Here is a 57,671-nt window from a genome sequence, read left to right as displayed (position 1 = left end):
TAACAGTGAGAGAAAAATAGAATCTATTGTAGCAATGGTGCGCAACGACGCACATAAAATCATTGAAGAGTGCATGATTTTAGCCAATGTTGCGACCGCAGAGTTTATTGAAAAATATAAAAAACCAGGCTTGTTTCGTGTCCATGATAAACCTAGCGAAGACAAATATAATAATTTTCTCAGTTATGTAAACGAACTTGGGCTTGATTTGTCTTCGATGGGAGAACGCAAAGCGCAACCTGAGCCAATGGACTATTGCCATATTTTAGAGAAAATTGCTGGCCGCCCAGATCAAGAGCTGATTCAAACCATGCTTTTGCGCTCAATGCGCCAAGCGGTTTATCAAAGCGAGAACATCGGGCACTTTGGCTTAGCATTGCCGTCGTACAGCCACTTTACTTCGCCGATACGTCGTTATCCCGATTTAGTGGTGCATCGTGTGATTAAAGCCATTTTGGATGAGCAAGCGCAACATAAAGCTAATGCTGGCGCACATAGTTATACCCCTGAAGCAGTTATAGAGCTGGGTGAGCATTGTTCAATGACCGAACGCCGTGCTGATGACGCCACGCGTGATGTTGCTGATTGGCTAAAATGTGAATATATGCAAGATCATGTCGGTGATACCTTTACTGGCGTGATCTCAACAGTCACTAACTTTGGTTTATTTATTCGCTTAGCCGACTTACATATTGAAGGCTTAGTGCATATTACCTCGTTAGGTCATGACTATTATCACTTTGATGATGTACGCATGTGCTTAACCGGTGAAAATACTGGCGCTAAGTATCGCATCGGCGATACCGTGCAAGTGCAAGTTGCTGCGGTTAATCTTGATGAGAAAAAAATTGATTTAGCCTTAGCGGGTGAAAACACCGTGATCAAACGGGCTAAACCGGCATCAAAAAGCAAAAGCAGCGATAAACATAAACGCGGCAAAGGCTCTGCTGGCAAGGCCAAGGAACAAGACCAACAAGCTCAGCCAAATAAAAAGTCAGCTAGCCCTGATGATAAAGCCAGTGACAAAACCACGACTAAAGCTAAAAAGCGCAAGGCGAGAAAAAAACGTCCAGGTAAAAATGCCCGTAAAACAGACGATTAGTCATATTGGTTTTAGCCGGTAGCTGTGTTAGCAAACGCAATGCAGCCAAGCTTTTAATGTAGTTAATTCATAGAGAAAGAAATAAGTTTATGGCAAAGCAAGAAGAATTAGTATTTGGCATTCATGCTGTAAAAGCTTTGATTGAAAATGCACCTGAAAGATTTATTGAGTTATGGCTACTTAAAGGTCGTGAAGACGACCGCCTAATGCCAATTATTAACTTAGCGCAGCAATACGGTATACCTGCACAAATGGCGAGCCGTAAAGTACTCGATGATAAAAGTGAAGGCGATCAGCACCAAGGTGTTGTCGCACGGGTTAAACCAGGAAAAGTCTTCACTGAAGCTGATTTAGATGACATTCTTGCTGAGGCTGAAGCTAAAGAACAGCCGCCATTTTTATTGATTTTAGATGGCGTGACTGACCCACATAACTTAGGCGCCTGTTTACGCAATGCCGATGCTGCTGGTGTACAAGCGATTATTGTACCCAAAGATAACGCCGCTCGCTTAAGCGCAATCGTGCGAAAAGTTGCGGTTGGTGCAGCAGAAGCAGTACCTTTAGTGCAAGTGACCAATTTATCAAGAACCATGAAAGCCTTACAACAAAGCGGTGTGTGGATTATTGGCACCGCGGGCGAAACTGAGACTTGTCTTTATGATGTCAAATTGGCAGGGCCCATGGCATTAGTGATGGGCGCAGAAGGCAAAGGCATGCGGCGTTTAACTCGCGAGAATTGTGACCAATTAGTTAAGTTACCTATGGCAGGTAGCGTTTCTAGCTTAAATGTCTCGGTAGCAACCGGCATTTGTTTATTTGAGATTGTCCGACAACGTTTAACCGTTTAACGCATTGAGTATTAATTTTAAGCTAAATTTATTTTTTTCTCGATAAATTTAGCTTAAATTGTTTTTGTCTAAGTTGATGTCTCACAAGGATAAATATTTTTTTGCTAGTTAGTTCATGTTGGCTAGTTTTTATTTCGCCATTATTGTATGCCTCTTAAGTGTAATAGCATGAACATTCTTCAAACATACGCTCGCCATGGGTAAAACTAGCCTTTGAATCGGCTAGTTTTTGCCTCTGTTAGCCCCGTGCTATATCTCTCTAAACTCACCCAAGTTAATGAATTTTAAGTTTAAAATTAAATATAAAAACTATATACAGCATCTTCTTGCCTTTTTTGCTCATTTTCCCTACAATACGCATCCTTAATTCAGCCTGAACTTTTGTTCCTTGCCTCAACTGGTGTTGGCTGAGCCAGACAATGAGGCTACAACCGTAAGGAGCTCGTAATGCGTCATTACGAAATCGTATTTATGGTTCACCCTGATCAGAGTGAACAAGTACCAGCTATGATTCAGCGTTACAGTGACATCGTCACTAATGCTGAAGGCAAAATCCACCGTCTTGAAGACTGGGGCCGTCGCCAATTAGCTTACCCAATCAATAAATTGCACAAAGCACACTATGTTTTAATTAACATTGAAGCGCCGCAAGCAGCTATTGATGAATTAGAAACTTCTTTCCGTTACAACGATGTAGTTATTCGTAACATGATTATGCGCACTAAAGACGCGGTTACTGAAGCTTCAGCTATGGCTGTTGCTAAAGAAGACCGTCGTGATGAGCGTCGCGAAGTGAAGAAAGAGGTTACTGAAGCACCAGCTACTGAAGCATCAGATGTTGAAGCACCAGTTGCTGAAGCACCAAAAGCAGAAGAAGCTGCGAGCGAAGAATAAGTAACCTGTGACCGACTCTCTTTCTACAACTTCCTATGAATAGTAGCCAAGAGAATTGCTTAGTGTTGACCGGACAGGTGCTAAAAGCCCCTAAAACGTCAACAAGCCCAGCGGGTATTCAACATTGTCAGTTTTCAATGGATCACAAGTCCATACAAAATGAAGCCGGCATGAACAGACAAGCGTTTGTTCGAATACAAGTTGTTGCAACAGGTAAAGTGTCACAACACTTAACTCGTGATTTAATTGAAGGCTGTAATGTTAGAGTGACTGGTTTTATAAACCGTCATGAATCTAGAAACGGAAATCCGCTTTTAGTATTACATGCCCAACAAATTGAAATGATTTAATTTAGGCTATTTTTATTTAACGGTGTTTTCACCTTAATAAAATAAGCCAATTTAGGAGAAATCCATGTCTCGTTTTTTTAGACGTCGCAAGTTCTGCCGCTTTTCAGCGGAAGGTGCTGCTGCAATCGATTATAAAGATACAGCTGTACTAAAAAACTATATCACTGAAAGTGGTAAAATTGTTCCTAGCCGTATTACGGGTACAAGTGCTAAATATCAACGTCAACTTGGTCGTGCGATCAAGCGTGCTCGTTACTTAGCATTATTACCATATACTGATTTACATAAGTAACCTAATAAGGGGTTTTGAAAATGGAAGTAATACTTCTTGATAAAATCGCCAAATTAGGCGGTCTTGGTGACAAGGTAACTGTTAAATCTGGTTACGCTCGTAACTTTTTACTACCTAAGGGTAAAGCTGTTTTTGCCTCTAAAGCAAACGTTGAGCACTTTGAAGCTCGTCGTGCTGACTTAGAGACTAAACTAGCTGAGCAACTAACTGCTGCACAAGCACGTGCGACTAAATTAACTGAATTAGCTGAAATCACTATCGCTTCTAAAGCCGGTGATGAAGGTAAATTATTTGGTTCAATTGGTACGCGTGATATTGCTGATGCAATCACTGAAGCTGGTGTTAAAGTTGTTAAAGCTGAAGTACGTTTACCACTAGGTAGCATCCGTGAAACAGGTGAATTCGATATCGTAATTCACGTGCATAACGATGTAGATGCAACAATTAAAGTTGTTGTTATTGCTCAAGCTTAATTGCTCTAAGTAATCATCTATTGAAAACCCTGAATTCGTCATGAATTCAGGGTTTTTTTATGGCTATCATATCAGGTGTTTAGTCATCGGCTAGAGGCAATGGCCTGTTAATAAAAGTGCTGGAAAATGTTTTACTGCCATGAAAATAAACAGTTTAAAGAAACACTTATCAACGAACAATTAAAAATATATTGCTTTATTTATGGTCTACAATTAACTTATAGCAATTTGATTGATAGAATTCGATAGTTCAAAAGGATGTTGTTAAGTGGCTCTTAAAAAACGATTTATTTAGCAATGGAGTGCTTATGTTAGCAAAGGTTAAACTCATAGAACAACTCAAGATAAAATCCCTGTTTACGATAATGGCAGTACTTTATCTATTGGTTGGTTTTTTTTCGGTGCTAGCGGTTTATCAAGCGCAGAATAGCCAACACCATACCCTAGAAGCATTAGCTCTCAATAACCAGCAATTAGAAAGTATCGCCAGTGAAACCGCTTTATTGAACCACAGCTTTGCTCGACTAGTTCTAGTTAAAACCAGCGGATCCCGTCAGTTAGCTATTACTAATAGCCGCTGGTATCTAAGTTTTCAAGAGCCGATTTATCTGGTGTTTACCTCGCCACTACTGCTGTTTTTCACACTGATATTATTCGTCAGTGGCTTACTAATGCAAAAAAAATTACAACGACAGCTAGCAATCAAGCTAAAACCTTTACAGCAACTGGAAAGCTGGGCGAGTCTAACTCTAATGCAGGGTTTGGCTAACGAGCTTGTTGTTGATGATTCATCGCAAGAGATTGAAGCTATCACCTTGGCAATTCGTCAATTACAGCAACAAATCAAGGACAATGCCGCTAGTGATATTGCTTGGGATAAAAGTATTCGAGCTAGCGCTTTACTAGATCAAGAAACCGGCATTGGCAACCGAGCATTTTTTGATAATAGATTACAAGCGCTTCTTAAAGAGGAAGATGCTCAAGGTGCGGTGCTTTTGATCCAATTTAAAGCCATAGAATTGGTACAAAATTTATATGGCTATCAGCAAGCAATATCACTTTTATTAACACTTATTCAAATCACCAAGCAAAGATTACAAGACCAGCCAGGCTACTTCCTGGCGCGGCACAGCCTTGATGAGTTATCGGTGTTATTACCTAATATTTTCATTGAGGATGCTGAGAAATTAGCCGAGCTATTATTAAAAAACTTACAAACGGTAGTAACGCCAGTCGGGATTAATCAAGAAGAGTTTGTTCATATCGGCATGAGTTATTTTGTTGCTGAGCAAGTACCCTATCAAATCATGTCAGAAGCCGATATGGCGTTACGTGCGGCCCAATTACAAGGACCTTCCCAATGCTTTATGTTTGAAGCGGGCGAGTTAGCCTTAGTCAAAGCAAAAGGCTCATTAAAATGGCGAACATTGCTTAATGCAGCGATCAATGGCAATGGTTTTGTCATCTTTTTTCAGCCTGTTATCGCCAGTGATAGTGCTAAAGTGTTACACCATGAAGTGCTATCAAAAGTTAAAGATAAAAATGGCAGCTTGATCAGCGCCCGGGTTTTTTTTCCTATGGCGCAAAAGTGTGGGCTAATGGTGGAAATAGACCTACTGATCCTAGTGCAAGTGTGTCGTATGTTAACGGCCAAAAAAGCACAACAGAGTAACTGTAGTATTAATCTCTCAATAGACTCGCTGTTGTCAGCCGGGTTCACTGAAAAGTTCCTCGCAATATTGCGCAGCTTTCCTGAAGTCAAAGACCAGCTAATGATTGAAATTAGCGAATATCAGTTAGTTAATCACTTGTCAAAATTACAAGCAAGGTTAGCGGCTTTAAGCACTGCAGGGGTGAAAATAATTGCTGACAAAGTTGGCCAATATGTTGTCAGTGCTCACTACCTTAATGTCTATCCAATATATGCGATGAAATTACACCGTAGTATTGTAATAGACATAGATAAAAAAATAGAAAACCAAGTGTTTATTCAAAGTTTGAGAACCTTAGCTGACGCCAAAAACATTCCAATTTATGCCTTAGGGGTTGAAAAACAAGCCGAGTGGCGTGCTTTACTACAACTCGGGGTAAAAGGTGGTCAAGGTCATTTTTTTACTGAGCCGTTGGCAGAGGTAGCGCAGGCCATTGCGCTGGATTAAGTAAACCACGTTCAAACATACCGGCTAGGCCTTGCAACCCGCCTGTATGCAGCAGCACAATGCGATGATGCGCGGGGAAATAACCAGACTTGATAAGTTCAAGTAGTGCTAAAATCATTTTTCCTGAATAAACTGGCTCAAAATCAATACCGACTATTTTGCTAAAGTTGCGTATTTCTTCTGCATCTTGTGGGCTAAACTTAGCGTAACCACCCCGATGAAACTGATGTGCTATTCGCCAGTTTTGCTGCTCTTTATCGTTGGGCGGTAATAACGCCTTTACTTCATCTTCAAGATAGCCCTGCTGTTTTAATACCGCGATGCCTAGTAAGTTATGCTGCGACTGATCGCCAACAATAAGCCCAGCCAGCGTACCGCCACTACCAACCGGTGTTATCATGGTATCAAACTCGCTTTGTAGCTTTAGCTCATTAATAATTTCAGCGACCCCAGTTAATGCTAGCGCATTACTGCCACCTTCAGGAATAATAACGTGGTCAGGGTATTGCTGCTGTAACTGTTGTAAATAACTCTCTTCATGGCGTAGGCGATAGGTTTTTCGGTCGACAAAAGACAGCTGCATTGCCCAGTGTTTAGCCCAAGCTAAAGTATAGTTGTCTTGATTGTGCTCTTCGCCACGAATAATGCCAATAGCCTGCAATTGCTGCTGTTGGCAAGCGAAGGCGCAAGCATGAATATGATTAGAAAAACAACCACCAAAAGTTATAACGCCACGAGCGCCAATAGACTTTGCATGGCGCAAGTTGTATTTAAGTTTACGCCATTTATTACCAGAAATAATGTCATGGATTTGATCGTCACGCTTAATTTGCACGGTTATTTTATGCTGAGTAAAAATAGGATGAGTAATAGCTTGTAGAATTGATAAAGTAGGCATAAATTTTGCATCTTATTTTGTATCTTGTTTTACCTTTATAAGGCATGAAGTAATGAAAACACTTGCACCGAGAATAAAATCAGCGATAATAGTTTTATGATTAAAGCCAAATAAAATAATAATATCGCTTAATGTCACTTATTACACGCATAAAAAATGTTTTCTCAAAAGCACAATCCACTAATTTAATTGGTGTCGCGTTGCGGCAGCAGTCTATTGGTTATTTCGTCAGAAAAGCTGATGAAAGTAAATGTCAAGTTGCTGAAAGTAAAGCTAATTCAATTGCAGCAGCACTAAAGACTTTGGTAAGTGTTGAATCATTGCCAGGACAATGCCATTTGGTGTTGGCACACGCTCATTCACAAATTGTACAAGTAGATAGACCTAATGTGCCAATTGCTGAAATGAATGCGGCATTAAAATGGCAGATAAAAGATTTGGTGAGTATTGCACCTGAAAATATGGTGTTGGATTATTTTGACGGTCCAACCTTAGCGGGGGGACATGAAAAAATTAATGTGGTTTGCGTAGCTAAAAATGAGTTGATGGCGCTGGTCACTATTTTTAATGATAAACAGCTCGATTTGGTTAGTATTACGACTGAAGAGTTTGCTTTTGCAAGCTTATTGCCATTGCAACAAGATGCTGTATTGTTTGTTTGTCAGCAGGCTAATGAAGAAATAAACTTGTTAATTGTTAAAAATGGCCAATTATTTTTTAGCCGCCGCTTGCGTGGTTTTGCACACATTGCTGATAAAAGTGAAGATGAATTAACTATGAGTGTTGTTGACTCGCTAAGTTTAGAGATCCAACGTTCTACCGATTACTTTGAACGCCAATTAAAACAAGCGCCAATCAAAACGATTGAAATCTTGTTGCCTGTGGAACAAGAAGCATTTTTAGCTCGTAAGTTGGCGGAGAATACCAACGTAGAGGTAAAACTGTTTGCTATGCCAACAACGCTAGAGAGCTGTCGAGGCAGCGCCGTAGCTATTGGCGCAACACAGTTAAACTTTATGGAGCCAAACCAAGGTGGCTAAATATTCAATCAACTTATTGCAGGCCGACCTGCAAACAGTCAAAGCGTTATTGACACTCAAGCGTGTTGTGGCACTGTGGGCAGCTACCTTAGTTATTATGCTTGGCTTGATTTTTATTGTGCAATGGCAAGTGAGCAACTTAACAACGCAATTTACCAAGGAAAAATCGTTCAATAGTCAGCAAAAGTTGCAGTTAAAAAAATTAGAATCAGCCATCAGTAATAATCGCCAAGACAGTGGGCTATTAGCGCAACTCAATACAATTAAGCTACTGATTGCGAATAAAGAGCATTTACACCAACAATTAACCGATCCAACAAAAACCTATAGTGCCGGTTTTTCAAAGGCTATGGAAGAATTAGCAGCGTTACATGATAATGATATTAGCCTACAAAGCGTCAATATTGGCAATGGTAATATGACCTTTGCAGGGGTCGCGCGGACACCTGACGCCGTACCTAATTGGTTGTCTGGCTTTGAATCATCGACATTTCTTTCAGGTCAGCGCTTTATTAATTTTTCTTTAATCGAAAATGAACAAAAATTAACTGAGTTTGTCGTTAGCTCTGCACAAAGTAAAGGAGAGTAGCGCAATGGCACAGTGGTTGGTTTATAGCGAAAAATTTAGTAATAGCACACCACGTGAGCAATACCTAATTATTGCTAGCGGTTTAGTGGCAATAATTTTCATCTTGTATAACTTGTTTTTGGAAACGCCAATTCAGCGTATCGAGCAGCTTAATAAGCAAGTGGTACAAACTCAGCAAAGTAATAAAAACACTCAAAACTCGATCCAAGTATTAGAGCAAGGATTAAGTGAAGACCCAAATATTGCTTTGCGAAAACAGTTATTACAATATCAAGCTAAACTTGGCGGTATTGACAAGAGACTGCTGACGTTAACCTCAGATTTAATTGACCCAATTCAAATGCGTTATGCCCTAATCAAGTTACTAAAATTACAAAAGGGTGTTAAATTACTTTCATTTAAAGTCCTGCCCGCCAGCGCGGTAACGCAAAATAAAGCTAATAATGCAGCCGATAAAACAACCACAGCAAAAGCCGGAGCCATTAAGGCGCAGAGTCCGCAATTAAGGTTATATCGTCATGGCATTAATATTAAGCTGCAAGGGCAATATTTTCAGTTAAAAGACTATTTAACGCAATTAGAGAATTTGTCTTGGACATTTTTTTGGCAAGCATTTGATTATCAATTAAAAGCCTATCCGGTCAGTGAATTAGAAATTGAAATTTATAGCTTAAGTACAGCACAGGAGTTTATTGGTGTATAAAATCATCCTCGTTGCACTACTATTATTTTTGCCTCAATACGCAAATAGTCAACAAGTTGATCCCACTAAGCCTTTTGGTGCAGTGGCATCAGCTAATAGTAGCGAAAAAAGCACGACGTTAATTTTGCAGTCAGTTATCCAAAGTAATAATAATAAAAAAGCGATTATTAATGGCCAAGTACTTAATGTTGGTGATAAATATAAAAGCTTTGCATTGATCGCAATCAATGCCAATGGGGTGGTATTAGATTCGCCACAAGGTAGAATGGAATTATCATTATTTTCCGGTGTCATAGTGAACTCACAATGAAAAAAGTATATAAAAATAAAAAATACCCAATTAAATTGTTATCTTGTTCAGTGATACTGCTACTTGCCAGCTGTCAATCAACACCAAAACCGCCAACTGACGTCATACAAGCCTTAGACAAGGCTATTGCTCAAAGCAACCAGCCAGCAGCGCCTAAACCACTACAAGCCCTACCAAACGCTGTTCGCCAAGAGCTAATGCAAAAAGAAATTCAGCAAGCCCGTCATGGCTTACTAGCAGAAAAACGTCTAGAAATTGCCGCCAGCGGTGTTGCCGCAGAGCAGTTTTTAGCCGCTATTGTTGAGGATTCACCCTACAGTATCGCTGTTCATCCTGACGTTAGCGGTACCATCACCCTGAATTTAAAAAATGTTACCTTAGACGAAACTCTCGACGTGATTGAGTCACTCTATGGCTATGACATTCGCCGTGAAGGCCGGGTTATTCAAGTGTATCCGGCCGGTATTCGCACGGAAACTATTTCATTAGACTACTTGTATGTTAAACGTAGCGGTATCTCTAGCACTAGTGTCAACTCTGGTGGTGTTTCTGATAATGACTCAAGCAGTAGTAATTCAAGTAGTGGCAGTAACAACGGTAATAGCGGTAGTAATGGCGGCGGTAGCGGTAGCAATAACCAAAGCGGTAGTGGCAACAGTGGCGTAAATATCTCTACCGAAAATGAATCTGATTTTTGGTCCGAATTAAAAGAAACATTAACCGCGTTGGTTGGTAATGAAAATGGCCGATCTGTCATTGTCTCGCCACAAGCCGGCCTAATCACCATTAAAGCCATGCCTGCAGAGATAACCGCAGTTAAGCGTTTCATTGCCACAACCGAAGAGCACTTACGCCGTCAGGTGATTATTGAAGCGAAAATAATGGAAGTCACCTTAAATGATGATTACCAACAAGGCGTAAAGTGGGACCAAGTACTAGGGCATATTGAAAGTACTGATATTGGCTTTTCAACATCGGGTAATATTGCTGGCAATACCATCGCTTCGACCATTGGTGGCATAACTAACTTAAGTTTCCTGAATAAAGACTTTAGTGGCGTGATTGAATTGTTATCGACACAGGGTAATGTGCAGGTACTTTCTAGTCCAAGAATTACCGCGACAAACAATCAAAAAGCGATCATCAAAGTCGGTGAAGATGAGTATTTTGTTACTGATGTTTCTAGCACCACCACCACAGGCACTTCAACCACCACAACGCCTGAAATTGATTTGACACCTTTCTTTTCTGGTATTGCACTTGATGTAACGCCACAGATTGATGCAGACGGTGAAGTTATTTTACATGTTCACCCTTCGGTAACTATCACCGATGAGCAAACAAAAACTATTCGCTTAAGTGATCAAGATATTATCTTGCCGCTGGCACAAAGCAGTGTGCGTGAATCTGACACCATTATTCGCGCTAAATCAGGTGAAATTGTTGTTATTGGTGGTCTGATTGAAACCCGTAAAGTTGATCTAGAGTCTAAAACGCCTTTTTTTGGTGATATCCCAATCGTTGGCGCATTATTTAAGAGCAAAAGTGAATCGGTGCAAAAGAAAGAATTGGTTATTTTACTTAAACCGATTGTTATTGGCCAAGACACTTGGAAGAACCAATTACAAGATGCCCGTGCTTTATTAAAACAGTGGTTCCCTGAAGATGCAGACGCCGCTAGCAATTAAGTTATAACCTTATGTATTTTTATCATTTTGGCTTAAGGGAATTACCCTTTACCCTGACCCCGAATACTAATTTTTATTTGGGCTTAGAGTCTCACAACGAGGCGCTAGCCGTACTGTTTACTGCGCTAAAAACTGGTGAAGGTTTTATTAAAGTGGTCGGTGAAGTCGGCACAGGCAAAACCTTAATATGCCGTAAATTGTTAAATGAAATACCCGATCATTTTGTTACCGCTTATATTCCCAATCCCTATTTAGAACCTGATGAATTACGCCGTGCGGTAGCGGTTGAGTTAGATGTGCAACAGGCGCAAAGTATGTCGGTGCAGCTGTTAACTCAACGTATTCAGCAACGACTATTAGAGCTAAACAGCCAAGGTCATTCCGTAGTGCTGATTCTCGATGAAGCGCAGGCGCTACCTAGCGAGAGTCTTGAGGCATTACGCTTATTTACCAATATTGAAACCGAAACCCGCAAATTATTACAAGTGGTGTTATTTGCCCAGCCAGAGTTAGATGAACGATTGGCTGAAAAGGCCTTTCGACAATTGAAACAACGTATTACATTTTCTTATAAATTGCGCCCGTTGAACACGCTTGAGGTCGAGCATTATATTCAACACCGATTACAAGTGGCGGGCCATAACGGCGCACATTTATTTAGTCGGGCTTTGGCAAAAAAAGTGGCTAAAGTCAGTGGTGGCATTCCAAGGCTGATTAATATTATTTGTCATAAAATGTTGATGCTCGCTTATGGTGAAGGTCGCTATCAACTAACCAATAAACATTTAAGCCGAGCCATAGAAGATACTGAAGGTATGCAAGATAAAACATCACGAAAATTTTATCTCATTAGCTTGTTCATTGTTACCGTTTTAGCTGGTGTGTACTTTTCGTGGGATATTTGGGCGACCTTGTTATGAGTGTTATTAACCAAATGTTAAAAGATTTAGACAAGCGTCAAACTGAGCACCAAAATGCCACTAATCTTGCTGTTTCTGCGCCGACAAAAAATTCAAGCACTAAGTTAGTACTAGTTATCGTCACTATCATCGTTATATTGAATGTGGCGGGCATATTTGCCTGGCAGCTTTACAATGAAAATCAGCAATTAAGAATGCAAGTACAGCAAGAATCCATAAGGCTGACCACAGAACAAAATTTGGCCGCTAGCAAAGTAAATAAAATATCTGCTGCGAAGTTAGCAGCAACAAAAGCAGCAAGCGCCATTGTTGCATCAAGATTGCCAAGTTCTAACGCTAAAGCTCAAAATAACAGCGCCTTGGCGAGTAATCTACAGCAAAAAAATGAGAGCAAAGTCAGTAGCGTAGTCGCAACAGTGACAGAAAAAAGCGCAGCGCTTGTTAATACTGCAGAGCAACAAGTGGTCGACAATATCGCTAAAACTAAACTAGAACTAGAACTAGAACTTGAACCTGAGCCTAAATTAGAACCTGAACCTAAAGCTAAACTAGCAGCAGAGTCAGCGAATGAAACGCCCCAAGCTAAGCCAAGTTTAACTATTTCCCGGACACAATTATCACCACAAGCCTTGGCAGTAAATAAAATATCTGAAGCTGAACAAGCCATGGAACGCAATAATCTTGCTAAAGCTGAAGCGTTATTTGAGGAGGTTTTACTGGTGATACCTGAACATGAAACGGCACGAAAACAGCTTGCCGCGTTATGGTATGGTAAAAAATATTTTCGAGATGCGGTTAATCTGTTGTCACAAGGTATTGCATTAGCACCGCAAGCAGAAGCAATGCGTTTAATGAGTGCTAGAATTTACTACGAACAAGGTCAGCCGAGGCAGGCATACAATGTATTACGGCCAATAAAAGCCAGTAATAGTACTGAAATACAAATACTATTAGCTAATGCGTCAGCAGAACTTAATGAGCACAACAGCGCTATTACCGCTTACCGAAAATTAATAACATTAGAGCCTGATGTTGGTCGATGGTGGTTAGGCGTTGCAGTTTCATTGGACAGTTTGGGCAATTTTGTGCCAGCACGAGACGCCTATAAGCAAGCAATAACACGCAATAATTTATCTACCAGTGCGATGCAATTTGCTCGACAACGCCTGATAGAGTTAGGAGAATAATATGGCAGCACCTAAATTAAAAATGCGTTTGGGCGATTTACTTGTTTACGAAAATATTATCAGTAATGAGCAACTGATGGAGGCGCTAAGCAGCCAAAAAACCAGTGGCCGAAAACTCGGGGCTGCTTTAATTGAGTTAGGCCACATTAATGAACGAAAACTACTAGAGTTTTTTGCCCAACAACTCGATGTACCTTTTTTAGATATCAGCCAACGCAGAATTGCGCCCGAAGTAGCGATATTATTACCCGAGGTGCATGCACGACGTTTACGCGCTATTGTTATTGAAGACCAAGGTGACGCTGTGCTAATTGGCATGAGCGATCCTGCTGATTTAAGTGCTCTTGATCAACTAGAGCAAATGTTAGCACCAAAACGCTTAAAAATTGCTGTAGTGATGGAGTCGCAACTCTTTAATGCCTTTGACGGTTTATATCGACGCACCGCAGATATAGAATCGTTTGCTAGCCAATTAGAGGAAGAATATGATCAAAGTAATAACTTTGATATTTCAAATGACTTCCTTGCCGAAGGTGGCGATGCAACGGTCGGTAAATTATTACAGTCAGTGTTTGAAGATGCCGTGCAAATGCGCGCCTCTGATGTTCATATTGAACCAGATGAAAACGCCCTGCGTATTCGTCAGCGTATTGATGGCGTGCTGCAAGAAAACATCTTAAAAGAGAATAAAATTGCCTCAGCCATGGTTTTACGCTTAAAACTGATGGCCGGCTTAGACATTTCAGAAAAACGCTTACCGCAAGATGGTCGCTTTAATTTAAAAATTAAGGGTCATAATATCGATGTTCGTATGTCAACTATGCCAGTGCAATATGGTGAATCTGTAGTTATGCGTTTGCTTGATCAGTCAGCGGGCTTGTTGTCGCTTGACGAAACCGGTATGCCAGAAGACTTTGTTAAACGCATTCGTCATCAAATTTCACGACCACACGGTATGGTACTTGTCACCGGCCCAACCGGTAGTGGTAAAACCACCACCTTGTATGCAGCATTAAGTGAACTCAATAAAGCCAGCAAAAAAATTATCACAGTAGAAGACCCGGTAGAATATCGCTTACCGCGGGTTAATCAGGTACAAGTTAACAGTAAAATTAATCTTACCTTTTCTACTGTGTTACGTACTGCCTTACGACAAGACCCTGACATTCTTATGGTGGGTGAGATGCGCGACCAAGAAACGGTAGAAATTGGCTTGCGAGGTGCATTAACGGGTCACTTAGTGTTATCAACACTACATACCAACGATGCTATTACCAGTGCTTTGCGTCTTTTAGATATGGGCGCAGCAGGCTTTTTAGTCGGCAGTTCGCTGCGCGCTATTATTGCTCAGCGCTTAGTGCGCAAAGTGTGTGAAAGTTGCCGACAGGCTTATCAACCCGAGCCGCAAGAAATAATGTGGCTGTCTCATCTGGTTGCCGAAGATATTAAAGCCCTTGAGTTCAGCCATGGTCGAGGTTGTCAAACCTGCCAATATACCGGTTATAAAGGCCGTATTGGTGTTTTTGAGTTATTAGAAATGAACGAGCCGATGATGGCGGCTTTAAAGCGTAACGACACCGAAGCCTTCACCTTAGCCGCAAAAGAACATCCAGGTTTTAGGCCGCTAGCATTAGCCACATTCGATTACGCTAAACTTGGTGTTACTAGTGTTGAAGAAGTACTACGTTTAGTAGAAACCGTTGATGTTACAGGATAAGTCATAATATTATGCCCGCATTTAATTATATTGGCCGAGATGCCAACGGTAGCCAAGTAAAGGGGGTTATTGAAGCGGCCAACTCTGCCATGGTGGCCGAGCAATTGTCCCGCAAACGTATTATCCCGATATCAATAGAAAGTGCAAAACACGCTAATACCAGCGTTGCCACTAAAGAGATTGATATCGAGGACTTATTAGGCCTTAATCAAGTAACCCTTGATGACGTTATTGTTTTTTGTCGACAAATGTATGCCTTAGTCAGATCAGGCGTACCTATTTTAAGAGCCATTAAAGGTATGGCAGAATCGAGTAGCTCAGTAAAATTAAAGTCAGCGTTAATTGATATTTCAACACAGCTAGAAGGCGGTTTTCCCCTGTCGACTAGCTTGCACAAACACCCAAAAATATTTAACCCGTTATTTGTCTCACTGGTGCATGTCGGTGAAAACACCGGTAACCTTGATGATGCCTTTTTAAAGCTTGCCGGTTATTTTGAGCGCGAGCAAGAAACCCGAAAACGCATTAAAACCGCCTTGCGCTACCCGAGCTTTGTTTTAATTGCCTTGGTGGCTGCTTTAGTTATTTTAAATATTTTTGTTATCCCGACCTTTGCCAATATGTTCAGTAAACTAGGCGCTGATTTACCTGTGACAACAAAAATGCTGATTGCTAGTTCAAACTTTTTTCTCAATTATTGGCCACATATGTTAATCGCCAGTATTGCAGGCACTTTTTCACTAAAACGTTATTTAGCCACACCGGCTGGCATGTATGTCTGGGATAAACGCAAGTTAAAACTGCCGATTGTCGGTAGCGTTATTGAACGCTCAATATTGTCACGCTTTGCCCACAGCTTCTCTATTATTTTACGTGCGGGTGTGCCTATGACCACCGGCTTAACCTTAGTGGCTGACGCGGTTGACAATACTTATATGCGCGACAAAATTCTGGCGATGCGTAGCAGTATTGAAAGTGGCGAAAGTTTGTTACGTTCATCATCGACCAGTGCGTTATTTACCCCGCTGGTACTACAAATGATTGCGGTTGGTGAAGAAACCGGTCGGGTTGACGAATTGTTAGCCGAAGTGGGCGACTACTACGAGCGCGAGGTTGATTATGAGCTAAGTACCTTAACCGCACGTATTGAGCCTATTCTAATCGCCATAGTCGCTGGCATGGTGTTAATACTAGCCTTGGGTATATTTAGCCCAATGTGGAATATGATGTCAGCCTTTCAAGGCAAGTAAGTTTGGGTGTTATTAGGATGAAAATATCATGACATCATTACAAGTGGCGGAAAAAAGTGAAAAGTCATTAACCGAAATTTTGCTGGTGGTAATCCTTGTAGGGTCATTAATGGCGAGTTTTATTTTTTACTTTTTAAAGCAGCAAGGACAAATAAGCCAGGCAGGGTTTGCCTCAATAGCGCAAGTTTTTTCCGCGCGAGTCAATGGTATTCGCGGCCAATGGTTTATGGACTTAAACCCGCGCTTTGTTAGCGTGGCCAGTCACCAAATTCAAGCTGACGGTGGTCGTATATTGCAAGTGCCGGTCAATAAGTCAGGCTGGGTCGATAGTGATAATAAATCTTTGTCGTGCCAAATAATTTGGCACTATGTGATGGAAGCCCCGTTGCTGTATATGAAAGACCCTATCGGCGCCGTGTTGGTTAAACAGCAGAAGCAAGTGCGACCCTATTGCCAATATAGTTTACCCAGCGGTGAGTATTTCACTTATCAACGCCATAATGGCAAAGTTAGTGAAATAAAGTTGGCACATTAAGTGCATATATCGTATGTATAGTAAGTGTATAGTAAGTGTATAATAAGTGTGAGTATGTAATATAGCTTAAAATGGATGTTATATGGGCTAGAATGCATGTCAGATAGGTTAGAATGCATGCCAGATAGGTTAGAATGTATGTTGAAAACACATTAAACATATATTAAAGGCCTATTTATATAGCGTTTTTATAGTTTTTTTTAAATATTTAGCTCATAGTGTCAATAAGTCAGTTACATTGTTGACATTTAGTTGTTAAAATAAAATTACAGTCGTCAAGATAGTCAAGCCAACATTATCTTTGTGAAAGCTTTAAGAAAGCTTTCACAAAACGTCAAGAAAGCGTTCAGAAAACGTCAATAAACCGTTAAGAGGTGGTTATGAATAAGCAGTCAGGTTTTACCCTTATAGAATTAGTTATTGTGGTGGTGATTCTAGGTTTTTTGGCGGTGACGGCAATTCCTAAGTTTCTTGACTTAACTGATCAAGCTAAGCAAGCCAATATTGAAGGCATGGCCGGCGGTTTCGCTACCGCAGTGTCATTGGTGCGTGCTCAATGGGAAGCTGAAGGCCGTCCACAAGATACAAGTAGCCAAAACATGGTTGAATATGATGGCACAGAATTAATTTTAACCACCGAAGCGAGCAGTATTCGTCCAGGTTACGTGGTGTCGTCAGTTGCAGGTCAAAACAATGGCGCCGCATTAGATGACTTTACCGCGGCAAACTGTGTTGATATATGGCAAAATGTTTTTCAACAACCGCCACGGTTAACTGACACGATTGCCACATTAAATAGTGACAGTAGAATAGCTTACCTAGCCGCTAAGTCGGGTACGGGTGCGACAACTTTATGCCATTTTTATTTAAAAGAAACCTTAAATAAAGATGAGAATAATGACTTTGCTGACCCTAATGCTTTAACCAGCACGGGCAACAGTTTTACTTACCAACCAGCGGACAGTTCAGTCGTTGTTTATATCAACAATAATTAATCAACAGTCATTAATTATTAACAATAAAGGTTTATGTTATGAAGCAGTTAACAAATAATAGTTTTAGTCAGCAAAAAGGTTTTACTCTAATTGAGTTAGTGGTAGTTATTGTTATTTTGGGTATTTTAGCGGCTACGGCGGCACCTAAGTTTATTAACTTACAAGACGATGCTAAAACTGCAACATTACAAGCGGTTAAAGCGTCAATGCAAACAGCTGCTGCATTGGTGAATAGTAAATCGTTAATAAAAGGTAATCAGGATACCGCTTCAGCTACTACTAACAATGTAATGGTGAATAGTGTCGTTTTAGATATTAATTTTGGTTACCCGTTAGGTGATTATTCAGATGCGACTGGACTAGGTGATTGGACTACTTTAATAGAAGTTGCTGACAACTTTACAACGGATAAGATTGGCGATTCATTTGTTGTTTATCCTACCGGTAAGACCGCTCCTACAGCTATCCCTGCTAGCCCGTACACCGCAACCGATGCTAATAATTGTTTTACTTTTTATACAGAATCGACTGCTGCAGGTGCTATGCCAAATATTCAAGTAGTTGAATGTTTATAGTCACTAAGAAAGCAAAGTAAATTTTAAAGAAGAGAGTTAGGCTCTCTTCTTTTGTATCCTAGGCTACTAATAATCTTAATAATAATGTAATTATTTAGTTAGGTAAGAAATAAATAGGTTTTGGTTGTCAGTAAATGACTGTAAGTCTATTGATTGAACATAAAATATTGTTTTGAATGAAATAGACACTCAGTATGTATAAACTAGCTAAGAAGTTAAGAAAACATCAACAGCTTGTCGGTATATGTCAATCCAATTTGAATTAGCATTGCAAAGGTCATATATTTTAAGACTAATTAGGCTAGTGTAGTTAATAGTCATGCATTTATTGTGAGAGTTTTATTGGCTTTGGCGCCTTCAGTTATTAAAAGCTTGAGTTATTTAATAAAGAGCAGTAAAGGAATCTGGTATGTATTTTAAAGGATTCACCTTAATCGAGTTAGTCGTGGTGATTGTTATTCTCGGCATTTTAGCTGCTACTGCCGCGCCTAAATTTATTAATTTAAACGCCGATGCCCAAACAGCGACATTGCAGGGCGTTATGGCAGCAATGCAAGGTGCTGCCGCTAGGGTATATAGCAAATCGCTAGTGAAAGGTAATCAAAACATCGCAGATGGCACGATTACCCATACTGATGGTGAATTAGCGATTACTTATGGTTACCCTAAGGCCGACATTGTCGAATGGCAACGATTAATTGGCCTTGATGCAGCCAATTTTAAGTATCTGTTATTAGCGGGTACAGTCACCATCTATCTAGCGGATGCTACGCGGCCATCGAATATAACCGATGCTTGTCTTGTTTATTATGCTAAGCCAACAGCGGCAGGCAGCGCACCGTCTTTTATCTTAAACGAGTGTGTTTAGTTTGGCTTAGTTTGGCTTGGCCAAGATGAGTTTGGTTCAGTTTAGCTACATATAAATGGATAATGTAAAAGACTTGAATAACTTCAGCAGAGCAACAAATAAAACCTTAACATTACCTCAGGGCTTCACTTTGATTGAACTAATTATCGTGATTATAATCCTAGGCATCCTCTCAGTGACAGTAGCGCCTAAATTTTTTACCGCTAAGGGCTTTTCAGAATATGGCTATCGCAGCGATGTAATAGCGAAATTGCGTTTAATTCAAACCAAGGCCATGCAACAAACCCAAAGCAGTTATTGCCATCGCGTATTGGTGACTGCTACCAAGTTAGGCACACCGGATGATGATGAATGTGCAGTTTCCCCCAACTTTGGTGAACCATGGGTCGATAGTGTTACAAGAGTGAAGGTGAATAACCAAGACAATATCACTTTTTCTACCTCCAATATGACGGATGATTACTTCTCATTTGACAGTATGGGGCGTCCGTCTTGTGCTGCTCCTTGTATAATCACTATTAACGGCGAGCAAAGCCTCAGCGTGCAAATAGAAGCTGAAGGTTATATTCATGCGCTTTAAGCAACATAAATCTGCCAAATTTACCTTGCCCACAAGCGTCGGTCAGCAAGGCTTTACCTTGATTGAAATCATTGTCGGCATAGTAGTGTTATCAATTGCCTTTTCAATCTTTACCAGCTTAATTTACCCGTTAGCTAATCAAAGTGCTAAGCAAGTGCATCAAATTAAAGCCGCAGAACTGGGCCAGTCAATGATCAATGAGATTTTGGCTAAAGCCTTTGATGAAAATTCTGACATGTCGGGTGGTCTTTATCGCTGTGGCGAAGATAGTAATAATGATGGCGAAGTTAAAGCAGACGACGGTGAAACATGCACATTGACTGAAAATTTAGGTCCAGACATTGACGAAAAAGATGATGACGGAAACGATGAAAGGGCAAAATTTGACGATGTTGATGACTATCATAACTTATCCGTCATTGGCAGTTCGTTGGGCAGCAGTGATGCTATAGAACAGCTCTATATCGGTTATCAAATTAAAGTTCAGGTGAGCAACGATAGTGATTACAGTGGCGATTACGATGCCAATATAGATAATAATTTTACCGCTAAGCTTATTACAGTAACAGTAACCACACCACAAGGTTTCGATTTTGTTTTTGCTGTCTACCGGGTGAATTTTTAATGCGTGCTTCTCTCAAACACAAGCTTAAACACAAACTTAAAAATCATCCTAAGCATCAGCCTAAAAATCAACAAGGCTTTACTTTAGTTGAGTTAGTCACCGTTATTGTTATATTAGGTGTCTTGGCGACCGGTATTAGCTCTTTCCTACGTTTTGGCACACAAAGTTATACCGATGCGGCCGACCGAGATGCGTTACTTGCTACCGCGAGGTTTGTGGTAGAGCGGCTTAATCGTGAAGTTAGGAACGCATTACCCAATAGTATTCGTACTATTGGGGTAAATAATCAATGCCTAGAGTTTGTGCCCATCGATAAAAGTGTTATTTATCTTGATATACCCGTAGCACCAGAGGCGGCAAGAGATAGCGTTGAGGTGATTATGTTGGACAGCGTGTTATCATCAACCACGCAATATGTTGCTGTTTATGCCTTAAATAGTAATGATATTTATAATAAAGCATCTGGTGTCATTGAAGCCTTTGTTTCCGTAGTAAAAGCCAGTGAGCAGCCGAAGCTATCAACAATCAATTTCTCTCCTGAGGTATTATTTAAAGCGGAATCACCGACCGAACGCTTGTATTTTATCCAGTCCCCAGTAAGTTATTGTGTTGAAGGTCAAGCCATTTACCGTTACCAAGGTTATGGTTTTGGCGAGACTGACAGCTACAATAATGATGGAATGCCAGTTGGCACGGATGATACCCAAAAAGTGTTGATGGCGGAGTATGTCGATAATTACTCATCTGACATTGTTCCGTTTCAAACCAGTCCAGCGACCTTACAAAGAAATAGTTTAGCACTCATAAGGCTGAAGTTTGCTCTTAACTTAGAAGAAATTGTTTTTAATAATGAGATACAGGTGCCAAATGTTCCATAAGCAAGGATTGGTGACCACTAACTTACCTGCTACCATGCCTGATAAATTATCTAATAAATTATCTAATAAATTACCTGATGAGTTATCTGACAAATTATCTGGTAGATTGCTAAAGCGCCAATACCCAAAGCAGCAAGCGGGTAGTGCATTGGTGATCGCTATTTTTGTGATTATTGTTTTGTCAGTACTCGGCGCCGCTTTAGTGAAAATGTTAGATTCAAGCCAAGAAAGTGTTGCCTATGAAGTATTAGGCACCAGGGCTTATACCGCTGCGCTCAGTGGTTTGCAGTGGCAGTTAGCTGAGGTTTTTCCATTAAATGCAGCAGCCACGGTCTGTGAAGATCAAACTAACATTGATGCTCTCACCCCTACTTTCAACAATACGCAGGGCTTAGCACAGTGCCAAGTTAGTGTCAGCTGCGCTGCCTTTAAACCAGAGGATATACGTTATTACACCATCACTGCTACCGGCAGCTGTGATATTAATGGTGAAAAAACCTCTAGAAAACTCGCTGTTGATGCGCGTAGTTTACTCTGATTTAATCAAAACGGTTTAAGCGCTGAGCTTAAGGTTATTTTAGTTACTCAGCTCTTTAGCTGTCCACCGCTTTAGTTACCTATCTTTAGTTACCCATCTTTAATTACCCACAACTTTAGTTACTCACATCACCAATATTTCATGTCCAATCTAGCCATGGTAGCTACCAAGTTAAATCCACCGACACTATAGCCATTTTAAAATTTATCTGACTTTTAATTTTATATGTAGTTATTGTCGTTTGATTGATGTTTCAAAATGACCCAATGTATTTAAGTGCATTATTTTCTCCCTTAACCTTGGCTGATTTTCAGTATAAAAATGGTCTAGTAATTCAAGTAGCGGCTTACTGGCATGCTAATTTTACTGACATAGATACTTTTAACTTTAACAGTCCATCTGGCATTAATACCAATCCCATTAAGTTATTGCTCACTTGTACTAGTTAAAATAGCTCAAGGCTGTGTTGCTCTCACTCCCAATAGCCAGCTATTGCTCAATCGAGCGCCTTACCTTGAGTTATTTTTCCTGCGCACAACAAGATCACAAACTTAATGGAACTGGTATAAGTTTACCAACCGCATCTACTTAAAAAAAAGTGGTGTCAGCCTGATTAAGGGAAAATAATTCAAATGGCAAGGCGGTTATTGGCAAGCTTTTTACTGGCAAATTTTTTACTAGCAAGTTTTTTACTAGCAAGTTTATTACTAGCAAATTTTTTGCTGGCAAGTTTATTACTAGCAAACTATGCGATGCCAAACAAGTGGCTTAAAGGAATAGGCTGATATCAGACAGCTAAAGTGAAAACAGTTATGCTTGCCTTATTGTTATAAAAATGATAAAAAACACCTCCTTTCTCCCTTTTTTGTTACAAAAATGATAATAAAGTGTTGATATAATGAGCCAGGTGCGAATTTTGCACATAGGGCTCTTTGTATTTGTGGTTCTTTGAGAGATGAGACAAAAGTCTCACCTGACTCAATTATTGGTCAAAATATAATTTTCAAAGCTTAAGTTTGGTTCAACTTTAAGATCAGCTGCTTTGGATATTTAAGGGATTAAGTGCATGAAGTATGTTGTTTTATTGTTTGTTTGTTTGTTGTCATTTTCGTCAAGTGCCTTTGAAAAGACTGTTTATAACTACAATACCCGTTCACCGGGTATTGATATTTTTGCATTTAAGGGCGAATCAGCGACACAAGTACCAGATAATTTTAACATCCCATTAACGGCAATTACCGATGACGAGTATTCCGCTTTAGAGTCTGATGACCGTACTTACCTAGAGAGTAAGGCAACTAAAAAAACAAACTTCCCATCAATGCGTGCTGTTATTTTTATAGATCAGGAAAAATCTAGTGTTACTAAACTAGATATATTGTGGAATGGTTATGGGCGAAATAATAACAAAAAACCAAAGAGTGGCGTTATTTTATATATTTGGAACTTCCGTGATGGAGGCTACGAAGCAGTAAATTCAGGAAAATCTAGTAGTGATATTGATCTTAAGTATTCGGTTACAAGTGATATTGCTGACTATATTGGTGACGAAAAAGAAAATACCATTATTCTATATGCCGTTGCACAAGCTAAAAAAGACAAAGGCAAAGACAAAGACAAAGACAAAGGCAAAGACAAAGACAAAGGCAAAGACAAAGACAAAGACAAAGGCAAAGACAAAGACAAAGACAAAGGCAAAGACAAAGACAAAGACAAAGGCAAAGACAAAGACAAAGGCAAAGACAAAGACAAAGGCAAAGACAAAGACAAAGGCAAAGATAAAAATAAAAACAAAGGCAGTATTCTTTATACAGACTATGTACAAGTAACCGTTACCGCATCAGGTCGGGCTAATGCCATTGCAAATTTTAAATTTGACGAAACAGACTATGTCGGTGTTGCCGGTGAAGTGATAGATGAAACGGGTAACTTTAGTGCACAAGCGGTTGACGGTGCAACTACCAGTAAGGAGTCACCAGCGTTAACCGGTAATCCAGGTACTTGTGGTTATGGCACATTTGACGGTATTGATGACTATATAGAGCTGCCAAGTTCATTTGAAAACCTAAAAGACAGTTTTACAATAACGGCTTGGATTAACCCAAGTAATGTAAACAGGGGTTCAAGAATATTTATTGATGATGAAAATAACCAACAAGGCTTTGGCTTTAGTTTAGGTGACCCAGGTAATGGCAAACTACGTTTTTTTTCGCGTGGAGTTAATCCGGTCAGTGTTGACACTACTGCCGCTATTACGACTAATGCATGGACTTTTGTTACAGCAGTACACAACAGTGTTACTAAAACACGTCAACTATATATCAATGGTGTGGTGCAAACGCTAAGTGATGGTGGCACCAGTAGTCCTTATAAAGGTACTTGGGGTTTTGACACTGGGCCAGCAAGTATTGGGGGTGAAACAAACTCGTCAAGGGAAAGCGGTAGTCGTTTTCATTTTACGGGCAAGATTGATGAAGTGTCTGTATTTAAAGCGGCACTAACAGCGAGAGAAATTAAGCAAATTTATACTCAAAGGCATAGTTGTACAGAGCCGGCTATTGATCATTATGAAATCGTTCATGATGGCAATGGCTTAACTTGTGCGGCTGAGCCAATCACCATAAAAGCTTGCACCAATAGCGACTGCACAACTGAAAGTACTGAGTCGGTTAGTGTAGACTTTACTATTACCAGCCCAGCCACAGGCAAGGTGATAAAAGCTTCACCGACTTTTACCGGTAGCACTAGGCTTAAGTTTAAACATGTTAGTGCTGAGCAGATCGTATTATCGATTGATAATGCCAGTGTTGATGCTAGCAATGGCGTGCAGTGCTCAGGTGTTGATACTGGCTGTGATATGACTTTTTCTGATACTGGCTTTAGGTTTCTTTATGGTGATAGCCATCGTGAAATCATTAGCGCGCAAACGGCAGGTCAAGAGTTTGGTAAAAGGGTAAAGTTACATGCGGTTAAAAGTAAAAATGGTGTTTGTGAAGGACTTTTCAGTGGTAATGTAAAGGTCAGTCTTGCTCAACAAAATATTAGCCCTAACTTGGCTTTTAACGCCGGTTTAGCATTTCAAACCAACGGCGTTACCATCGCAAAACACCCAGAATTTACTGATGAGGTAATATTAAACTTTGGTCGCGACAGTATGGCTATTATACCAACACCAAACTATTTTGATGCCGGCAAAATTCGCTTACATGCTAATTATTCCAAGAATGGCCTTACGCTTGTCGGTAGCTCCAATGATTTTTGGGTGAAACCTGAGCGCTTTGAAATAACGGCGACAAATTTTAATGGTGCATTAAATAGTAATGGTAATGGTGCGTTGAGTACAACAAAACACAAAGCCGGTGAAAACTTTGACTTTACTATTAGTGCACTTAACTCTGTAGGCGATTTAACGCAAAACTATCGCCAAGCAGATGGGAGGTTACAGCTAAAAGTCATGCGAGTAGCACCTTCATTAAAAGGTGCAGTTGATGGCAATTTTACCTACGCAGCAGGGCAGTTGATCACCGCGAGCCCTCAAGCTCAAGATGTAACCCTCACCCGTTTTAGTGATGGCGTAAAAGGTCAATCGGATTTTAATGGTGCTCAATATGATGAAGTGGGGATAATTAAAATTGCTGTGCAAGATGTTCATTATGGTGGTTTGGCTAATAAAAATGGCCGAGTTGAAGCGAAAGATATAGAGGTGGGACGTTTTACGCCAGCCTATTTTAAGCAAAGCGTTAAGGAAGCGCATAAAGGTAATTTTGATGCTTACCCTTACCCGGATCAAATAGGTGTTTGTAGCTTTTCTGATTGGGCCTATACCGGCCAGCGCAGCACCGATGATAAAGGCGCTATTGCTTATAGTCTGGTGCCAAAAATAACCATTACGGCATACAATGCTAATAACGCCATTACCCAAAATTATACCTTGGGCGAGCCGGAAGGTTTTATGAAGTTATTAGCCAGTGGTGTTGATATTAGTTTACCGAGACATGATAAAATACAACAAGTTGTAAACAGTACTGGCGATGAGCCCGTTGCTATTAGTGCCGTTATGCACACCGGTAGCTTAAGTACCAGTCTAGATAATAGCGGTGGCTTTATTGCTGGTGAGTGGCTTTATACTTTTTCGACTAACGACCATTTTAGTTATCACCGTGACGGTACTAGTTTATTAGCGCCTTTTGCTGCAAAAATCCCCTTTGTTACTGAGCAAATCACTGATTCAGATGGCATAAAACTAGCCATAGATCCTTCAACAAATGCGGTCTCAGCAGCAGCGATTGAAGAATTTGTTACCGAGGGGGTACAAATTCGTTTTGCTCGCATGGTATTACAAAATGCTTTTGGCTCAGAAAACACTAAGTTACGAGCGCAGTTAAATATTGAAGTTTATGATGATAAAAGCTTTAAAATTCATACCGATGAAAGTTGTTTAACGCCGCTTATTGGTAATGAAAAAACTGGGGCTAAATATTCAGGCGATATGAACCTTTGGGATTATCGTTTAATCGATATAGATAGTGATGAAATACAGGTTAGTGATACCAAAGCTAGCGCCTCTGGCGTTTTTTATAGTGGTATTCAAAGCCAGTTGTTTTTTTCTAAGCCAAAACAACGCGGGTCACTTGAATGGGAATATAAAGTGCCGAGTTGGCTAAAATTTAATTGGAATGCTGTCGACGCGAATAATGATGGTAATTTTTACGATGACAACCCAAGTGCGATATTAAGCTTTGGCATTTATCGTGGTAATGACCGAATTATCTCATGGCGTGAAGTCGCGAATTAATAGCCGTGTTGGCGAACATTAGAGATTTATTTAATTCGATGGAGATAATTTTTATAGAATTATCTTTTTTAGTTAAATAATCTCAATATTTCATCATATTTTGTCATTGAAATAACACAAGCGGGATAGTCTGCGCTATGATAGCGTGTTAACAATAAAAAATATCATTTGTCAGCTGATCTGCAGCGGGCAAATTAAGTACAATAATATTCTGGCAATTTGTTGCCTAGGTTATGTTTAAAGGACATTTCGACAATATGTTTAAGAAATTACGCGGCATGTTTTCTAACGATTTATCAATTGACTTAGGAACCGCAAATACCCTGATTTATGTCAAAGACCAAGGTATTGTTTTAAATGAGCCTTCAGTTGTGGCTATTCGACAAGATCGCTCTGGTGGCTCTAAAAGTGTCGCCGCAGTCGGCACGGCAGCCAAACAAATGTTAGGCCGTACACCGGGAAATATTGAAGCAATTCGTCCGATGAAAGATGGCGTTATTGCTAACTTTTTTGTCACTGAAAAAATGTTGCAGTACTTTATTAAACAAGTGCACAGCAATAATTTTTTACGACCTAGCCCACGGGTTTTAGTTTGTGTGCCTTGCGGCTCTACACAAGTTGAACGACGTGCTATTCGTGAATCAGCTCTAGGTGCTGGCGCCCGTGAAGTGTATTTGATTGATGAGCCGATGGCGGCAGCAATTGGTGCGGGTATGCCGGTGTCAGAAGCAACCGGTTCGATGGTAGTTGATATTGGTGGTGGTACCACTGAAGTAGGTATTATTTCACTAAATGGTGTGGTTTATTCTTCTTCTGCGCGTATTGGTGGTGATAAGTTTGATGATGCCATTATTAACTATGTGCGTCGTAACTTCGGTAGTTTAATTGGTGAAGCAACTGCTGAGCGTATTAAACATGAAATTGGCTCTGCCTACCCTGGCGACGAGGTACTTGAAATTGAAGTACGTGGGCGTAATTTAGCTGAAGGTGTGCCACGCAGTTTCACTTTAAACAGCAATGAAATTTTAGAAGCGCTACAAGAGCCGTTAACCGGTATTGTCAGTGCGATTATGGTTGCTTTAGAGCAATCACCACCTGAATTAGCTTCTGATATTTCAGAGCGCGGTATGATTTTAACCGGCGGTGGCGCCTTGTTAAGAGGTATTGATCGCTTACTGATGGAAGAAACCGGTATTCCGGTTGTGGTTGCTGATGACCCATTGACTTGTGTAGCCCGTGGCGGTGGCAAGGCCATTGAAATGATTGATATGCACGGTGGCGATTTATTCTCTTACGAGTAGCATACTAATTATTTATCGCCATTTTGCCCAATTACATCAGCGAATGTACTCATTGATTAGCGTCAATTTCGTACCTTTGCTTGGTATTTAAACGCAATGGCGGTAAATAAATTAGCATTTATACAAGTTTAATTTATGAATCCTATATTTAAGCATGGACCATCCCCACAGCACCGACTTGTTTTGGTGCTGCTTTGTTCTGCAGCGTTAATATTTTTTGATCATAAAATGAATAGCTTCGAGCCTGCTCGAGGCTTTCTGCAATCGCTGGTCAGCCCTTTACAGTATTTAGCTACTGCGCCAAAACAAATGATGAATTGGGCGGCAGAAAATATTATCACTCGTCGCCAACTTCTTGATGACAATCAACAATACAAAATTAATGAGTTAGTCTTTCATGAGCAGGCTTTACAATTAGATATTGTGCAGCGGGAAAATAACCGATTAAGAGCGCTACTTGCTTCACCATTGCGCGGCGATGCTAGAAAAATGGTGGCAGAAATTCTTAGCGTTGATAGTGACCCTTATACTCATCAAGTGGTGATTAACCGTGGCGCTAACGACGGGGTTTATGAAGGCCAAGCGGTGATTGATGATGCCGGTATTGTTGGCCAGATATTGCATGTGGGTACCACGAGTAGCCGGGTGTTGTTGATCACCGATATAACACACGCGGTGCCGGCGAGAATAAGACGCAATGGTCTTAGACTGATTGCCAGTGGCGGCGGGGTTATTGATCGCTTAACCCATAATTATGTGCCTCACAGTAGCGATATTCGTACCGGTGATTTATTAGTGACTTCAGGATTAGGTAATAAGTTTCCAGAAGGATATCCGGTAGCAAAAGTTATGGCCGTTATTCAAGATGAATCACGCGCTTTTTCTCAAATTAAAAGCCAGCCAGTAGCCAAAATAGATCGTTTACGTTATGTCTTATTATTGTGGCCAGAGCAGAGTAATCTTCAAGGGCTGAATGAAAGCAAAAAATTGCCCGCTAACAAGGCCAAGATTAAATGAGTATAGCTAGTCGTTTAATTATGTTTTCGACCCTGCTAGTTGCGCTACTTGCCAGTATTATGCCGCTACCGTTAAGCGTTGATGCTTTTCGTCCTGACTGGGTATTAGTGGTTTTATTTTACTGGTGTTTGGCATTGCCCTCGCGAGTTAATGTTATTTCAGCTTGGGTGATGGGCTTTATTCTCGATGTTTTACTGGGCTCTACTTTAGGTGTGCATGCCGGTGCTATGGCGATTAGCGTTTATATTGTTGCTGGAAATTTTCAGAAAATACGCAATTTTTCTGTTTGGCAGCAAGCCCTGATTGTTGGTGTATTATCGGCGTTATATCACTTAATTGTTTTTTGGTTACAACGATTTTTAACTGACGCGGTGTTTTTACCCAGTTACTTATATCCGGTGTTTACCACCATCATCCTTTGGCCCTGGGCTTTTTTACTGCTACGTAAAATAAGACGAAACTTTAGAATAACATAACATGTCTACTACTTTGATTTTGGCGTCACAATCGCCGCGCCGACAAGCATTACTTCAACAACTGGGTTACGACTTTATCTGTTCACCTGCAGACCTTGATGAAAGTGTACTCGCAGCAGAAAAGCCCGAGCAATACGTCGCGCGTTTGGCATTAGCAAAAGCCCGTGTCATTGCCAAGCAATATGCTGATGATGTGGTGGTACTTGGCTCTGATACCAGTGTGGTATTTGGCCAGCATATATTAGGTAAGCCAGCATCATTTAGCGATTGTCTGGCAACACTTAAGATGTTGTCGGGACATACTCATCAGGTAATTACGGCGATTGCTGCAGTGAAAGGTGAACGTATTGATGTGGTTGTGGTCAGTACTGAAGTGGACTTTAAAGTACTGAACGAACAAGAAATAAGACGCTATTGGCAAACAGGCGAGCCACAAGACAAAGCCGGTGCCTATGGTATTCAAGGAATTGCAGGACAATTTGTCAAACAAATTCGTGGTAGTTATTCTGCCGTTGTTGGCTTACCTTTATATGAAACAGCAGAGCTGTTATCAGCATTTGGCGTAGAATCGTCAATGACACAAGCATAAATAGGAATCAATATGAGCGGTGAATTACTTATCAATGTTACGCCAAGTGAAACACGAGTAGCGTTAATCGAAAATGGTTCACTACAAGAAGTTCATGTTGAGCGTGAAACTCGGCGTGGTCTAGTCGGCAATATTTATTTGGGTAAAATAATTCGGGTTTTACCGGGTATGCAAGCGGCTTTTGTTGATATTAACTTAGGCAAAGCGGCTTTTTTACATGCCGCAGATATCAATTCTAAATTGATTTTAAATGAAGACAGCAGCAGTGAACAGGTACCTGACATTAGAAATTTGGTGCATGAAGGCCAGCACATTGTCGTGCAAGTGGTTAAAGACCCTATGGGTACCAAAGGTGCGCGACTAACCACAGATATTACCATTGCGGCACGTTATTTAGTGTTAATGCCTAACGCTAGCCACGCGGGAATATCACAGCGTATTGACGACCCTGCAGAGCGAAATCGTTTGAAGTCGATTGTCACGCCGTATTGTTCGAAAGAGCATGGCTTTATTGTGCGCACCGCAGCTGAAGGTGCCAATATTGAAGAATTACAACATGATGCTGAATTTTTGCGTCGCGTTTGGGCAAAAGTTGTTGAGCGCAAAGAGCGTAAACAAACCAAAGACCCTATTTATCAAGATTTATCGTTAGCCTTTCGTGTGCTGCGCGATTTTGTTGGTGTTTCACTCGAGCGTATTCGTATTGATTCAAAACTCACCTATGAACAATTACTTGAGTTTACCACTGAATTTGTACCCAATTTAGCCCCTGTTTTAGAGTGCTACCCGGGTGAGCGACCTATTTTTGATTTGTTTAATGTTGAAAACGAAATACAGCGCTCATTACATCGCAAAATTGAGTTGAAATCGGGGGGGTCCTTGATCATAGATCAAACTGAAGCCATGACCACCATTGATATTAATACCGGCGCTTTTGTCGGGCATCGCAATTTAGAAGAAACTATTTTTAATACTAATATTGAGGCAACACAAGCCATTGCTCGACAGCTTAGGTTAAGAAACCTTGGTGGTATTATCATTGTTGATTTTATTGATATGAATTTAAAAGATCATCAGCGCCGTGTTTTACATAGTTTAGATATGGCGATGGCTAAAGATAATGTCAAATACTCATTGTCAGGTTTTTCCGCATTAGGCCTGGTGGAAATGACCCGTAAACGTACGCGTGAAAGCCTAGAGCATATTTTATGTGGTGAGTGTGAAGTTTGCCATGGTCGTGGTTATGTGAAAACAGTTGAAACCGTGTGTTTTGAAATTCTCCGAGAAATTGTCCGAGTTAATCGCGCTTATGACGCGGATAAGTTTATTGTCTACACCTCATCATCGGTGAGTGAGTCATTAGAAAATGACGAGTACCATAACCTGGCTGAGCTTGAAGTCTTCATTGGTAAGCAGATTAAAGTACAGACTGAAACCCTGTATAATCAAGAGCAATTTGACGTGGTTATGATGTAGTTATTATCTAGCCTAGTGTCTATGTACTTGAATCGGCCAGTCAGTTTCAAGGTATAATTATCATCAGTTAGTTGGCATTTATGTAACCAATTTAACGAACTAAAGCCCGGCCTAGACCCTAGCTTGTGCAAGATGCATAGGTCTATATTGTTTGGTTCTTCTCAGTGAATAAAGTGTCTTGGTAAAATATTAATGAGTGTTTCCACGGTGTTAAATAAATGGCTTAAACGCTTGTATAAACTATTAGCAATTTTGTTAGTAGTTTTTGCTGTGTCGATTAGTCTGCTGCGCTTATTTTTACCTTATGCCCATAATTATCGCCAAGCGGTCGAAGATTATCTCAACAATAGCTATAACAGTAATATTTCTATTGGCTCGTTAAGCATGGGCTGGAGCCAGTTAGGCCCAACATTGATTAGCCAACAAGTTGAGCTTTTGTCTAATGATAACAGTAAAATATACCTTGATAGCTTGGCTGTTGAATTAGACTTTTGGCGCAGCATACGCTCAGGAAAACTGGTTACACAAGACTTTGTTATCTCAGGTGCAGAATTAGTATTTGAACAAGCGGCATTGGCTAACTCCGCCGCAGAAATTTCGACCAATGAAGCCGATAATCAAAACTTAATTGCTTCACTTTCTTCGATATTACTTGAACAAATCTCTCGTTTTTCGATTCGTGACAGTCATGTGCTTTATCATACTGTTGCTGGGGTGCGAGCCTTTACTATTAATGAAATGTTTTGGGAAAATGAAAACAATCACCATAGAGCTAACGGCACTATTATTGTTGATGGCCTAAGTTCTAATAATTTAAAATTATTGCTAGACTTTCAAGGGCCAAGGTTTGATCAACTCAGTGGCCAAGCCTACCTAGAAGCTAATGACATCGACATTACCCCTTGGTTAGGGCGATTTTTAGCGATTAAGGATGCTGACACTCACTCAGCGATTAATTTTAATGCTTGGCTAAAGCTTAACACGGGTAAGTCTGAGTTTATTCAGCTCGCTCTGGGTGATAATGAAATTACTTGGCAACATCGTGGTAAAGCGCAAAAATTTGAGATCATGGGGGGTGATATTGAAATAAAAACCTTCGATGAAGCGGTGTTTAATGTCGCAAGCTCGCCATTAACCATTAAACGTAATGGCGCTGAAACTAATAAAATATCACTCATGGCCAAGGTTAATGGCACAAATATTGATGGTTATATTAATGCTATCGAGCTCGCCAGTTTTGCTGGTGTATCACCACTATTAGTTGACGATGTTGGCCTTGAAAAGCTATTGCTAGCTCTTGACGCTGTTGGCCGAATTGAAGATATTCATTTTCGCAGTACGGCTGATGATTTTGCCATAACAGCAGCATTTAGCGATGTTGATAGCCATTTCAGTCAAGGTATTCCTGGCCTTGATAACGTTAGCGGTGCATTAGTTTATGCTAATGACCAGCTGCAAATATCCTTGAGCGCTGTTGATGGCGCACTCGATTTTGATAAACATTTTAAATATCCTATTCCTTACACTCGCTTAACGAGTTTGATCAATGCAAAATTTTTAGCCGATGGTTGGCAATTTTCGCTTGAAAATATTGTTTTTAATTCGCCGCAGCTGAGTTTAAGCGCAGAGGTGAAAATAAATAGCATCAAAGATCAAGCTATAACAATGTCACTGTTGGCCAATGCGAGTCAAGGTAATGCCAAGTTTGCTGAATACTTTTATCCCCATTTATTAATGGGTGAGGGTCTGGTTAACTACTTAAACGGCGCTATTGTTGATGGTGAAATTAATCAGGCGTTAGTGTTATTTAATGGGCCATTAAAAAGCTTTCCGTTTAATGACCATGAAGGTGTTTTTGTTGTTGACGCTGAGTTGTCTAACAGCACATTTAAATTTGATCGACAGTGGCCAGCGATAGAGAATTTTGCTGCGAATTTAAACTTTACCAACAATAGTATGCTCATTACCGGTAGAGCAGGCACCTTGTCGGGTATTGATGTCACCGGTGTTGAAGCCGCGATTGCGCAGTTAACCGGTGCACAAGTGTTAACGGTTGACGCTGATTTTACTCAAATCCAGCCACAATTAGTTAGTCAACTGATGGACGCGAGTCCAATGCAAAGCAGCGTAGGCGCTACGTTAGAGCAGGCGGTGGTTTCAGCACCAATTAATGGAGATTTTTCTTTAATACTACCATTAAATAATCCCGCAGCTGTGGTAGCTAAAGGTCATATTGAATTTAGAAATAATCATCTAGCGTTACAAGCACCACGCATGGACTTTAGCCAAGTTAATGGCCGTTTAGATTATTATAATGATCAAATAACCGTTTCGGGTATTGAACTAGATTGGCGCGGTATGCCGCTAACGATTAATGTTGCTGCTCAACAACAGCCGGATCACTATAATGTCAGTATTGAAACCTTGGGTCAGTGGCAAACTAGCCAATGGCAAAGACAATTACCTGATGAATTAGTGAGATATGCCGATGGTAAAATAGACTGGCAGGGTATGTTAGCACTGAATATTAGTGATAATAAATTTAACTATGATTATCAAATACACTCCAACTTAAAGGAGGTTGATTTAGCTTTACCCGCAGCCTTTAATAAAACCAGCGGCGAACAAGTTGCGCTGAATATTCATGCCTTTGGTAATCAGTTTAAGAGTACCATAAAAGCCGATGTCGGTGATAAAATAGGCTTTTATGGTTTACTGGATCATCAACAAACACGTTTTTCATTAGCCCATTTAGCCCTAGGTAAACCGCCATTAAGCTTACCAACTTCAGGCTTTCATATTACGGCTGATGTAGCTCAAGCAAATTATCAACAATGGCAGCCTATTGTGTTAGATATTTTGGCGGCGATTGAGCCCGAGCCAGCCAAGTTAAATTCATCAGCAGCGCCACCAGAGGTAAAGCTGAATAAGCCGGGCTTGTTATCAGCCCCTGATAAAATACAGGCTCAGGTTGGCAACTTAAGAGTCTATGGGCAAAATTTTCAGCAAGTCAATTTTGACTTTATTCCAGAGCCAGATGGCTGGCTGCTCAATATCAATGCCAAAGAGTTAAAAGGCTCAGCTAAATTTTATCCAGATTGGCATCAGCAAGGTATAGATATTAATGCCGATTTTATCCATTTAACCAGTGATAAAACTTTGACCAATGAGCTTCTGATCAATGAACCTCTAACCAATGAAATTATTGTTGATGAAACTATTGTTGATGAAACTATGGTCAATGAAACATTAGTAGGTGAGGCAGAGGTTAAAAAAACGCTTCAGGTTACTGAGTTTACAAAACCTCATAGCACAGAATCAGTAAAGCTCACACCAACTCGCCAAGTTGAGCCAACGTTTAGCGAAGTAAAGCAAGCTCAACAAAGCAATACTACTACTGAACCTGAACTAATAAAGCCAGTTGAACAGCAAATATTGCCACTGATTGACCCCGTCAGTAATGCCATTATTTTTGCTAATGTGCCACCCTTAAAGCTTACCTGTGCAAGTTGCCAATATGATAAGTATGACTTTGGTGAGGTAAATTTTAGTATAGAGCGAGCGCATGAAAATACACTATTATTGAAAGATTTTACTGTTAAACGTGGCCAAAACACGGTGGCATTTAACGCCCAATGGCAACAAGACAATGAGGGGTCACATACTCGTGTTACCGGCACATTGGTAACCGATAATGTGGCGCGCGAAATAGCGCAGTTAGGTTATGTGTCAATTATAAAAGATAGTGGTGTTGAAACTACCTATGACCTTGACTGGCAAGGAGGTCCGCATGACTTTGCGACTGCAACGCTTAATGGCGAACTATCAACCACATTTGATGATGGCTACTTGGCTGATGTTGATGACAAAGGTGTGCGTATTTTATCGCTGCTAAGTTTGCAGTCATTAGTGCGTAAACTTAGTTTCGATTTTAGAGATATTTTTAGTGACGGTATGTTTTATAGTGAGCTAAAAGGCAGTTTTTTGGTAAAAGATGGTGTGGCATATACGGACAATGTCGAGATGAACGGCACTGCTGGTGATCTAACCATAGTGGGTAATACCAACTTGAATAATGGTAACCTTGACTATCGGATGTCATATAAACCCAATTTAACCTCTAGTTTGCCAGTATTGGCTTGGATTGCGACACTAAATCCAGTAACCTTTTTAGCGGGCATGGCACTGGATGAAGTGATCACGTCTTCGGTGATTGCTGAAATTAATTTTGAAGTCACAGGAAATTTAGACGATCCGCAATTTAAGCAAGTGAGCCGAAAAAATAAAAATATCAGTGTTGGCCGCTCTTCACCGCCTAAAATAGTTGAAAAAATTCCAAAAAATTCAGCTAAGACCAAGGCTTTAGAGCAGCCTGACAAAAAACCCTTATAGTAGAACATTTTGATGAATGATAATGAGCAATAAAATAATGCAACTTTGTGCGATACAAATGTCTTCCAATACTCGTGTTGAAGACAATATTGCTGATATTGAACAGCAATTAGCCACCCTGGAACAAGCGCAGCAACAATTGGTTTTGTTGCCTGAATGCTGTTTGTTTTTCGGTGGTAAAGATAAAGCTCAACTGGCGTTAGCCAAAGAAAACCAAGAGAGCAATGAGCTAAAAAATCAGCTTGGAAAACTTGCCATGAAATATAATGTTTTTCTTGTCGCGGGCAGTATTCCAGTACTATCAAACCAGCCAGAAAAATTTACTAACAGTTGTTTTGTCTTTTCCCCTGAAGGCCAAGAACTAGCGAGTTATGATAAAATTCATTTGTTCGATGTTGCGGTGCAAGATAACGAAAAAAATTACTGTGAATCTCGTTATGTCAAAGCTGGCGACCGTGTTAGCGTGGTGGATGTTGCTGGGCTCAATGTTGGCTTGACGATTTGTTATGATTTGCGTTTTCCAGAATTATTTCGCCAGTTATGTCAGCAAGGGGCAAAAATTATTACTGTACCCAGTGCTTTTACCCGGGTAACCGGCGCGGCGCACTGGCAAACATTACTGCAGGCGCGTGCGATTGAAAATCAAGTTTATATTATTGCCGCAGGGCAAGAAGGTGTGCATTTAAATGGTCGGGAAACTTGGGGCCACAGTATGATTATTAGTCCATGGGGCGAAATACTGACTCAGCTTGATACCTCAAAAGGTATTATTTGTGCTGATTACCAAGAACAAGAATTAGACAAGGTGCGTAAAGCTATGCCTGTTGCCACTCATAATCGTTTTAAAAATAAGTTGATGTCGTATGAATAATGTTGAGATAGAGCTTTTAGCCAATAGTGAAATTGATCAAAGTATGCTGATGGATACCTTGGATAACATTTTCCAACGTAAAGTCGATTTAGCCGATTTATATTTTCAGTCCAGTAGCCATGAATCATGGATGTTGGAAGACGGTATAGTCAAAGAAGGCTCTTATAACATCGAACGTGGTGTCGGTGTGCGCGCTATATCAGGTGAAAAAACCGGCTTTGCCTACTCTGATGATATTTCGCCAGCCGCATTAAAAAAAGCGGCTAATGCCGCAAAAGGTATTGCTAATGCAGAAAAGTCTGCGCGAGTGCAAGTTTTTGATGGCAAAAAAATGCAGCAAAACTCGGCTCAATATAAGGCGCTGGACCCACTTGCTAGTTTGCCTCAAGAACAAAAAATAACTTTATTACACGAAGTTGAGGCTCATGCGCGTAGTGTCGATAAACGGGTTAAACAAGTGATTGTTAACTTGTCAGGTATTTATGAAAAAATCTTGGTTGCAGCCAGCGATGGCACTTATGCTACTGATATAAGACCATTAGTACGACTTAATTGTTCGGTGTTAGTTGAAGAAAATGGTAAGCGAGAGCGCGCAAGTTCCGGTGGTGGTGCGCGAACAGACTATAGTTATTTCTTTGAGTTAGAACATAATAAACCACGTTACCTAGCTTATGCAGAAGAAGCCGTGCGCCAAGCGTTAGTTAACCTAGTGGCTATTGATTCACCAGCAGGATTATTACCCGTAGTGCTTGGTGCCGGATGGCCAGGGGTATTATTACATGAAGCGGTTGGCCATGGTTTAGAAGGTGACTTTAACCGTAAAGGCTCTTCAGCATTTTCCGGAAAAATTGGACAAAAAGTTACCTCTGACTTATGTACTATTGTTGATGATGGCACGATGGCAAATCGTCGTGGTTCAATCAGTATTGATGACGAAGGCACGCCAGGGCAATACAATGTGCTTATTGAAAAAGGCGTACTCAAAGGTTATATGCAAGACAAGCATAATGCCGGTTTAATGGGCGTAAAGCCTACTGGTAATGGTCGACGTGAATCTTATGCACACTTACCTATGCCGCGCATGACCAATACTTATATGTTAGCAGGTGAACATAAGCCTGCAGATATTATCAAATCAGTTAAAAAAGGTATTTACGCACCCAACTTTGCCGGTGGCCAGGTTGATATTACCTCGGGTAAATTTGTTTTCACTAGCTCAGAAGCGTATTTAATTGAAAATGGCGAGATTACTTCACCAATAAAAGGCGCGACCTTAATTGGCAGTGGCCCTGAAGCGATGAAAAACGTGAGTATGGTGGGTAATGACTTGAAACTAGATGCTGGCGTTGGGGTTTGTGGTAAAGACGGCCAAAGCTTACCAGTTGGTGTTGGTCAACCGACCTTAAAAATTGATCAAATGACAGTGGGCGGCACGCAATAATGGGTCTGTAAAACACTAAGTTAAGTATTTTTGAGACATAAAAAAAGCCCTTTTGGGCTTTTTTTTGTTTCTAAATAATTGAAAAGAATTAAGCGTCTTTTAGACGAATGCCATTCGCTTCAATAGTAATTTTACCGTTTTTCATTAAATTACCTACGGTGGCTTTAAAGGTTTTTTTACTGACCCCTAAAATGCGCTTGATCAATTCTGGATCACTTTTATCATGTAACGGGCTAAAGCCGTCGTGCTCGGCAATATGGGCTAATAATACCTCACTAAAGTCGTTAACTTTGCCTTCGCCTGGGCGGGTTAATGATAAGTCAATACGGCCATCTTCACGTACTTGCTTGATATAACCGGTTATTTTTTTACCGGTACGTAGCGGTTTAAATATTTCATTATCGTAAAGTAAGCCCCAGTGCAGGTCATTAATAATGGCTTTAAACCCTAAGTCGGTTTTCGTGGCAATGGTTAAGGTGACTTTATCCCATTTTTGATATTCAGCCGGCCAAATATCAATAAACTTATCTAGCTTACTTGAGGCCACTAAACGATCAGTTTTAAGATCGAGAAAGATCCTAACGAGATAATACTTGCCGGTTTCCATCGGGGTATGTTGTTGGTTATAAGGTACTAGTAAATCTTTAGGTAAGCCCCAATCTAGAAAGGCACCCATTTTATTGACTTGGCTAACTTTTAACGAGACAAATTCATCAACTTCCGCTAATGGCTTTTCTGTTGTTGCTACGATTCTATCTGCAGTATCTGCATAGATAAAAACCTTAACTTCGCTACCCACTTGGCAATTTTCAGGCATAAAGCGATTAGGTAATAGCAGTTCTCCTAATTCATTTGCGTTTAAATATGCGCCATTGTCAGTAATTGCTACTACAGGAAGGGTATTGTATTTGCCGATGCTTGCCATGTGAATTCTTGAGGTCAGTTAACTTGCGGCTATAATAACCGATTTGGCGGCAAGTTAACTATAACTTTCAATGCTGGGACTAATTTTTATTGAGTTGTGCTGCCTTTGATTGCATATTTAGTTTAGTTTGAATATATTCGCTGTGTCGTAAATGTAATAAATCAGCAATTTTACGAATAATACCAGTTCCATTAAGTTTGTGATCTTGTTGTGCGCAGGAAAAATAATTCAAGGTAAGGCGCACGATTGAGCAATAGCTGGCTATTGGGAGTGAGAGCAACACAGCCTTGCGCTATTTTAACTAGTACAAGTGAGCAATAACTTAATGGGATTGGTATAATCCTCAATGCTAGCGAGTTCGCCATCGGCATAAGCGACCTGCCATAAAAGCTCTAGCATTTTTACCCGCTGTTCAGGGCTGTAGTTTTCGTTGATTTTAGAGGTAAATTGATAAAAATCAGTGGTGTGTTCACAAAGTAAGAGTGAGTGCTTTATGATCTCAGTGACTTCATCACGGGTTAATTGAAATTGGCTAGCAATAATATCATTGAGTTTTTGTTGTTCAGCTTTATCAAGCCGGCCATCGGCAAGCATGACTTCGCATAATAAGACACTACAGGCAATTTCTAAGCTCAACTCGTTTGCTTGCTGGTTATTTTCTTCGCCTAATAATTGGAAAAATGCACTGATTTTTGACAACATAAATTACCTCCTTGTTCTTGATGAATACTAATACTAATACTAATACTAATACCAATCCCACTAATTATTTGATCATTTCACCTGGTTAAAACAAGCCACTACGGCGTTATTTATTTAATCATTATCGCTGTATGAATGCAGCTTATTAGGCAATGCAGGCGCTAATAAGCTGAACAACGAGTTATTAAAATAAATGTCTTGTATTTGACTGTTCCCCCCTGCGTATAAAGTAGACCAGATAATTAATGAAACGGGTATACTGTCTTTATTTTCAGGTACAAGTGCTTAAATTAACTATCTTGATAAGAAAGTGTAACCATGCCTATGCACAGCTTAACTTAAGGGCATTGGTTGCTGTTAATTAAGCCAGCGACAAGTGCTGATGTGCTAATAGTGGTTAGTTTTAGCTTTATACTTTTTGCTATGTGTGATCTTTTATACTTTTTTGAATGTATTAATGCTAATGGTTTTTCAATCATCGCGTGTAATACCGGCGTTGATATTTTGCGGGTCACTTGTTAAGTGATGGCGCTTAAAGTCACTTTTGTGGCACTTGTTTTTTGTGGCACTTGTTTAGTGGTTATTCTTGTATTAGTTATTTCGACTAATAACTTTTATAAAAGTTTAATTAATAGTGAAAAAAGCCAAAATGTTATTAAAGTCACTACTCGTTTGAGCTTCTATTTGTCTTTTTATAACAATAAAACATTTCAAGCGCTTGTTATATAATGTTATTTTATTATAATTTTAGCAACTTTAAAAAGCGGCGCGAATTTTGTAACAAGCATTTACAACTTTGTTAGTTTTTGTCGGTAGTAACTTCTGTATCCTGTTGGCAATTAAACTAAAAATTACAAACATTTAGACTCTACGAGGACGTAATCGTGACACGGAAAAAACAAATAATTATACCTATTGTCATATTAATCGCTGGCTTTTTGATTTTCTTTTTATTTTCAAGTATGAAAAAACCTCCAGAAGAAAAAGCAGTCGTTGATAATACCCCTATCGTTGCTGTTGAAGCGATTGCACTTGCACCAATGACTTTATTGGTAGATTCATACGGTGTGGTTAAACCAAAATATGAAACGGAAATAGTTGCCCAGGTTAGCGGGGAAGTTGTTGAGTTGTCAGAAAAATTTGTTCGTGGTGGTTTTGTTCAGCAAGGTCAACTACTGGCCCGTATAGATCCTAGCGATTACCAAGCAGCACTTATTGAAGCCCAAGCCACCATGGCATCAGCACAGGCATCCTTAGAACAGGAACGTGCACAAGGACAAGTTGCCAAGCAAGAATGGCAACGTATTACTGACGCTGCACCTACGGCGTTGAGTTTACGTAAACCACAATTAGCCCAAGAAATAGCGCGCGTAAAATCTGCCCAAGCGTTTATCTTACGTGCTAAACGTAATTTAGAACGCACCGAAATTAGAGCACCTTATGATGCGATGATCGACAGCCGCAATGTTGGCTTAGGTTCGTTTGTTGGCACCGGCAGTATGATGGGTAAATTACTCGGTACGGCCATTGCTGAAGTACGTTTACCTGTTGCTGATAATCAATTAGAGTTTTTGATTGCCCAAGGTAAAGATGCAAGGGTTAATCTAACCGGTACATTTGCTGGCCGTGAAACTTTATGGGCGGCGAAAATTGCCCGTAGTGAAGGGGTTATTGATAGTCAAAGTCGCATGAGTTATCTAGTGGCTGAAATTTTTGACCCTTACGCTTTGTCTAATCAAAATCAAAAAACGCCGCTACGCTTTGGTGCTTATGTTAAGGCTAAAATTGTAGGGGTAGCCATAGCACAAGCGGCTAGCGTGCCGCGTTATTTAGTTGAAAATAGTCGCGTTGCGCTGTTGGACAGTGAATCTAAACTACACTACTCAAGCGTAAAAATTGTGCGCGAAGATGGTGAAAATATCATTATTTCAGATGGTTTAGCCACGGGTGACCAATTGATCGTCTCAGCGCTAGATTACCCCGTTGACGGAATGCAACTGGCATTAATTAGTGACGAGGAGCAACAAAATAGTGAAAAGTATGTTGATGTTAAAACCAGTGAGTCACAAGTTGCACTAAACAACAGTGATTCAGGGGAATAACCATGAGCACGCTTAAGTCTAAAAAACCGGCTGAAATTGATCATAGCATTGACACTCATAGCGGCATTATAGCTTGGTTTGCTCGTAATAGTGTCGCCGCCAACTTATTGATGATTTTCATTGTAGTGGGTGGTTTACTGACCATTCAAACGATTAACAAACAAATGTTTCCGCAAGTTAAGATCAATTGGATTTCTTACACGGCGCCATATCCTGGAGCCGCGCCGCAAGAAGTTGAAGAAGGAATCACGATTAAAATTGAAGAGGCCTTGGACACAGTTCAAGGACTTAAGCGTGTTATTACCTATTCAAATCGTAACTTCTCTAACGGCTGGTTTGAAGTCGAGCTAGATTACGATCCACAGGTTGTGTTGGAAGAGGTTAAATCGGCAATAGACTCAATTTCTAGCTTCCCTGATGGCATGGAGCGGATCAAAGTTGAGCGTGAAAAATTCCGTCAAGAAGTGATGTATCTGAGTTTATATGGCAATTTAACCAACGGCGAACTGAAAGAGCTTGGCCGTAAAGTCCATAATGAAATTCAGCAACTCCCTGCGGTTAATATCTCTGATTTATTTAGCGGTTTAGATTACGAAATTTCTATTGAAGTTAGCAAGGATAAACTACGCGAGTACGGATTAAGTTTTAACGATATTGCCAATGCGGTGCGCAGTTATTCTCGTAATATGTCAGCAGGGCAAATTCGTGCAGAAAATGGTTACATTAATCTACGGGTAGAAAATCAGGCTTATCGAGGCTATGAGTTTGAACAAATTCCTGTGGTGACTTTAGCTGATGGCACGCGCATTATGTTAGGCGAAATTGCCACTATTATTGATGGCTTTGAAGAAGGCTTACAATACTCTAAGTTCAACGGTAAAAATTCAGTCACTTTATTTATCGGCGCCGCAGACAACCAAAGCATTACCGATATTGCCGATGTGGTAAAAAAATATGTTGAAGAAAAATCAGCGATATTACCAGCAGGGGTTAAGTTAGAAACTTGGGTTGATATGACCTACTACCTCGAAGGTCGCTTAAACATGATGGTAGACAACATGAAAAGTGGTGCTGTGTTGGTATTTTTAATGTTGGCACTATTTCTACGTGTGCGTTTGGCTTTTTGGGTCATGATGGGATTACCGGTGTGTTTCCTTGGCACCTTATTCGTTATGCCGCTTGAGTTTATTAATGTCACCATTAATGTTATTAGCTTGTTCGCCTTCATTTTAGTACTAGGTATCGTGGTTGATGACGCCATTGTTATGGGGGAAAGTGCCCACGAAGAAATTGAAGAGCATGGCCATAGTACCGACAATGTTATTCGTGGTGTTAAGCGTGTTGCTATGCCAGCCACTTTTGGTGTTTTAACAACGATTGCGGTATTTCTACCCTTTCTTTTTGGCGAAGGGCCGTCTTCAGCTTTTGGTAAAGCTATTGGCTCTGTGGTTATTTTGTGCTTAATTTTTTCTTTGGTTGAATCTAAACTTATTTTGCCTGCGCATTTAGTTAAAATGAAAATGAAAGCGTTTAACCCTAAAAACCCGATTGATAGATTACGCGCATCGATTGATAGCAAGTTAAAAAGCTTTATTGAACATGTGTATAGCCCAGCTTTAGCGATATTTATTCAATATCGTTATGGGGTATTAATGTTTTTTATCAGTTTAATGCTCATTAGTGCTGGCTTGTTTAGTGGTGGTTTCGTTCGCTTTGTTGGTCAGCCTAAAATTCCACATGATTTTCCGCGTATTACTGTCGAAATGAATGTCGACGCTTCTGAAAAAGCGACCTTAGATACCTTGTTAAATATTCAAGGGGTTATTAATCGCGTTGATCAAGAGATTGCAGAAAAATATGGTAATTCAATGATCTCTGATATGCAGGTTGATTTGCGCAGCAGAACCAGTGGTCAGATAATGGTGAAGTTAGTGGTACCTGAATTACGCCCCATGGATACCTTTGAACTGGCTAATTTATGGCGTAAAGCTATTCCAAATTATCCTGGTGTTAAATCATTCACCATAGGTGACAACTTATTTGGTGGCGGCCGAGATGATGGTGATATTGCTTTCAGATTAGAAAGTCAAAATGATGCAGAATTACTAGCAGCAGCAAAAGAATTAAAAATTAAGCTTAACTCGCTCAAAGGCATTGGCGATGTCAATGACAGCCGCCAAACCAGTGCTAAAGAGGTGCAATTTGACTTGAAACCGTTAGCGTCTAGCTTGAATTTAACGTTAGCTGACATTGCCTCACAAGTGAGTTATAGCTTTTATGGTTTAGAAGCGCAGCGCATTTTACGTGACAGTGAAGAAGTAAAAGTCATGGTGCGATACCCGCTTGAGCAACGCAGCTCTGTGGGTCATGTTGATGATGTGATGATACAAGCGCCTAATGGTGCGGAATTACCGCTATCTGAACTGGCGGTTATTACGCTACAAGACGGTGTAACAAGGATCCGTCGTGAAAATGGTAATCGTACCATTAACGTTTGGGCCAGTGTTGATGCGGACCAGGTTGAGCCGTTTAAAGTCGCTAATGATATTCAAGATAATTTTATGCCAGAATTACTCAAGAAATATCCACAAGTTAACAGTGAAGTGACCGGCAGTATTCAAGAAGAAATGGATAGTGCCGATGATCAATTACGCGACTTTGTTATCTCAGCAATGATTATATTCTCATTGCTAGCAATACCGTTAAAATCATACTCACAGGCGCTGATGATTATGGTGGTTATTCCCTTTGGTATTATTGGCGCGGTTATTGGCCACTTTATTTTAGGGATGGACTTAAGTGCTTTATCTGTTATGGGAATACTAGCGGCAGCCGGCGTGGTGGTGAATGACTCGCTTGTCATGGTTGACTACGTCAATAACGCTAGAAAGCGCGGTGAACGCTTAAAAGATGCGGTAATGCATGCGGGTAGTAAACGCTTTAGAGCCATCATGCTAACGTCAATTACCACCTTTATTGGTTTGGTGCCGATTATCTTCTTTGAAGTGAGTGCGCAAGCACAAATTGTTATCCCAATGGCGGTGTCACTAGCGTTTGGGGTGTTATTTGCCACCATAGTAACGCTAGTACTTATCCCTTGCCTCTACCTTATTGTTGAAGATATCAAAGCATTGTTTCAGCGCAAGAGCAAAGTGCCTCAAGCTCAGGCGCCAGTGTTAGACAGTATCAAGAGTGAAAGCTTGTAGGGATAATGTCTTAATCGTTAGAACTTAGAACTAAAAAAGCCATCACAATGTGATGGCTTTTTATTAAGTTAAGCTATTTAATCAACTTGGTATTAGTATTACTTTACGCCAAGCTCTTTTAATCTTTCTAATAAGTAACTGGCATGAGTGTGCTTTTCTGACAACACCACTTCGTTACGCGGGTGCAAAAATAGTGGTAAAGAAATGCGTGATTTAACGGCATTTTCACCCGTTGGATTAATCACTCGATGACTGGTTGATGGGAAATAGCCTTGCGATGCTTCTTGCAGCATATCACCGATGTTAACAATTAAATGACCAAAATCAGCCGGTACATCTAGCCATTCACCATCTTGCGCTTGTACCTGTAAACCGGGCTCGTTGGCTGCGGGTAAAATAGTCAGTAGGTTAATATCTTCGTGTGCTGCTGCTCGGATAGCACCGGGCTCTTCTGTGCCGTTTAACGGCGGATAATGTAGAATACGCAACAAGGTGTTGGGCGTATCTTTGATCATATGCGACAGCGGCTCAGAATAGTGTTTAGTGACCTCTGGTGGGCTATATTTTTCTACCCAATCAAGTAACTCACTGGCGAGATCTGAAGCCATTTTATAATAATTTAGAATATCAGTTTTCAGTTGTTCTGGAATACGTCCCCAAGGATAAACATGATAATATTCTTTAATATCTTTTTTGTTATGACCTTTGGCGGTTTCTGATATTTCAGGGGCAAAATAACCGTCTTGCTTTTCAGCATCAAAAGCAAAGCCTTGTTTTTCTTCTTGTGAGAAAAACACATACCAATCCTGATATATTTTATCAACTAAAGCTTGTTGAATTGGATGGTTAGTTAAGACCCCAAAACCAGTATTGCGTAAACTCTCAACAAATTTTTCTGCGGCATCACTTGCCTGATAGTCAATAACTTGTACTTGCATAATATTCCCCTAATGCTTAATCTTTATTTTAGGTATTATACCTATTGAAATAATTTTCGCTAACTGATCCTCTTATGAGTACAACAAGTGTTATCTACTCAAACTAAAGGGAAGTGGCCGAATTGACTCTCGGTGCTGATAAAGCTAACTACTCTAAGTGAGATGATTTGCTGTTTATTGAGCTTATAGATTTTTTACCTGACCTAGCGTTATTTCAGTGCTCATAACCGTTTCATCATTAGTTATTATTAGTTATTAATTAATTTTCGTTAAATAAAAGAGAAGTAAGATGATAAAAAACTTGGCTTTGATAGTTTCCTCCGTGGTATTTTTTTCAGCATGTAGTAGCAATAATAGTGCTTGTGAAGATGTAACGTTAGCGGCAGAGCAAGTGCAACAATGTCAGTCATTGCACCAACAAATTATTAACACTAAAAATAAACCTTTGATACGCACAGAATTGGAACGCAGATACCAACAAGACTGTATTGATATTCGTTATTATCGAGACGACAAACAAGCTGGAGTTTGTGGCAATAAAACAGAAGTTGTTGAGTCTCAAAAAATTAACCAATAAAAGCAAAGTTTTAGCTATATGTATTGCCTGTTTTTTGTTACTTTAATTTGTATTTTAAAAATATGGGGATATAGAACAGGCCTCATAATAAAAATTTAATCGTGCAGTATGGTGTAAAAGTTGACAAATTCATTAGATTTATTAGATCCATTCGCCAATTCAAATGCAGATTCGGCAAAAGAATCTCTTACTTTGCTAAACAAATATCAAAAGCTTCAAGACCGCTATACCGCTTTATTGACATTAAACCAATTATCAATTGATTGTGTTGACCTTAGTGACTTTTTCAAACAAGTTCATCACGCGATTGCAACAGTGATGAGTGCCAATAACTTTTACATCGTGTTATATGAACAAACATTATCTACCTTAGAGATTGTTTATCATATTGATGAGCAAGACAAAATGGATTTGGGTGTTTACCCAATTGATGACTTTAAAGGCTCAATGACAAATTATGTTATTGAAAGCGGTAAAGCTTTATTAGCAACACCAGAAGTTATTGCACAATTAGCCCAAGATAAACAAATTAAATCTATTGGAGCCGACAGCATCGATTGGCTTGGTGTACCTTTAATACATGATGGTTTTGTTATCGGTGTTATGGCGGTGCAAAGTTACTCGGCAGCAACGCGTTATCAAGAGTCTGAACGAGACTTACTAGAATTTACCGCTCAGCATATTGTTATAGCATTAACCCGTTTACAGGATCGAGAGCGTTTACAAGCCGCTGTTAATGCACGTACAAAAGAATTAATGGCACAAATGCGCGATCGAGAGAAAGCAGAACTACTGCAAGAATCGTTATATCGGATATCAGAACTCACCAATGATCCAGATTTAGATATTGATACTTTTTATCATATGGTGCACAACATTATTGGCCAGTTAATTAATGCAGAAAATTTTTATATTGCTAAATATAATCCAGTAGAAGATGAACTGTTTTTTGCTTATCTTCTCGATCAAGGCTGTAATAATACCAATGAAAATTATCAACCAAGAAAACTGTCAAATCATTTCACTGAATTAGTTTTAAGAGGTGGCGAAACTGTGTTGCTGGATCAGCAAGCTATGCTGGCCTTACATCAACAAGGTAAAACTGTTAAGCCAGGATCTGAAGTTGTATCTTGGCTTGGCGTGCCATTAATTCATTCGGGTGAAATGCTCGGTGCTATGGTTTTACAAAGTTATCAGCAAGCAATATATTTTACTGAACAAGATGCTGAGTTATTGCGGTTTGTTTCACGGCATGTGGCATCAGCAATCAATCGTCGTAAAGTTATTGACGATGAGCGCAAAGCTCATGAGCTGTTAGAGCACCAAGTAAAGCTGCGCACTGCTGATTTAGAAGATGAAATAAAACAGCGTGAAGCAGCCGAGAAACAACTACAGCATGCTGCCTCACACGACATTCTCACCGGCTTACCTAATCGAGCATTATTTATTGAGGTCTTAAATAATGCCATTGCTGGTAATAAACGGCGACCAGAATTTAAATTTGCTGTATTTTTCCTAGATTTAGACCGCTTTAAAGTAGTCAACGACAATTTAGGGCATCACGCGGGTGACCTTTTATTGAAAGAAATTGCTGTAGCGTTAATTGATGTGGTTAGAAGTAATGATACTGTTGCGCGATTAGGTGGTGATGAATTTGTTATTTTAATAGAAAGTATAGAGAGCACTGCAGGAATATACGAAATTGCTGATCGGATAACAACTTTGTTATCTTCACCATTTATTATTGAAAATCAGACCATATTTATAGGTACTAGTATTGGGGTGTTATTTAATGATGAGCGCTACACCAGTGCTGATTCTATGCTCAGAGATGCTGATATAGCGATGTACCACGCAAAAAATAACGGTAAAGGACGCTTTGAGGTCTTTGATTCAAGTATGCATAAAAAAATGCAAAATGCTTTGTCATTGGAAACAGATATTCGAGAAGGGATTGATAACCAAGAATTCATCCCTTATTTTCAACCTATAGTACAACTCGTTGACGGTGATATCGTTGGCTTTGAAGCTTTGGCGCGCTGGCAGAGTGATAAGCGTGGTTTTGTTTTACCAGACGATTTTATTGCGCTAGCAGAAGAAACCAATTTAGTGATGGCGATTGATTTACAAATTTTAGAAAAATCATGCCAACAACTAAAACTGTGGCAGCAGAGTTTAGGCTCAGATCAGCTTTACGTTAGTTGTAATTTATACTGTAATCATTTTTTTAGTTTACATTTACCGCAAGATATTCAAGCGATTATTAATAAAACTGGCGTGCAGCCACATCAAATTCGTGTGGAATTGACTGAGCGAGCGCTGTTAGACAATAGTAATGTGGTGCTCGACAATATGCGAGCATTGAAAGCAATGGGTGTGAAAATCTTACTTGATGATTTTGGCACCGGCTATTCGAGTTTAAGCTATTTACATCGTTTTCCAATGGATGTAATAAAGATTGATCGCTCTTTTATTAATAATGTGCACGAAAGAAGTCATCATCAAGCGATCATTAAAACCATTATTGATTTAGCGGCCAATTTAAATATGGCGACGGTGGGCGAAGGTATTGAACATGAAGCGGATGCGCAATTATTAAGAGCAATGGGCTGTGTTTATGGTCAAGGTTATTATTATTTTAAACCCTTACCAGCTGAAGAAATAGCCAGTCTTTTGCTCAGTGAAAGCTAAACTATAAGGTTTAATTTTTTAAGAAAAAATGCGCTAAAAAGCCCACTCATTGTTATCTTATGAGTGGGTTTTTAGATCTCAGCTTAGCGATAATATTATTTTTCTTTATGATTGTTATTTATGATGTGCTTTTATACCAATCCCATTAAGTTATTGCTCACTTGTACTAGTTAAAATAGCTCAAGGCTGTGTTGCTCTCACTCCCAATAGCCAGCTATTGCTCAATCGAGCGCCTTACCTTGAATTATTTTTCCTGCGCATAACAAGATCACAAACTTAATGGCACTGGTATTACATGAACTAAAATTTTAATGTGTTGGAGTTTTTTGGTTTATGCGGTAATTTATGCTGTAAATAAAGTGATTAACCATAAAATTGACTGAAAATGACAACGAGTAAACCCAAAACCTTAGACCGTATCGATTTAACTATTTTAGATGCTTTACAAAAAAATGGTCGAATTTCAAATAGTACACTGGCACAACGAGTCAATTTAAGCGCTAGCCCCTGCTTGGAACGTGTAAAACGTCTTGAACAAGAAGGCTATATCGAGCGCTATGGTGCTTTTTTAAATGCCAGTAAGTTAAAATACGGTATGACCGCTTTTATCCAAGTGACACTTGATCGTACCACCGCAGATATATTTAATAAATTTCGTGCACAGGTTATTGAAATTAAAGAAGTAGCTGAATGTCACATGGTGGTTGGAGGCTTTGATTATTTGGTGAAATTACGTTTTGAAAATATGGAAGCCTATCGGATATTATTAGGTAATATTGTTGAGTTGCCAGGAGTTTCTCAAACCCATACTTACGTGGTTATGGAGCATGTAAAGCGCTACTCGGGTGTACCTATTTTCGACTAACAAGCACGATAGTACAAAGTGGAACGGGTATATACTAACGCCGTTTAGTTTAGCCAGTGTTGGCTTTTATCATGGTGAACTAGTTTTTTGATATAACAGTCGATATAGTGTCTAGAAATATTTTTAGCTTATTTTAGTGAGGTATATTGCTAAATAGGCCAAGATGTAATTATAAAATAATACAACCAAATGACTTTATTAATTGCCCAATTAGCGAGTAATTTAAGTGTCCAATTGGTCGAGGTTAATGAAAAATCATGAATATACTCCCATTAAAGATAATCAAAAAATCGAGCTTAGTTGCCTTTGCTGTTCTGGCTTTAGTTGCTTGTAACAAACCGCCATCTGCGCCCTTAGAAATTAACCTAAAAGACTTATCACTTCAGGTTAATGCCGAAAATATTAAAGCCCATGTAGAATTTCTTGCTGATGATACCTTAGAGGGTAGAGACACTGGCAGTACTGGCCATCAAATTTCTGCGAACTATGTAAAGTCTTATTTTAAGCAACTGGGTTTGGCCCCACAAGGGACCAATACTGCTGATGACAATCGTGGTTTCGAGCAGCAAGTTCGATTACGTAAAAGTTATTTGATTGACGGCTCTGCCCAAGCAATTATTCATGGTTCAAAGGGTGATGTTGAACTGAATTTTTTGACAGACTTTTTAATGTCAGGCTCAAGTTTTCAAAATAAAACGGCGATTACCGCCCCAACCGTGTTTGTTGGTTACGGGGTTATATCTGCAGAGTTTGGTTACAACGATTATGAAAATATTGATGTTAATGGCAAAATTGTTGTTGCTTTAACTGGCCGACCTGATGATTTACCGTCTGAAGAAGGTGCGCATATTGGCTCAAATGCTGAGAAGAGTCGACATGCTGCAGAGCATGGTGCTATTGGTTTTATTACCCTGCACAGCCCAAAACGTGAAAAAGTGCGCAGTTTTGAAAAAGCGGCACAATATGCAAAAGCGCCGAGTGTCAGTTGGCTTACGCAAGATGATATGCCATTTGGTAAACAAGCGAAGATTATAACAGGAGCTTATGTGGCGCAAGAGGCAGCCGAGGTATTATTTACAGGCGCAGCAAGTAGCTTAGCTGATATTTATGCTGCCGACACTAATAATAAGACCATTAAAGGTTTTGCTTTGCCTTATCAAGTGACCTTGAAAAATCGCTCGCGTCACGAACAGCTCACCAGCCCTAATGTAATCGCTGCAGTTGCAGGCAGTGATGAAAAATTAAAAAACGAATATGTTGTATTTAGTGCTCACCTTGACCACATTGGTATAAGCACTGATAGTGGCAATGAAGACACAATTAACAATGGTGCCTTAGATAATGCTTCGGGTGTGGCGATTTTACTTGAAACTGCGCGGTTGTTAGCACAAATGCCAGTAAAGCCAAAACGTTCAGTGTTGTTTGTTGTTGTGACCGGCGAAGAAAAAGGTTTGCTAGGTTCGAGCTACTTTGCCAATAACCCCACCATACCAGTGGCGCAATTAGTCGCTAATGTGAATTTAGATATGCCGTTAATTTTATATCCTTTTGCCGATGTTATCGCTTTTGGCTCTACCCATTCAACGATGGGGAAAACTGTCGCGACAGCGGCAAAGAAAATCGATATAGAACTGAGTGAAGACCCGATGCCAGAGCAGGCGCTTTTTACCCGCAGTGATCATTACAGCTTTGTTAAGGTTGGCATTCCATCGGTATTTTTGATGACAGGTTTTAAATCAACTGATGCAAGTATTGATGGTGGTGCGGTCTTTGGTAACTTTTTGAAAAATCATTACCACCAACACAGTGATGAAATCACTTTACCTATCAATTATCAAGCGGCGGCTAATTTTGCATTGGTTAATCTGATGATAGGTCTGGAGATTGCCAACCAAGTTGAGCGGCCACAGTGGCATAGTGGCGATTTTTTTGGTTCAACCTTTGGGCAGTGAAAATACTGATAACTTTACCTAGGGTCGTTAGGCGCTTAAATAAGGAAATGATCAATTAATGAATGCTCTTGAATATGCCCAGCAAGCAAATGGGTCTTTTGCGCTACCCGACGCGTGTTTTAAAATAAAAGCCTTGATGGAGGATGAAGGTTCTACGATAGAAGACTTTGCCAATGTGATCAGTGTTGATCCCTCGATGACATCGCGTTTGTTACAAATTTCCAATAGTGCAATTTACAGCTTTTCCGGTGAGATAAGTACCATTTCACGTGCCATTACTATTATCGGCACGCAAGCCATTTATAACCTGATGTTAGTCGATATGGCCGCAACAGCTTTTAAGCACTTTTCAAACCAATCAATCGATTTGAAACGCTTTTGGTATATCAGTGTGTTTTGTGGCTTAGTAACAAAAAACTTAGCGATTACCGCTGGAATTCGAGATATAGAGCGCTTATTTGTTGCCGGCTTATTACAAAATTTTGGCGAACTTATTGTTGCAAAGATTTCGCCAGGCTTAGCAAAGCAGTGTGAAGCTTATAATGCTGAGGTATTACCGTGGCAACTACAGCAACAGGTATTGGGTTTTACTTACACTGAAGTTTCTGCTGAGTTACTTAACATTTGGCAGCTGCCAGAAAAAATAATTTTACCTATCCGTCACTACAATAATGCCGATAATATTCAACTCAATAAAGATGTCAATGTGTTGTACTTAGCATCAAGACTGGCATTAATCGCATGTCACCCTGATATTTTTAGTTCCGATGATAGTCTTAATGCAAGATTATGTCAGAGCTTGAACATATCAACAGGTGATTTAGACGATGCAGCAAATTTTGCGACAATAGAAACAGAAAATATCCTCAATATTATGAACGCAAAATTTTATGGTTAATACGGCTTAACCGCTGCAACAAATATTATACACTTTACTCAATAAATGCTGCGTTTAAAAACAAGACTTTACTAAAGAAGCCTGCTAGCATCGGTCGGTTATTTAAAAACAAGTTACCTCAATAAAAACGGGCGCTGTGTAGTAAAAATTATAATTATTAGCCCTAAAAAAATACAACGAAGGATACTTATGAGTACAGAAAGAGAGCATTTTAGTTCCCGCTTAGGGTTCATTTTAGCCGCTGCTGGTTCAGCAGTTGGTATTGGTAATTTGGTTGGCTTTCCAGTCAATGCAGCCAAAAACGGTGGTGGTGCATTTTTATTAATGTACGCTGTTTTTGTTTTACTTATCTGTTTACCTGTGATGATTGCCGAAATGGCAGTGGGTCGCAAAACGGCGAAAGAACCCGTTGGGGCTTATAAAGCCTTGAGCGGTGGTAGTAAAGCTTGGGGCGCGGCAGGCTTTCTTGGCGTGTTAACACCCTTTATGATTGCCGTATTTTATATGGTGTTAACGGTATGGATATTTGGCTATATTGTTTTAACCGTATCAGGCAACTTAGATTATTTAGCCAGTAATAATGGCTTCGGTGAGTTTGTTAATAGTCCTTACTTATTTGTCGGCATGATTGTGGTAGCCGCGATTATTAACTTTATTCTGGTGGCCGGTGTTAAAGATGGTATTGAACGCGCTTCAAAAATATTGATGCCAACTTTGTTTATTATGCTACTGATTATGGTGGGCTATGTTTTAACACTAGAGAATGCGTTTTTAGGTGTTGAGTTCTTTTTAATTCCTGATGTTGCTAAAATTACCCCAGCGGTTATCAATGGTGCGTTATCACAAGCGTTTTTCTCCTTGTCTTTAGGTATGGGTATTTTGATCACTTATGGCTCTTATATTGACCGTAAAACCGATATCGTTGGTTCGGCAAAGCTTGTTGCCTTGACTGATACCGCGGTGGCATTCACCGCGGGCTTAATGATTTTACCCGCGGTATTTTCATTTAACCCCAATGTTAATCCGGCTGAATTAAGTGATAGTTCAGTGTCATTAATCTTTACCTTTTTACCTAAAATATTTTTAGCATTGCAAAGCTCAATTGGCTACATCGGTGCGAGTGCTGTTGCGGCATTTTTCTTTACGTTAGTATTTTTTGCCGCCATTACCTCATTAGTATCAATTTTAGAGGTGCCGGTTTCTTATTTAGTGACAGAGAAAAAACACAGTCGTAAGAAAGCACTATCAATATTATTGATGAGCGCTGGGTTACTAACTATTTTTGCTACTTTGTCGTTTGGTATGGTGTCATTCTTTACAGAGTTTACCTCATATGCCGGCGGTGTCCGGTCATTTTTTGATGTGGTATATGATGTTTTCTACGATACTATTTTACCCTTAAATGGCTTTTTATTGTGTGTATTTGTCAGTTATCGTTGGAAGAAGCTTAATTTGTCTGAAGAGCTAGCGATAGGTAATAAAAACTACATCGGCTCTTGGGCAGAAAAGTATATTAACTTCTCTTTAGGTACTTTTATCCCCGTCATCGTTTTTGGTATTTTTATCAATACTGTGGTACAAAAGTTCTTTGGCTATAGCATCTTTGGCTTTTAAACGTTTGGTAAGCAAGACTAATAAAATACGTTAAATAATACTTAAGGCCGGATAATTTGTTATTATCCGGCCTTATTTTTTCTAGCTAGAGCTTCTTATAATGATTGAATTTATCTCCGCATCTGATTTTAGTGCAAGCCAGCGATTATTTCATGGCCGTGGCCATGCATACCCCGCATTGTCACATGTTAATGTTGATTGGTTTGAACCGGTGATTTTGATCAGTTTATATCAAGAAGTTGAAGCGAATTGGCTAGCAGAACAAGTAGCGAATTTACAGACCTTGACTGATAAATGTCAATCAATCCAAGTGCAATACCGCTGCCGTCAATTTGCCCCATGTGAGTTGCTTTGGGGGCAGGAAATCAATAACTTGTGTGCTGTAGAGTATGGTTTGAAATACCATATTAGTTTAGGTAAAGCGCAAAATTCAGGCTTGTTTTTGGATATGTGTAATGGCCGAGACTGGGTTCAAAAGCATAGTGAAAATAAACAGGTATTAAATTTATTCTCTTACACTTGTGCTTTTTCGGTTGCCGCATTGGCTGGTAACGCCAGTAAAGTGGTGAATGTTGATATGAGTAAAAGCTCATTAACTAAAGGTCGAGAAAACCACCGTTTAAACCAACAAGATCTCAGTAAAGTCATTTTTGAAGGTGTGGATATCTTTAAGTCTTATGGTCGGCTGAAAAGGTATGGACCGTATCAGTTATTGGTCTGTGATCCGCCATCGTTTCAAAAAGGTAGTGTCGATATTGCAAGAGACTATAAGAAAATTATTCGTCGCCTGCCTGAGCTAATGTCAGACAATGGTGATGTCCTGTTGTGCTTAAATTCCCCTGATCTTAATGTCGAGTTTTTAATGGCAGAAGTTGTTAGAGAATGCCCTGAGTGCGTTTTTCAATATCAACTGAATACACCCGAAGTATTTAAAGAAGCGCATCAAGGCAAAGGTTTAAAATGTTTGTATTTTATATATAAACCAACAGCATAAACTTCAATTTTTCTGTCTAGTTTACTTGCCTAGTTTACGACGCAAGCAAAGGTTATTATCATTTATCTTAGAAAGTAAATATTTGTCCACCTTAGGTAGTCTTAATTTAACACCACGCGCGCGGCCAATAAAATTAAAAAGCTACCAGTGACTTTGTCGACCAGGTGACTATTAGCTTTTAATTTTTCTAAAATAGGCCCACGTGACATCATAAAAGCAATCATGATATACCAGAGCGTATCAATGATGCCAACGGTTGCGGTCATCACAACTTTTTGTTGCCAACCTGCGTCAGGATCAACAAATTGACTAAATAAAGCCAGAAAGAAAATCGCTAATTTAGGATTTAAAAAAGCAATTAAAAAGCCATCTCGCCAACCGTTAATGGCTGGGTCTACTGTCTTACCTTGTTGGGCAAACTGAATGTTTTGTTGTTTACTCATTAGCGCCTTAATACCTAGGTACAAAAGAAAAGCTGCACCCGCGTATTTTATAGCTGAAAACAACATCGGCGATTGCACAATAAGTAAGCCAATACCTGTCGCGGTTATTGCCGCGTATAACGCCACCCCTAAGCCGTGACTGATGGCAGTGGCATAACCTTGGCCTGCACCGCCATTTAAAGTGTTTTTAATCACTACAGCGAGGCTTGGACCTGGCGATAGGGCTCCAAGAATACAAATAACCACCAGTGATAACCATAAATGAAACTCCATAACTCAATACGCCTTAGATTGGTTAAGTTAATTTGTGAGCACTAATGTTGATTTTTAATGCGAAGAAAACTAGCAAATTTTGGCACACCCCGTTGTGTTTTACCAATGTATTTATAGGTTATTATACTGCCAATTTTTGGCGGTTGCCGGCGCTGCTGATCAGAAAAACCTGTACCTATTTTAAAAGTAATACCCTCTGGGGTTTTTACTTTAACGGCGCCAAGTAAACCTTGGTATTTTCCTTTGCCTAATGTATGCGCAATGACTAGCGCTTCTGCGTCTTGATATATTTTTAGTTTTAATAGGCTCTTGCTCCGCCCGCTTTGATAATTAGCAGATGCTAGATGCAGCATTAAGCCCTCACCATTATTATCAACAATGTGATCCAATCGGGTATATAAATCCGTGTTACTTGCTAGTTTTTCTTGCTTAATCATCGCTAGATAAGGCGAGCTATTACTTGCTATCAATAGTCTCATTGTTGCAATACGGTCAGTGAAATTAGTGGTTTGATTGGGTAAGTCGAAAAGCATTAATTTAAGCTTTTTCCAACATTTTCCGGTTGAATGCTTACGTCGAACACAGCCGCTGATTTGCTCAAATTGGCCCCGGCCGCTCCAAAGTTCACCCCCCATAGGTATTTTAGGCCAATGTTCAACAAACCAATGGGGTGGTGACAAGGCATTGCCATTGCGGGTTAATAGTTGTTGTCCAGTCCAGTATCCACGCACACCGTCTAACTTTTCACTTACCCAGTAATCTTCAATAACAGCGCTCTGCTGATATTTAGTGGCAAGCTGTAGCTGAGGTTTTTTTTGGGCGGTTGTCTGCCCGGTTGTCTGCAAAGTAATCTGCTGAGCAAGTGCACAGGGTAATATGAATATTAAAAAGCTCAAACAAAAAAATTGTTGATAGGTGCGTTTTTGAAACATCCTTGTTCCTTTTTTAGTGTCTAGTCCCAAGTATGGAAACTATTGTCTTGAGAAAGTGTCATACCAATCCCATTAAGTTATTGCTCACTTGTACTAGTTAAAATAGCTCAAGGCTGTGTTGCTCTCAATCCCAATAGCCAGCTATTGCTCAATCGAGCGCCTTACCTTGAATTATTTTTCCTGCGCA

The 57,671-nt window shown here is 39.9% G+C and carries 48 protein-coding genes (1 of these 48 running past the window's edge); 42 read left to right on the top strand and 6 right to left on the bottom strand.

Annotated features, from left to right (window positions below):
* From rnr to ESZ39_RS07520, 7 genes are all read left to right on the top strand, one after another.
* On the top strand, positions 1 to 1,102 hold the end of the coding sequence (gene rnr, locus ESZ39_RS07550) for a ribonuclease R (protein ID WP_146879303.1). The gene continues 1,346 nt to the left of window position 1, outside the view; 1,102 of the gene's 2,448 nt are visible here — the last part of the coding sequence; the start codon falls outside the window, past its left edge; it ends in the stop codon at positions 1,100 to 1,102.
* 89 nt (positions 1,103 to 1,191) lie between these two features.
* Positions 1,192 to 1,950, top strand: a complete 759-nt coding sequence (rlmB, locus tag ESZ39_RS07545; RefSeq protein WP_146879302.1) for a 23S rRNA (guanosine(2251)-2'-O)-methyltransferase RlmB — start codon at positions 1,192 to 1,194, stop codon at positions 1,948 to 1,950.
* A 447-nt stretch (positions 1,951 to 2,397) separates the two neighbouring features.
* The gene (rpsF, locus tag ESZ39_RS07540) at positions 2,398 to 2,844 is read left to right on the top strand and encodes a 30S ribosomal protein S6 (RefSeq protein ID WP_146879301.1); all 447 of its coding nucleotides are present in this window, start codon (positions 2,398 to 2,400) and stop codon (positions 2,842 to 2,844) included.
* 35 nt (positions 2,845 to 2,879) lie between these two features.
* A complete protein-coding gene (priB, locus tag ESZ39_RS07535; protein WP_146879300.1) occupies positions 2,880 to 3,194 on the top strand; it encodes a primosomal replication protein N in 315 nt (104 codons plus the stop codon).
* Between the two features lie 64 nt (positions 3,195 to 3,258).
* Positions 3,259 to 3,486, top strand: a complete 228-nt coding sequence (gene rpsR / locus ESZ39_RS07530; RefSeq protein WP_077283912.1) for a 30S ribosomal protein S18 — start codon at positions 3,259 to 3,261, stop codon at positions 3,484 to 3,486.
* Between the two features lie 20 nt (positions 3,487 to 3,506).
* Positions 3,507 to 3,959, top strand: coding sequence for a 50S ribosomal protein L9 (rplI, locus tag ESZ39_RS07525; protein WP_146879299.1), 453 nt, complete (start codon positions 3,507 to 3,509; stop codon positions 3,957 to 3,959).
* A gap of 308 nt (positions 3,960 to 4,267) precedes the next feature.
* A complete protein-coding gene (locus tag ESZ39_RS07520) occupies positions 4,268 to 6,118 on the top strand; it encodes an EAL domain-containing protein (RefSeq protein WP_146879298.1) in 1,851 nt (616 codons plus the stop codon).
* On the opposite strand, the gene ESZ39_RS07515 is transcribed toward ESZ39_RS07520, so the two are convergent.
* A complete protein-coding gene (locus ESZ39_RS07515; protein ID WP_146879297.1) occupies positions 6,072 to 7,016 on the bottom strand; it encodes a 1-aminocyclopropane-1-carboxylate deaminase/D-cysteine desulfhydrase in 945 nt (314 codons plus the stop codon). The genes ESZ39_RS07520 and ESZ39_RS07515 overlap by 47 nt on opposite strands.
* Positions 7,017 to 7,147: 131 nt before the next feature.
* On the opposite strand from ESZ39_RS07515, the gene ESZ39_RS07510 reads away from it, so the two are divergent.
* From ESZ39_RS07510 to tldD, 26 genes are all read left to right on the top strand, one after another.
* The gene (locus ESZ39_RS07510; RefSeq protein WP_146879296.1) at positions 7,148 to 8,056 is read left to right on the top strand and encodes a hypothetical protein; all 909 of its coding nucleotides are present in this window, start codon (positions 7,148 to 7,150) and stop codon (positions 8,054 to 8,056) included.
* Positions 8,049 to 8,645, top strand: coding sequence for a PilN domain-containing protein (locus ESZ39_RS07505; protein WP_146879295.1), 597 nt, complete (start codon positions 8,049 to 8,051; stop codon positions 8,643 to 8,645). Before ESZ39_RS07510 ends, ESZ39_RS07505 begins: the two co-directional genes overlap by 8 nt.
* A 4-nt stretch (positions 8,646 to 8,649) precedes the next feature.
* On the top strand, positions 8,650 to 9,348 hold the full coding sequence (locus tag ESZ39_RS07500; RefSeq protein WP_146879294.1) for a type II secretion system protein GspM: 699 nt from the start codon (positions 8,650 to 8,652) through the stop codon (positions 9,346 to 9,348).
* Entirely contained in the window at positions 9,341 to 9,658 is a 318-nt protein-coding gene (locus ESZ39_RS07495; RefSeq protein WP_146879293.1) for a hypothetical protein, read from the top strand. Before ESZ39_RS07500 ends, ESZ39_RS07495 begins: the two co-directional genes overlap by 8 nt.
* On the top strand, positions 9,655 to 11,346 hold the full coding sequence (gene mshL / locus ESZ39_RS07490; RefSeq protein ID WP_146879292.1) for a pilus (MSHA type) biogenesis protein MshL: 1,692 nt from the start codon (positions 9,655 to 9,657) through the stop codon (positions 11,344 to 11,346). Before ESZ39_RS07495 ends, mshL begins: the two co-directional genes overlap by 4 nt.
* An 11-nt stretch (positions 11,347 to 11,357) precedes the next feature.
* Positions 11,358 to 12,266, top strand: a complete 909-nt coding sequence (locus ESZ39_RS07485) for an ExeA family protein (RefSeq protein WP_146879291.1) — start codon at positions 11,358 to 11,360, stop codon at positions 12,264 to 12,266.
* On the top strand, positions 12,263 to 13,453 hold the full coding sequence (locus tag ESZ39_RS07480; RefSeq protein ID WP_146879290.1) for a tetratricopeptide repeat protein: 1,191 nt from the start codon (positions 12,263 to 12,265) through the stop codon (positions 13,451 to 13,453). The genes ESZ39_RS07485 and ESZ39_RS07480 overlap by 4 nt, the downstream gene beginning before the upstream one ends.
* Before the next feature lies 1 nt (position 13,454).
* Entirely contained in the window at positions 13,455 to 15,170 is a 1,716-nt protein-coding gene (locus tag ESZ39_RS07475; protein ID WP_146879289.1) for a GspE/PulE family protein, read from the top strand.
* 11 nt (positions 15,171 to 15,181) lie between these two features.
* Positions 15,182 to 16,420, top strand: coding sequence for a type II secretion system F family protein (locus ESZ39_RS07470; RefSeq protein WP_146879288.1), 1,239 nt, complete (start codon positions 15,182 to 15,184; stop codon positions 16,418 to 16,420).
* A gap of 28 nt (positions 16,421 to 16,448) precedes the next feature.
* A complete protein-coding gene (locus ESZ39_RS07465; protein WP_146879287.1) occupies positions 16,449 to 16,955 on the top strand; it encodes a hypothetical protein in 507 nt (168 codons plus the stop codon).
* A 380-nt stretch (positions 16,956 to 17,335) separates the two neighbouring features.
* Positions 17,336 to 17,950 carry a type II secretion system protein gene (locus ESZ39_RS18315; protein WP_146879286.1) on the top strand — a complete coding sequence of 205 codons (615 nt, stop codon included), beginning with the start codon at positions 17,336 to 17,338 and terminating at the stop codon, positions 17,948 to 17,950.
* A gap of 38 nt (positions 17,951 to 17,988) precedes the next feature.
* Complete coding sequence (locus ESZ39_RS18310; protein ID WP_146879285.1) at positions 17,989 to 18,525, top strand: type II secretion system protein; 537 nt, start codon at positions 17,989 to 17,991, stop codon at positions 18,523 to 18,525.
* Positions 18,526 to 18,934: 409 nt separating this feature from the next.
* Positions 18,935 to 19,393 carry a type II secretion system protein gene (locus tag ESZ39_RS18305; RefSeq protein WP_146879284.1) on the top strand — a complete coding sequence of 153 codons (459 nt, stop codon included), beginning with the start codon at positions 18,935 to 18,937 and terminating at the stop codon, positions 19,391 to 19,393.
* Between the two features lie 55 nt (positions 19,394 to 19,448).
* Positions 19,449 to 19,973, top strand: a complete 525-nt coding sequence (locus ESZ39_RS07445) for a prepilin-type N-terminal cleavage/methylation domain-containing protein (RefSeq protein ID WP_146879283.1) — start codon at positions 19,449 to 19,451, stop codon at positions 19,971 to 19,973.
* The gene (locus ESZ39_RS07440; RefSeq protein ID WP_146879282.1) at positions 19,963 to 20,598 is read left to right on the top strand and encodes a prepilin-type N-terminal cleavage/methylation domain-containing protein; all 636 of its coding nucleotides are present in this window, start codon (positions 19,963 to 19,965) and stop codon (positions 20,596 to 20,598) included. The genes ESZ39_RS07445 and ESZ39_RS07440 overlap by 11 nt, the downstream gene beginning before the upstream one ends.
* Positions 20,598 to 21,476 carry a PilW family protein gene (locus ESZ39_RS07435; protein ID WP_146879281.1) on the top strand — a complete coding sequence of 293 codons (879 nt, stop codon included), beginning with the start codon at positions 20,598 to 20,600 and terminating at the stop codon, positions 21,474 to 21,476. The genes ESZ39_RS07440 and ESZ39_RS07435 overlap by 1 nt, the downstream gene beginning before the upstream one ends.
* A complete protein-coding gene (locus ESZ39_RS07430) occupies positions 21,466 to 22,014 on the top strand; it encodes a pilus assembly PilX N-terminal domain-containing protein (protein WP_146879280.1) in 549 nt (182 codons plus the stop codon). Before ESZ39_RS07435 ends, ESZ39_RS07430 begins: the two co-directional genes overlap by 11 nt.
* A gap of 1,066 nt (positions 22,015 to 23,080) precedes the next feature.
* Entirely contained in the window at positions 23,081 to 26,809 is a 3,729-nt protein-coding gene (locus ESZ39_RS07425) for a LamG domain-containing protein (protein WP_146879279.1), read from the top strand.
* A 257-nt stretch (positions 26,810 to 27,066) separates the two neighbouring features.
* Positions 27,067 to 28,110, top strand: a complete 1,044-nt coding sequence (locus ESZ39_RS07420; protein ID WP_146879278.1) for a rod shape-determining protein — start codon at positions 27,067 to 27,069, stop codon at positions 28,108 to 28,110.
* 135 nt (positions 28,111 to 28,245) lie between these two features.
* On the top strand, positions 28,246 to 29,127 hold the full coding sequence (gene mreC, locus ESZ39_RS07415) for a rod shape-determining protein MreC (protein ID WP_146879277.1): 882 nt from the start codon (positions 28,246 to 28,248) through the stop codon (positions 29,125 to 29,127).
* Positions 29,124 to 29,603, top strand: coding sequence for a rod shape-determining protein MreD (mreD, locus tag ESZ39_RS07410; RefSeq protein ID WP_146879276.1), 480 nt, complete (start codon positions 29,124 to 29,126; stop codon positions 29,601 to 29,603). Before mreC ends, mreD begins: the two co-directional genes overlap by 4 nt.
* Position 29,604: 1 nt before the next feature.
* Positions 29,605 to 30,192, top strand: a complete 588-nt coding sequence (locus ESZ39_RS07405; protein WP_146879275.1) for a Maf family protein — start codon at positions 29,605 to 29,607, stop codon at positions 30,190 to 30,192.
* A 12-nt stretch (positions 30,193 to 30,204) separates the two neighbouring features.
* On the top strand, positions 30,205 to 31,668 hold the full coding sequence (rng, locus tag ESZ39_RS07400; protein WP_146879274.1) for a ribonuclease G: 1,464 nt from the start codon (positions 30,205 to 30,207) through the stop codon (positions 31,666 to 31,668).
* Positions 31,669 to 31,860: 192 nt separating this feature from the next.
* Positions 31,861 to 36,060, top strand: a complete 4,200-nt coding sequence (locus ESZ39_RS07395; protein WP_146879273.1) for a YhdP family protein — start codon at positions 31,861 to 31,863, stop codon at positions 36,058 to 36,060.
* 22 nt (positions 36,061 to 36,082) lie between these two features.
* Positions 36,083 to 36,931 carry a carbon-nitrogen hydrolase family protein gene (locus ESZ39_RS07390; RefSeq protein WP_223270283.1) on the top strand — a complete coding sequence of 283 codons (849 nt, stop codon included), beginning with the start codon at positions 36,083 to 36,085 and terminating at the stop codon, positions 36,929 to 36,931.
* A complete protein-coding gene (tldD, locus tag ESZ39_RS07385; protein ID WP_146879272.1) occupies positions 36,924 to 38,372 on the top strand; it encodes a metalloprotease TldD in 1,449 nt (482 codons plus the stop codon). Before ESZ39_RS07390 ends, tldD begins: the two co-directional genes overlap by 8 nt.
* An 88-nt stretch (positions 38,373 to 38,460) precedes the next feature.
* On the opposite strand, the gene ESZ39_RS07380 is transcribed toward tldD, so the two are convergent.
* Both ESZ39_RS07380 and ESZ39_RS07375 read right to left on the bottom strand, forming a co-directional pair.
* The gene (locus ESZ39_RS07380; protein ID WP_146879271.1) at positions 38,461 to 39,297 is read right to left on the bottom strand and encodes a S1 RNA-binding domain-containing protein; all 837 of its coding nucleotides are present in this window, start codon (positions 39,295 to 39,297) and stop codon (positions 38,461 to 38,463) included.
* 297 nt (positions 39,298 to 39,594) lie between these two features.
* A complete protein-coding gene (locus ESZ39_RS07375; protein WP_146879270.1) occupies positions 39,595 to 39,999 on the bottom strand; it encodes a TerB family tellurite resistance protein in 405 nt (134 codons plus the stop codon).
* Between the two features lie 884 nt (positions 40,000 to 40,883).
* Here ESZ39_RS07375 and ESZ39_RS07370 point away from each other — a divergent pair.
* Together ESZ39_RS07370 and ESZ39_RS07365 are read left to right on the top strand one after the other, a co-directional pair.
* Positions 40,884 to 42,101: an efflux RND transporter periplasmic adaptor subunit gene (locus ESZ39_RS07370; RefSeq protein ID WP_146879269.1), complete on the top strand. Its 1,218-nt coding sequence runs from the start codon at positions 40,884 to 40,886 to the stop codon at positions 42,099 to 42,101.
* A gap of 2 nt (positions 42,102 to 42,103) precedes the next feature.
* Positions 42,104 to 45,307 (top strand): efflux RND transporter permease subunit, encoded by a 3,204-nt coding sequence (locus ESZ39_RS07365; RefSeq protein WP_146879268.1) that lies wholly within the window; start codon positions 42,104 to 42,106, stop codon positions 45,305 to 45,307.
* Between the two features lie 98 nt (positions 45,308 to 45,405).
* On the opposite strand, the gene ESZ39_RS07360 is transcribed toward ESZ39_RS07365, so the two are convergent.
* The gene (locus ESZ39_RS07360; protein WP_146879267.1) at positions 45,406 to 46,245 is read right to left on the bottom strand and encodes a 2OG-Fe(II) oxygenase family protein; all 840 of its coding nucleotides are present in this window, start codon (positions 46,243 to 46,245) and stop codon (positions 45,406 to 45,408) included.
* A 289-nt stretch (positions 46,246 to 46,534) separates the two neighbouring features.
* On the opposite strand from ESZ39_RS07360, the gene ESZ39_RS07355 reads away from it, so the two are divergent.
* The 7 genes from ESZ39_RS07355 to ESZ39_RS07325 all read left to right on the top strand — a co-directional run bounded on the left by ESZ39_RS07355 (position 46,535) and on the right by ESZ39_RS07325 (position 55,836).
* Positions 46,535 to 46,822 carry a hypothetical protein gene (locus tag ESZ39_RS07355; RefSeq protein WP_146879266.1) on the top strand — a complete coding sequence of 96 codons (288 nt, stop codon included), beginning with the start codon at positions 46,535 to 46,537 and terminating at the stop codon, positions 46,820 to 46,822.
* A gap of 120 nt (positions 46,823 to 46,942) precedes the next feature.
* On the top strand, positions 46,943 to 49,513 hold the full coding sequence (locus tag ESZ39_RS07350; RefSeq protein ID WP_223270282.1) for an EAL domain-containing protein: 2,571 nt from the start codon (positions 46,943 to 46,945) through the stop codon (positions 49,511 to 49,513).
* A gap of 385 nt (positions 49,514 to 49,898) precedes the next feature.
* Positions 49,899 to 50,378, top strand: coding sequence for a winged helix-turn-helix transcriptional regulator (locus ESZ39_RS07345; RefSeq protein WP_146879265.1), 480 nt, complete (start codon positions 49,899 to 49,901; stop codon positions 50,376 to 50,378).
* 257 nt (positions 50,379 to 50,635) lie between these two features.
* Positions 50,636 to 52,330, top strand: a complete 1,695-nt coding sequence (locus ESZ39_RS07340) for a M28 family metallopeptidase (RefSeq protein ID WP_146879264.1) — start codon at positions 50,636 to 50,638, stop codon at positions 52,328 to 52,330.
* Positions 52,331 to 52,388: 58 nt separating this feature from the next.
* Positions 52,389 to 53,228, top strand: a complete 840-nt coding sequence (locus tag ESZ39_RS07335; RefSeq protein ID WP_146879263.1) for an HDOD domain-containing protein — start codon at positions 52,389 to 52,391, stop codon at positions 53,226 to 53,228.
* 189 nt (positions 53,229 to 53,417) lie between these two features.
* Complete coding sequence (locus ESZ39_RS07330) at positions 53,418 to 54,842, top strand: sodium-dependent transporter (RefSeq protein ID WP_146879262.1); 1,425 nt, start codon at positions 53,418 to 53,420, stop codon at positions 54,840 to 54,842.
* 100 nt (positions 54,843 to 54,942) lie between these two features.
* Positions 54,943 to 55,836 (top strand): class I SAM-dependent methyltransferase, encoded by an 894-nt coding sequence (locus ESZ39_RS07325; protein ID WP_146879261.1) that lies wholly within the window; start codon positions 54,943 to 54,945, stop codon positions 55,834 to 55,836.
* A 101-nt stretch (positions 55,837 to 55,937) separates the two neighbouring features.
* On the opposite strand, the gene ESZ39_RS07320 is transcribed toward ESZ39_RS07325, so the two are convergent.
* Both ESZ39_RS07320 and ESZ39_RS07315 read right to left on the bottom strand, forming a co-directional pair.
* Positions 55,938 to 56,552, bottom strand: a complete 615-nt coding sequence (locus ESZ39_RS07320; RefSeq protein WP_146879260.1) for a LysE family translocator — start codon at positions 56,550 to 56,552, stop codon at positions 55,938 to 55,940.
* 41 nt (positions 56,553 to 56,593) lie between these two features.
* Positions 56,594 to 57,484: a DNA ligase gene (locus ESZ39_RS07315; protein WP_146879259.1), complete on the bottom strand. Its 891-nt coding sequence runs from the start codon at positions 57,482 to 57,484 to the stop codon at positions 56,594 to 56,596.
* Positions 57,485 to 57,671: the final 187 nt, after the last annotated feature.

Source organism: Colwellia sp. C1TZA3 (assembly GCF_007954265.1).
Lineage (GTDB): Bacteria > Pseudomonadota > Gammaproteobacteria > Enterobacterales > Alteromonadaceae > Cognaticolwellia.
Note: the sequence above shows the minus strand (reverse complement) of the source record. Positions and strands in the feature narration are given on the sequence as shown.

Excerpts from the sequence above, each read along its gene's own strand:
- ESZ39_RS07405 (WP_146879275.1), top strand. The coding sequence starts at position 29,605 with ATGTCTACTACTTTGATTTTGGCGTCACAATCGCCGCGCCGACAAGCA.
- ESZ39_RS07465 (WP_146879287.1), top strand. The coding sequence starts at position 16,449 with ATGACATCATTACAAGTGGCGGAAAAAAGTGAAAAGTCATTAACCGAA.
- ESZ39_RS07475 (WP_146879289.1), top strand. The coding sequence starts at position 13,455 with ATGGCAGCACCTAAATTAAAAATGCGTTTGGGCGATTTACTTGTTTAC.
- ESZ39_RS07520 (WP_146879298.1), top strand. The coding sequence starts at position 4,268 with ATGTTAGCAAAGGTTAAACTCATAGAACAACTCAAGATAAAATCCCTG.
- ESZ39_RS07380 (WP_146879271.1), bottom strand. The coding sequence starts at position 39,297 with ATGGCAAGCATCGGCAAATACAATACCCTTCCTGTAGTAGCAATTACT.
- mreD (WP_146879276.1), top strand. The coding sequence starts at position 29,124 with ATGAGTATAGCTAGTCGTTTAATTATGTTTTCGACCCTGCTAGTTGCG.
- ESZ39_RS18305 (WP_146879284.1), top strand. The coding sequence starts at position 18,935 with ATGTATTTTAAAGGATTCACCTTAATCGAGTTAGTCGTGGTGATTGTT.
- ESZ39_RS07425 (WP_146879279.1), top strand. The coding sequence starts at position 23,081 with ATGAAGTATGTTGTTTTATTGTTTGTTTGTTTGTTGTCATTTTCGTCA.
- ESZ39_RS07500 (WP_146879294.1), top strand. The coding sequence starts at position 8,650 with ATGGCACAGTGGTTGGTTTATAGCGAAAAATTTAGTAATAGCACACCA.
- ESZ39_RS07345 (WP_146879265.1), top strand. The coding sequence starts at position 49,899 with ATGACAACGAGTAAACCCAAAACCTTAGACCGTATCGATTTAACTATT.
- mshL (WP_146879292.1), top strand. The coding sequence starts at position 9,655 with ATGAAAAAAGTATATAAAAATAAAAAATACCCAATTAAATTGTTATCT.
- ESZ39_RS07375 (WP_146879270.1), bottom strand. The coding sequence starts at position 39,999 with ATGTTGTCAAAAATCAGTGCATTTTTCCAATTATTAGGCGAAGAAAAT.
- ESZ39_RS18315 (WP_146879286.1), top strand. The coding sequence starts at position 17,336 with ATGAATAAGCAGTCAGGTTTTACCCTTATAGAATTAGTTATTGTGGTG.
- priB (WP_146879300.1), top strand. The coding sequence starts at position 2,880 with ATGAATAGTAGCCAAGAGAATTGCTTAGTGTTGACCGGACAGGTGCTA.
- rpsF (WP_146879301.1), top strand. The coding sequence starts at position 2,398 with ATGCGTCATTACGAAATCGTATTTATGGTTCACCCTGATCAGAGTGAA.
- ESZ39_RS07340 (WP_146879264.1), top strand. The coding sequence starts at position 50,636 with ATGAATATACTCCCATTAAAGATAATCAAAAAATCGAGCTTAGTTGCC.
- ESZ39_RS07365 (WP_146879268.1), top strand. The coding sequence starts at position 42,104 with ATGAGCACGCTTAAGTCTAAAAAACCGGCTGAAATTGATCATAGCATT.
- ESZ39_RS07515 (WP_146879297.1), bottom strand. The coding sequence starts at position 7,016 with ATGCCTACTTTATCAATTCTACAAGCTATTACTCATCCTATTTTTACT.
- ESZ39_RS07315 (WP_146879259.1), bottom strand. The coding sequence starts at position 57,484 with ATGTTTCAAAAACGCACCTATCAACAATTTTTTTGTTTGAGCTTTTTA.
- rplI (WP_146879299.1), top strand. The coding sequence starts at position 3,507 with ATGGAAGTAATACTTCTTGATAAAATCGCCAAATTAGGCGGTCTTGGT.
- ESZ39_RS07420 (WP_146879278.1), top strand. The coding sequence starts at position 27,067 with ATGTTTAAGAAATTACGCGGCATGTTTTCTAACGATTTATCAATTGAC.
- ESZ39_RS07390 (WP_223270283.1), top strand. The coding sequence starts at position 36,083 with ATGAGCAATAAAATAATGCAACTTTGTGCGATACAAATGTCTTCCAAT.
- ESZ39_RS07510 (WP_146879296.1), top strand. The coding sequence starts at position 7,148 with ATGTCACTTATTACACGCATAAAAAATGTTTTCTCAAAAGCACAATCC.
- ESZ39_RS07325 (WP_146879261.1), top strand. The coding sequence starts at position 54,943 with ATGATTGAATTTATCTCCGCATCTGATTTTAGTGCAAGCCAGCGATTA.
- rlmB (WP_146879302.1), top strand. The coding sequence starts at position 1,192 with ATGGCAAAGCAAGAAGAATTAGTATTTGGCATTCATGCTGTAAAAGCT.
- ESZ39_RS07480 (WP_146879290.1), top strand. The coding sequence starts at position 12,263 with ATGAGTGTTATTAACCAAATGTTAAAAGATTTAGACAAGCGTCAAACT.
- ESZ39_RS07435 (WP_146879281.1), top strand. The coding sequence starts at position 20,598 with ATGCGTGCTTCTCTCAAACACAAGCTTAAACACAAACTTAAAAATCAT.
- ESZ39_RS07335 (WP_146879263.1), top strand. The coding sequence starts at position 52,389 with ATGAATGCTCTTGAATATGCCCAGCAAGCAAATGGGTCTTTTGCGCTA.
- ESZ39_RS07330 (WP_146879262.1), top strand. The coding sequence starts at position 53,418 with ATGAGTACAGAAAGAGAGCATTTTAGTTCCCGCTTAGGGTTCATTTTA.
- ESZ39_RS07360 (WP_146879267.1), bottom strand. The coding sequence starts at position 46,245 with ATGCAAGTACAAGTTATTGACTATCAGGCAAGTGATGCCGCAGAAAAA.
- ESZ39_RS07320 (WP_146879260.1), bottom strand. The coding sequence starts at position 56,552 with ATGGAGTTTCATTTATGGTTATCACTGGTGGTTATTTGTATTCTTGGA.
- tldD (WP_146879272.1), top strand. The coding sequence starts at position 36,924 with ATGAATAATGTTGAGATAGAGCTTTTAGCCAATAGTGAAATTGATCAA.
- ESZ39_RS07395 (WP_146879273.1), top strand. The coding sequence starts at position 31,861 with ATGAGTGTTTCCACGGTGTTAAATAAATGGCTTAAACGCTTGTATAAA.
- ESZ39_RS07355 (WP_146879266.1), top strand. The coding sequence starts at position 46,535 with ATGATAAAAAACTTGGCTTTGATAGTTTCCTCCGTGGTATTTTTTTCA.
- ESZ39_RS07430 (WP_146879280.1), top strand. The coding sequence starts at position 21,466 with ATGTTCCATAAGCAAGGATTGGTGACCACTAACTTACCTGCTACCATG.
- ESZ39_RS07440 (WP_146879282.1), top strand. The coding sequence starts at position 19,963 with ATGCGCTTTAAGCAACATAAATCTGCCAAATTTACCTTGCCCACAAGC.
- ESZ39_RS18310 (WP_146879285.1), top strand. The coding sequence starts at position 17,989 with ATGAAGCAGTTAACAAATAATAGTTTTAGTCAGCAAAAAGGTTTTACT.
- rng (WP_146879274.1), top strand. The coding sequence starts at position 30,205 with ATGAGCGGTGAATTACTTATCAATGTTACGCCAAGTGAAACACGAGTA.
- mreC (WP_146879277.1), top strand. The coding sequence starts at position 28,246 with ATGAATCCTATATTTAAGCATGGACCATCCCCACAGCACCGACTTGTT.
- rpsR (WP_077283912.1), top strand. The coding sequence starts at position 3,259 with ATGTCTCGTTTTTTTAGACGTCGCAAGTTCTGCCGCTTTTCAGCGGAA.
- ESZ39_RS07470 (WP_146879288.1), top strand. The coding sequence starts at position 15,182 with ATGCCCGCATTTAATTATATTGGCCGAGATGCCAACGGTAGCCAAGTA.
- ESZ39_RS07485 (WP_146879291.1), top strand. The coding sequence starts at position 11,358 with ATGTATTTTTATCATTTTGGCTTAAGGGAATTACCCTTTACCCTGACC.
- ESZ39_RS07445 (WP_146879283.1), top strand. The coding sequence starts at position 19,449 with ATGGATAATGTAAAAGACTTGAATAACTTCAGCAGAGCAACAAATAAA.